General features: G+C 65.8%; 58 protein-coding genes and 1 pseudogene (2 of these 59 only partly in view). 31 read left to right on the top strand and 28 right to left on the bottom strand.

The window, feature by feature from the left end:
- Positions 1-885 carry the 5' portion of an SDR family oxidoreductase gene (locus tag AC5Y21_RS05950; RefSeq protein WP_499910375.1) on the bottom strand. Its footprint begins 21 nt before the window's first position, so 885 of the gene's 906 nt are visible here — the first part of the coding sequence; the start codon lies at positions 883-885; the stop codon falls past the left edge of the window.
- 13 nt (positions 886-898) lie between these two features.
- Entirely contained in the window at positions 899-1657 is a 759-nt protein-coding gene (locus AC5Y21_RS05945) for an SDR family oxidoreductase (protein ID WP_499910617.1), read from the bottom strand.
- 86 nt (positions 1658-1743) lie between these two features.
- On the opposite strand from AC5Y21_RS05945, the gene echA20 reads away from it, so the two are divergent.
- From echA20 to ipdC, 4 genes are all read left to right on the top strand, one after another.
- Positions 1744-2502 carry a (7aS)-7a-methyl-1,5-dioxo-2,3,5,6,7,7a-hexahydro-1H-indene-carboxyl-CoA hydrolase gene (gene echA20, locus AC5Y21_RS05940; protein WP_499910373.1) on the top strand — a complete coding sequence of 253 codons (759 nt, stop codon included), beginning with the start codon at positions 1744-1746 and terminating at the stop codon, positions 2500-2502.
- An 80-nt stretch (positions 2503-2582) separates the two neighbouring features.
- Positions 2583-3467 carry a cholesterol ring-cleaving hydrolase subunit IpdA gene (gene ipdA / locus AC5Y21_RS05935; protein WP_499910372.1) on the top strand — a complete coding sequence of 295 codons (885 nt, stop codon included), beginning with the start codon at positions 2583-2585 and terminating at the stop codon, positions 3465-3467.
- Entirely contained in the window at positions 3464-4213 is a 750-nt protein-coding gene (gene ipdB / locus AC5Y21_RS05930; RefSeq protein ID WP_499910370.1) for a cholesterol ring-cleaving hydrolase subunit IpdB, read from the top strand. The genes ipdA and ipdB overlap by 4 nt, the downstream gene beginning before the upstream one ends.
- Positions 4213-5280, top strand: coding sequence for a (3aS,4S,5R,7aS)-5-hydroxy-7a-methyl-1-oxo-octahydro-1H-indene-4-carboxyl-CoA dehydrogenase (ipdC, locus tag AC5Y21_RS05925; protein WP_499910369.1), 1068 nt, complete (start codon positions 4213-4215; stop codon positions 5278-5280). The genes ipdB and ipdC overlap by 1 nt, the downstream gene beginning before the upstream one ends.
- 92 nt (positions 5281-5372) lie before the next feature.
- Here ipdC and AC5Y21_RS05920 read toward each other — a convergent pair whose 3' ends face one another.
- The 5 genes from AC5Y21_RS05920 to ipdE1 all read right to left on the bottom strand — a co-directional run bounded on the left by AC5Y21_RS05920 (position 5373) and on the right by ipdE1 (position 10257).
- A complete protein-coding gene (locus AC5Y21_RS05920) occupies positions 5373-6242 on the bottom strand; it encodes a PDDEXK-like endonuclease domain-containing protein (RefSeq protein ID WP_499910367.1) in 870 nt (289 codons plus the stop codon).
- 111 nt (positions 6243-6353) lie between these two features.
- Entirely contained in the window at positions 6354-7514 is a 1161-nt protein-coding gene (fadA6, locus tag AC5Y21_RS05915; RefSeq protein ID WP_499910366.1) for a steroid 3-ketoacyl-CoA thiolase FadA6, read from the bottom strand.
- Between the two features lie 161 nt (positions 7515-7675).
- Complete coding sequence (gene kstR2, locus AC5Y21_RS05910) at positions 7676-8278, bottom strand: TetR family transcriptional regulator KstR2 (protein ID WP_499910364.1); 603 nt, start codon at positions 8276-8278, stop codon at positions 7676-7678.
- A gap of 45 nt (positions 8279-8323) precedes the next feature.
- A complete protein-coding gene (ipdF, locus tag AC5Y21_RS05905) occupies positions 8324-9112 on the bottom strand; it encodes a (5R,7aS)-5-hydroxy-7a-methyl-1-oxo-2,3,5,6,7,7a-hexahydro-1H-indene-carboxyl-CoA reductase (RefSeq protein ID WP_499910362.1) in 789 nt (262 codons plus the stop codon).
- Complete coding sequence (gene ipdE1 / locus AC5Y21_RS05900) at positions 9109-10257, bottom strand: acyl-CoA dehydrogenase IpdE1 (protein ID WP_499910360.1); 1149 nt, start codon at positions 10255-10257, stop codon at positions 9109-9111. Before ipdE1 ends, ipdF begins: the two co-directional genes overlap by 4 nt.
- 50 nt (positions 10258-10307) lie before the next feature.
- On the opposite strand from ipdE1, the gene fadD3 reads away from it, so the two are divergent.
- Genes fadD3 through AC5Y21_RS05875 form a run of 5 tightly spaced genes read left to right on the top strand, consistent with a single transcriptional unit; the run spans position 10308 to position 16060 of the window.
- Positions 10308-11837 (top strand): 3-((3aS,4S,7aS)-7a-methyl-1,5-dioxo-octahydro-1H-inden-4-yl)propanoate--CoA ligase FadD3, encoded by a 1530-nt coding sequence (fadD3, locus tag AC5Y21_RS05895; RefSeq protein WP_499910358.1) that lies wholly within the window; start codon positions 10308-10310, stop codon positions 11835-11837.
- A gap of 11 nt (positions 11838-11848) precedes the next feature.
- Positions 11849-12985, top strand: a complete 1137-nt coding sequence (locus AC5Y21_RS05890; RefSeq protein ID WP_499910356.1) for an acyl-CoA dehydrogenase family protein — start codon at positions 11849-11851, stop codon at positions 12983-12985.
- An 8-nt stretch (positions 12986-12993) separates the two neighbouring features.
- Positions 12994-13938, top strand: a complete 945-nt coding sequence (locus AC5Y21_RS05885; RefSeq protein ID WP_499910354.1) for an acyl-CoA dehydrogenase family protein — start codon at positions 12994-12996, stop codon at positions 13936-13938.
- Positions 13938-14897, top strand: a complete 960-nt coding sequence (ipdE2, locus tag AC5Y21_RS05880; RefSeq protein WP_499910352.1) for an acyl-CoA dehydrogenase IpdE2 — start codon at positions 13938-13940, stop codon at positions 14895-14897. The genes AC5Y21_RS05885 and ipdE2 overlap by 1 nt, the downstream gene beginning before the upstream one ends.
- A complete protein-coding gene (locus AC5Y21_RS05875; RefSeq protein WP_499910351.1) occupies positions 14894-16060 on the top strand; it encodes a pyridoxal phosphate-dependent aminotransferase in 1167 nt (388 codons plus the stop codon). The genes ipdE2 and AC5Y21_RS05875 overlap by 4 nt, the downstream gene beginning before the upstream one ends.
- Here the strand turns inward: AC5Y21_RS05875 and AC5Y21_RS05870 are convergent.
- Positions 16025-16876: an arylamine N-acetyltransferase family protein gene (locus AC5Y21_RS05870; protein ID WP_499910349.1), complete on the bottom strand. Its 852-nt coding sequence runs from the start codon at positions 16874-16876 to the stop codon at positions 16025-16027. The two genes, AC5Y21_RS05875 and AC5Y21_RS05870, sit on opposite strands and share 36 nt — an antisense overlap.
- A gap of 171 nt (positions 16877-17047) precedes the next feature.
- Here AC5Y21_RS05870 and AC5Y21_RS05865 point away from each other — a divergent pair, with 171 nt between their 5' ends.
- The 3 genes from AC5Y21_RS05865 to AC5Y21_RS05855 all read left to right on the top strand — a co-directional run bounded on the left by AC5Y21_RS05865 (position 17048) and on the right by AC5Y21_RS05855 (position 21234).
- The gene (locus tag AC5Y21_RS05865) at positions 17048-20221 is read left to right on the top strand and encodes a Kelch repeat-containing protein (protein WP_499910347.1); all 3174 of its coding nucleotides are present in this window, start codon (positions 17048-17050) and stop codon (positions 20219-20221) included.
- Positions 20222-20231: 10 nt separating this feature from the next.
- Positions 20232-20675 carry a YybH family protein gene (locus AC5Y21_RS05860; RefSeq protein WP_499910345.1) on the top strand — a complete coding sequence of 148 codons (444 nt, stop codon included), beginning with the start codon at positions 20232-20234 and terminating at the stop codon, positions 20673-20675.
- 106 nt (positions 20676-20781) lie between these two features.
- Positions 20782-21234, top strand: a complete 453-nt coding sequence (locus AC5Y21_RS05855; protein ID WP_499910344.1) for a hypothetical protein — start codon at positions 20782-20784, stop codon at positions 21232-21234.
- An 87-nt stretch (positions 21235-21321) separates the two neighbouring features.
- Here AC5Y21_RS05855 and hsaB read toward each other — a convergent pair whose 3' ends face one another.
- The 4 genes from hsaB to hsaA are packed head-to-tail and all read right to left on the bottom strand — an operon-like array spanning position 21322 to position 24875.
- Complete coding sequence (gene hsaB / locus AC5Y21_RS05850) at positions 21322-21888, bottom strand: 3-hydroxy-9,10-secoandrosta-1,3,5(10)-triene-9,17-dione monooxygenase reductase subunit (protein ID WP_499910342.1); 567 nt, start codon at positions 21886-21888, stop codon at positions 21322-21324.
- A 13-nt stretch (positions 21889-21901) separates the two neighbouring features.
- The gene (gene hsaC, locus AC5Y21_RS05845) at positions 21902-22813 is read right to left on the bottom strand and encodes an iron-dependent extradiol dioxygenase HsaC (RefSeq protein WP_499910341.1); all 912 of its coding nucleotides are present in this window, start codon (positions 22811-22813) and stop codon (positions 21902-21904) included.
- Complete coding sequence (gene hsaD, locus AC5Y21_RS05840) at positions 22813-23685, bottom strand: 4,5:9,10-diseco-3-hydroxy-5,9,17-trioxoandrosta-1(10),2-diene-4-oate hydrolase (protein ID WP_499910339.1); 873 nt, start codon at positions 23683-23685, stop codon at positions 22813-22815. The genes hsaC and hsaD overlap by 1 nt, the downstream gene beginning before the upstream one ends.
- 5 nt (positions 23686-23690) lie before the next feature.
- Complete coding sequence (gene hsaA / locus AC5Y21_RS05835; protein ID WP_499910337.1) at positions 23691-24875, bottom strand: 3-hydroxy-9,10-secoandrosta-1,3,5(10)-triene-9,17-dione monooxygenase oxygenase subunit; 1185 nt, start codon at positions 24873-24875, stop codon at positions 23691-23693.
- A 269-nt stretch (positions 24876-25144) separates the two neighbouring features.
- Between hsaA and AC5Y21_RS05830 the strand changes: the two genes are divergently transcribed.
- Positions 25145-26230 (top strand): 2Fe-2S iron-sulfur cluster-binding protein, encoded by a 1086-nt coding sequence (locus AC5Y21_RS05830; protein WP_499910335.1) that lies wholly within the window; start codon positions 25145-25147, stop codon positions 26228-26230.
- Positions 26231-26278: 48 nt separating this feature from the next.
- Complete coding sequence (locus tag AC5Y21_RS05825; protein WP_499910333.1) at positions 26279-26812, top strand: hypothetical protein; 534 nt, start codon at positions 26279-26281, stop codon at positions 26810-26812.
- A gap of 127 nt (positions 26813-26939) precedes the next feature.
- Here the strand turns inward: AC5Y21_RS05825 and AC5Y21_RS05820 are convergent, their stop codons facing one another.
- Positions 26940-29054 carry an acyl-CoA dehydrogenase family protein gene (locus AC5Y21_RS05820; protein ID WP_499910331.1) on the bottom strand — a complete coding sequence of 705 codons (2115 nt, stop codon included), beginning with the start codon at positions 29052-29054 and terminating at the stop codon, positions 26940-26942.
- A gap of 312 nt (positions 29055-29366) precedes the next feature.
- On the opposite strand from AC5Y21_RS05820, the gene kstR reads away from it, so the two are divergent.
- Complete coding sequence (kstR, locus tag AC5Y21_RS05815) at positions 29367-29963, top strand: cholesterol catabolism transcriptional regulator KstR (protein WP_499910615.1); 597 nt, start codon at positions 29367-29369, stop codon at positions 29961-29963.
- Positions 29964-29966: 3 nt separating this feature from the next.
- On the opposite strand, the gene AC5Y21_RS05810 is transcribed toward kstR, so the two are convergent.
- Positions 29967-31046, bottom strand: coding sequence for an Rv3575c family transcriptional regulator (locus tag AC5Y21_RS05810; RefSeq protein WP_499910329.1), 1080 nt, complete (start codon positions 31044-31046; stop codon positions 29967-29969).
- Between the two features lie 307 nt (positions 31047-31353).
- Here AC5Y21_RS05810 and AC5Y21_RS05805 point away from each other — a divergent pair, with 307 nt between their 5' ends.
- From AC5Y21_RS05805 to AC5Y21_RS05775, 7 genes are all read left to right on the top strand, one after another.
- Positions 31354-32235: a metal ABC transporter solute-binding protein, Zn/Mn family gene (locus AC5Y21_RS05805; protein WP_499910613.1), complete on the top strand. Its 882-nt coding sequence runs from the start codon at positions 31354-31356 to the stop codon at positions 32233-32235.
- Between the two features lie 4 nt (positions 32236-32239).
- Positions 32240-33061: a metal ABC transporter ATP-binding protein gene (locus AC5Y21_RS05800; protein ID WP_499910328.1), complete on the top strand. Its 822-nt coding sequence runs from the start codon at positions 32240-32242 to the stop codon at positions 33059-33061.
- Positions 33061-33933, top strand: coding sequence for a metal ABC transporter permease (locus AC5Y21_RS05795; protein WP_499910326.1), 873 nt, complete (start codon positions 33061-33063; stop codon positions 33931-33933). The genes AC5Y21_RS05800 and AC5Y21_RS05795 overlap by 1 nt, the downstream gene beginning before the upstream one ends.
- Positions 33934-34004: 71 nt before the next feature.
- Positions 34005-34718 carry a sensor domain-containing protein gene (locus tag AC5Y21_RS05790; protein WP_499910611.1) on the top strand — a complete coding sequence of 238 codons (714 nt, stop codon included), beginning with the start codon at positions 34005-34007 and terminating at the stop codon, positions 34716-34718.
- 84 nt (positions 34719-34802) lie between these two features.
- Positions 34803-35561, top strand: coding sequence for a LamB/YcsF family protein (locus AC5Y21_RS05785; protein WP_499910325.1), 759 nt, complete (start codon positions 34803-34805; stop codon positions 35559-35561).
- Complete coding sequence (locus AC5Y21_RS05780) at positions 35561-36481, top strand: MBL fold metallo-hydrolase (protein WP_499910323.1); 921 nt, start codon at positions 35561-35563, stop codon at positions 36479-36481. Before AC5Y21_RS05785 ends, AC5Y21_RS05780 begins: the two co-directional genes overlap by 1 nt.
- A gap of 4 nt (positions 36482-36485) precedes the next feature.
- Positions 36486-37724 carry an SLC13 family permease gene (locus AC5Y21_RS05775; RefSeq protein WP_499910321.1) on the top strand — a complete coding sequence of 413 codons (1239 nt, stop codon included), beginning with the start codon at positions 36486-36488 and terminating at the stop codon, positions 37722-37724.
- A gap of 77 nt (positions 37725-37801) precedes the next feature.
- Here the strand turns inward: AC5Y21_RS05775 and AC5Y21_RS05770 are convergent.
- The 6 genes and pseudogenes from AC5Y21_RS05770 to carD all read right to left on the bottom strand — a co-directional run.
- A pseudogene (locus AC5Y21_RS05770) lies at positions 37802-38743 on the bottom strand (glycerophosphodiester phosphodiesterase); the annotation flags it as partial.
- 78 nt (positions 38744-38821) lie between these two features.
- Positions 38822-39754 carry a 23S rRNA (guanosine(2251)-2'-O)-methyltransferase RlmB gene (gene rlmB / locus AC5Y21_RS05765; protein WP_499910319.1) on the bottom strand — a complete coding sequence of 311 codons (933 nt, stop codon included), beginning with the start codon at positions 39752-39754 and terminating at the stop codon, positions 38822-38824.
- A 9-nt stretch (positions 39755-39763) separates the two neighbouring features.
- Positions 39764-41167, bottom strand: coding sequence for a cysteine--tRNA ligase (gene cysS / locus AC5Y21_RS05760; protein WP_499910318.1), 1404 nt, complete (start codon positions 41165-41167; stop codon positions 39764-39766).
- 63 nt (positions 41168-41230) lie between these two features.
- Positions 41231-41710: a 2-C-methyl-D-erythritol 2,4-cyclodiphosphate synthase gene (gene ispF / locus AC5Y21_RS05755; RefSeq protein ID WP_499910316.1), complete on the bottom strand. Its 480-nt coding sequence runs from the start codon at positions 41708-41710 to the stop codon at positions 41231-41233.
- Positions 41707-42378 carry a 2-C-methyl-D-erythritol 4-phosphate cytidylyltransferase gene (gene ispD / locus AC5Y21_RS05750; RefSeq protein ID WP_499910315.1) on the bottom strand — a complete coding sequence of 224 codons (672 nt, stop codon included), beginning with the start codon at positions 42376-42378 and terminating at the stop codon, positions 41707-41709. Before ispD ends, ispF begins: the two co-directional genes overlap by 4 nt.
- A 12-nt stretch (positions 42379-42390) precedes the next feature.
- Positions 42391-42879 carry an RNA polymerase-binding transcription factor CarD gene (gene carD, locus AC5Y21_RS05745; protein WP_007166539.1) on the bottom strand — a complete coding sequence of 163 codons (489 nt, stop codon included), beginning with the start codon at positions 42877-42879 and terminating at the stop codon, positions 42391-42393.
- Positions 42880-43194: 315 nt separating this feature from the next.
- Between carD and AC5Y21_RS05740 the strand changes: the two genes are divergently transcribed.
- The 3 genes from AC5Y21_RS05740 to disA all read left to right on the top strand — a co-directional run bounded on the left by AC5Y21_RS05740 (position 43195) and on the right by disA (position 46359).
- The gene (locus AC5Y21_RS05740) at positions 43195-43749 is read left to right on the top strand and encodes a copper chaperone PCu(A)C domain-containing protein (RefSeq protein WP_499910313.1); all 555 of its coding nucleotides are present in this window, start codon (positions 43195-43197) and stop codon (positions 43747-43749) included.
- Positions 43750-43815: 66 nt separating this feature from the next.
- Entirely contained in the window at positions 43816-45246 is a 1431-nt protein-coding gene (gene radA, locus AC5Y21_RS05735) for a DNA repair protein RadA (protein ID WP_499910310.1), read from the top strand.
- Between the two features lie 30 nt (positions 45247-45276).
- A complete protein-coding gene (gene disA / locus AC5Y21_RS05730; protein ID WP_499910308.1) occupies positions 45277-46359 on the top strand; it encodes a DNA integrity scanning diadenylate cyclase DisA in 1083 nt (360 codons plus the stop codon).
- 8 nt (positions 46360-46367) lie between these two features.
- On the opposite strand, the gene AC5Y21_RS05725 is transcribed toward disA, so the two are convergent.
- From AC5Y21_RS05725 to AC5Y21_RS05715, 3 genes are all read right to left on the bottom strand, one after another.
- Positions 46368-47183 carry a hypothetical protein gene (locus tag AC5Y21_RS05725; RefSeq protein WP_499910307.1) on the bottom strand — a complete coding sequence of 272 codons (816 nt, stop codon included), beginning with the start codon at positions 47181-47183 and terminating at the stop codon, positions 46368-46370.
- Positions 47184-47277: 94 nt separating this feature from the next.
- The gene (locus AC5Y21_RS05720) at positions 47278-48075 is read right to left on the bottom strand and encodes a hypothetical protein (RefSeq protein WP_499910305.1); all 798 of its coding nucleotides are present in this window, start codon (positions 48073-48075) and stop codon (positions 47278-47280) included.
- 89 nt (positions 48076-48164) lie between these two features.
- Positions 48165-48794 carry a carbonic anhydrase gene (locus AC5Y21_RS05715; protein WP_499910304.1) on the bottom strand — a complete coding sequence of 210 codons (630 nt, stop codon included), beginning with the start codon at positions 48792-48794 and terminating at the stop codon, positions 48165-48167.
- Between AC5Y21_RS05715 and AC5Y21_RS05710 the strand changes: the two genes are divergently transcribed.
- From AC5Y21_RS05710 to AC5Y21_RS05695, 4 genes are all read left to right on the top strand, one after another.
- Positions 48793-49704, top strand: a complete 912-nt coding sequence (locus AC5Y21_RS05710) for an iron-sulfur binding domain-containing protein (protein WP_499910302.1) — start codon at positions 48793-48795, stop codon at positions 49702-49704. The genes AC5Y21_RS05715 and AC5Y21_RS05710 overlap by 2 nt on opposite strands.
- 44 nt (positions 49705-49748) lie before the next feature.
- Positions 49749-50006, top strand: coding sequence for a type II toxin-antitoxin system Phd/YefM family antitoxin (locus AC5Y21_RS05705; RefSeq protein ID WP_499910300.1), 258 nt, complete (start codon positions 49749-49751; stop codon positions 50004-50006).
- Positions 50003-50395, top strand: a complete 393-nt coding sequence (locus AC5Y21_RS05700) for a type II toxin-antitoxin system VapC family toxin (protein ID WP_499910298.1) — start codon at positions 50003-50005, stop codon at positions 50393-50395. The genes AC5Y21_RS05705 and AC5Y21_RS05700 overlap by 4 nt, the downstream gene beginning before the upstream one ends.
- Before the next feature lie 72 nt (positions 50396-50467).
- The gene (locus AC5Y21_RS05695) at positions 50468-50926 is read left to right on the top strand and encodes a DUF2834 domain-containing protein (protein ID WP_499910296.1); all 459 of its coding nucleotides are present in this window, start codon (positions 50468-50470) and stop codon (positions 50924-50926) included.
- Between the two features lie 136 nt (positions 50927-51062).
- On the opposite strand, the gene AC5Y21_RS05690 is transcribed toward AC5Y21_RS05695, so the two are convergent.
- Positions 51063-51821 carry an alpha/beta fold hydrolase gene (locus AC5Y21_RS05690; RefSeq protein ID WP_499910295.1) on the bottom strand — a complete coding sequence of 253 codons (759 nt, stop codon included), beginning with the start codon at positions 51819-51821 and terminating at the stop codon, positions 51063-51065.
- Positions 51822-51879: 58 nt separating this feature from the next.
- Between AC5Y21_RS05690 and mhuD the strand changes: the two genes are divergently transcribed.
- On the top strand, positions 51880-52200 hold the full coding sequence (gene mhuD, locus AC5Y21_RS05685; RefSeq protein ID WP_499910294.1) for a mycobilin-forming heme oxygenase MhuD: 321 nt from the start codon (positions 51880-51882) through the stop codon (positions 52198-52200).
- A complete protein-coding gene (locus AC5Y21_RS05680; protein WP_499910292.1) occupies positions 52175-53539 on the top strand; it encodes a serine hydrolase in 1365 nt (454 codons plus the stop codon). Before mhuD ends, AC5Y21_RS05680 begins: the two co-directional genes overlap by 26 nt.
- 4 nt (positions 53540-53543) lie before the next feature.
- Here AC5Y21_RS05680 and AC5Y21_RS05675 read toward each other — a convergent pair whose 3' ends face one another.
- The 4 genes from AC5Y21_RS05675 to clpC1 form a co-directional block, all read right to left on the bottom strand.
- A complete protein-coding gene (locus AC5Y21_RS05675) occupies positions 53544-54095 on the bottom strand; it encodes a histidine phosphatase family protein (RefSeq protein WP_499910291.1) in 552 nt (183 codons plus the stop codon).
- A complete protein-coding gene (locus AC5Y21_RS05670; protein WP_499910289.1) occupies positions 54092-54907 on the bottom strand; it encodes a CbtA family protein in 816 nt (271 codons plus the stop codon). Before AC5Y21_RS05670 ends, AC5Y21_RS05675 begins: the two co-directional genes overlap by 4 nt.
- 9 nt (positions 54908-54916) lie before the next feature.
- Complete coding sequence (locus AC5Y21_RS05665; protein ID WP_499910288.1) at positions 54917-55144, bottom strand: CbtB domain-containing protein; 228 nt, start codon at positions 55142-55144, stop codon at positions 54917-54919.
- Between the two features lie 221 nt (positions 55145-55365).
- Positions 55366-55747, bottom strand: partial view of an ATP-dependent protease ATP-binding subunit ClpC gene (clpC1, locus tag AC5Y21_RS05660; RefSeq protein ID WP_499910287.1) — the end only. 2147 nt of this gene lie beyond the right edge of the window; 382 of the gene's 2529 nt are visible here — the last part of the coding sequence; its start codon lies off the right edge, out of view; its stop codon occupies positions 55366-55368.

Raw genomic sequence — 55747 nt, 5'->3', positions numbered from 1 at the left:
CGGCGGACGCGACTTGCCGAGCAGGTCCGCAACAACCGGCCCTAACTCGGCGGGATCCCATCGCGCGCCCTTGTCAACCTCCGGGCCGTGCGCCCAGCCCTCGGCGACGCGAATCTTGCCGCCCTCGACTTCGAACACTTTCCCTGTGACATCACGGGATTCGGCGCTGCCTAACCAGACCACCAGCGGCGAGATGTTCTCCGGCGCCATGGAGTCGAAATCTTGCTCCTGCGTTGCCATCATCTCGGCGAAGACGGTCTCGGTCATGCGGGTGCGCGCTGACGGTGCGATGGCGTTGACAGTGACGCCGTAACGGCCCATTTCGGCGGCGCCGACCAGTGTCATCGCCGCAATGCCGGCCTTGGCGGCGCTGTAATTACCCTGCCCGACGCTGCCCTGCAAACCCGCACCCGAACTGGTGTTAATGATCCGTGCGTCAACGCTTTTGCCCTCTTTGGACAGCCCGCGCCAATACGATGCGGCGTGGCGCATGGTGGCGAAGTGGCCCTTAAGGTGCACGGCGATGACGGCGTCGAACTCCTCTTCGCTGGTGTTGGCCATCATCCGGTCGCGAACGATGCCGGCATTGTTGACCAGAACGTCCAGGCCGCCGAACGTCTCGACTGCGCTCTGAATGAGCCCAGCCGCTTGCGTCCAGTCGGAGATGTCGGACCCATGGGCGATGGCTTCGCCACCGGCAGCGGCGATTTCGTCGACAACGCCCTGCGCGGCACTGCCGCCGCTGGCCGGTGATCCGTCCAGGCCGACCCCGATGTCGTTGACCACCACGCGCGCTCCTTCGGCCGCGAAGGCAAGCGCATGCGCGCGACCGATACCGCCGCCCGCTCCAGTGACGATGACCACGCGGCCGTCAACCACACCCATATTTCTGTCTCCTCTACTTGACCGCTCTGGCGGTCGTCGTCGCCAGGTAATGAGGCGGCTCGCCGCCGCCATGCACCTCTAGTGAAGCTCCGCTGATGTACGCGGCAGCATCTGATGCCAAAAACGCTGCGGCCCAACCGACATCCTCGGGTTTGGCCAGCCGGCCGAGTGGCACGTTCTTGGAGATCGCGGCGATCGACCCGGCGTCGCCGTAGAACAGGTCGGCCTGCTCGGTTTCGACCATGCCGACCACGCAGCAGTTCACCCGGACCTTGGGCCCCCACTCCACCGCGAGGGTCTGGGTGAGGCTTTCCAGCCCGGCCTTGGCCGCCCCGTAGGCGCCGGTACCCGGAGACGGTCGCCGGCCGCTGAGACTGCAGATGTTGACGATCGACCCGCCAGCGGGCTGCTCCTGCATCTTGTCGTTGGCGTACTGCGAAACCAGCAGCCCACCAATGAGATTGAGCTCGATGATCTTGCGGTTGAACTTCGGGGTGGACTCCGCGGTCAGCACGTACGGCGAGCCTCCGGCGTTGTTGACGGCGACGTCGAGCCTGCCGTGTTTGTCGACGATGGAGTCGATCAACGCCTTGACAGCCTCCTCGTCGCGAACGTCACAGGAGTGGAACTCATACGGCAGACCTTCGACCCCGCGGCGGGCGCAGGTCACCACGGTCGCGCCCTGTGCGGCAAAGACTGAACTGATCCCCTTGCCCACACCCCGGACACCTCCGGTGACCAGAACCACCCGTCCGGCCAATCCCAATCTGATGGCGCCGGCTGATTCGGGTTGGGTCACTGTGCTAGCGTACCAAGCAAGTGCTTGCTTAGGTAGCTGACCCCCCAGCAGGAAGTGCCATGACGATCACCTCCACAGTCACAGAACCGGGCATAGTCGCGGTCACCGTCGACTACCCGCCCGTCAACGCCATCCCGTCGCGCGGCTGGTTCGAGCTGGCCGACGCCATCAAGGCTGCCGGCGCCGATCCCGACACTCACGCGGTGATCCTGCGCGCCGAGGGCCGCGGCTTCAACGCCGGCGTAGACATCAAGGAGATGCAGCGTACTGAAGGATTCACTGCGCTGATCGACGCCAACCGCGGCTGCTTCGCCGCGTTCCGCGCGGTCTACGAATGCGCGGTGCCGGTGATCGCCGCGGTGAACGGATTCTGCGTCGGCGGCGGCATCGGACTGGTCGGCAACTCCGACGTCATCGTCGCCTCCGACGACGCCACCTTCGGGCTGCCGGAGGTGGAGCGCGGCGCGCTCGGCGCGGCCACGCATCTGTCCCGGCTGGTTCCGCAGCACCTGATGCGACGGCTGTTCTTCACCGCGGCCACCGTCGACGCCGCCACGCTGCATCACTTCGGCTCGGTGCACGAGGTGGTGCCCCGAGAGCAGTTGGACGACGCGGCATTGCGCGTGGCCCGCGATATCGCGGCTAAAGACACCCGGGTGATTCGCGCTGCCAAGGAGGCGCTCAATTTGATTGACGTGCAACGAGTCAATTCGAGTTACCGCATGGAGCAAGGCTTTACGTTCGAGCTCAACCTCGCCGGTGTGTCCGATGAACACCGCGACGCGTTCGCCGGTACGGCAAAGGGCAACAAGGAATAGCCGCCGACGACGATGCGGTGGGGGCGCCCCCAGCCGCGCAGCGGCGAGGGGGACGGAGCGATGAGGAGGAGCGGCGAATAATGACCGATAAAAGGACCACCCTCGACGATGCCGTGGCGCAGCTGCGCAGCGGCATGACGATCGGGATCGCCGGCTGGGGATCACGACGCAAGCCGATGGCATTCGTGCGCGCTCTGCTGCGCACCGACGTCACCGACTTGACAGTGGTCACCTACGGCGGACCCGATCTGGGGCTGCTGTGTTCGGCCGGCAAGGTCCGACGGGTCTACTACGGGTTCGTCTCACTGGACTCACCGCCCTTCTACGACCCATGGTTTGCCAAGGCCCGAACCAGCGGTGCGATCGAAGCCCGGGAGATGGACGAAGGCATGCTGCGCTGCGGACTGCAAGCGGCCGCCCAGCGGCTGCCGTTCCTGCCCATCCGCGCCGGGCTGGGCAGTTCGGTACCGGATTTCTGGGAAGGCGAACTACAGACGGTCACCAGCCCGTACCCTGCACCCGACGGCGGACACGAAACGCTGATCGCCATGCCCGCGCTGCGTCTGGACGCCGCGTTTGCCCACCTCAATCTCGGTGACAGCCAGGGCAATGCGGCCTACACCGGCATCGACCCCTACTTCGACGACCTCTTCCTGATGGCCGCCGAGAGACGCTTCCTGTCGGTGGAGCGCATCGTTTCCACCGAGGAACTGGTCAAAGCGGTTCCGCCGCAGGCGATGCTGGTGAACCGGATGATGGTCGACGGCGTCGTGGAAGCTCCCGGTGGTGCCCATTTCACCACCGCCGCGCCCGATTACGGCCGTGACGAGAAGTTCCAGCGGCACTACGCCGAGGCGGCCTCGACCGAAGAGGGCTGGCAACAGTTCGTGCAGACTTATCTCTCGGGCACCGAAGACGACTACCAAGCGGCCGTACGTAAATTCTGCGAGGAGGCCGCACGATGACCACCAGAGCCGAAGTGTGTGCGGTTGCTTGCGCCGAATTGTTCAGGGATGCAGGCGAGATCATGATCAGCCCGATGACCAACATGGCCTCGGTGGGGGCGCGACTGGCGCGACTGACGTTCTCCCCCGATATCCTGCTGACCGACGGCGAAGCCCAACTTTTGGCGGAAACCCCGGCGTTGGGAGAAGCCGGTGCCCCAAAGAGGATCGAGGGCTGGATGCCGTTCGGCCGCGTGTTCGAGACGCTGGCCTGGGGACGGCGCCATGTGGTGATGGGCGCCAATCAGGTTGACCGCTATGGCAATCACAACATCTCGGCTTTCGGGCCGTTGCAACAGCCGACCCGGCAGATGTTCGGCGTGCGCGGATCGCCGGGCAACACCGTCAACCATGCGACCAGCTACTGGGTGGGCAACCATTCCAAGCGGGTGTTCACCGACGCCGTCGATGTGGTCTCCGGAATCGGCTACGACAAAATCGACACGGACAATCCGGCGTTCCGGTTCGTCAACGTCTACCGGGTGGTGTCCAACCTTGGGGTATTCGACTTCGGCGGCCCGGACCGGACCATGCGGGCCTTGAGCTTGCACCCTGGTGTATCACCTGACGAAGTCCGCGAAGCCACCTCGTTCGAGGTGCATGGTCTCGACGGGGCCGCGGAATCCAGGCTGCCGACCGACGACGAACTGCGGCTGATCCGCGAGGTCATCGATCCAAAGACGCTGCGCGACAGAGAGATCCGCTAGTGAGGCTGCGCACGCCACTGACCGAACTGATCGGCATCGAACATCCGGTGGTGCAAACCGGGATGGGTTGGGTGGCCGGCGCCCGCCTGGTGTCGGCCACGGCCAACGCGGGCGGGCTGGGCATTTTGGCATCGGCCACCATGACGCTGGATGAGCTGGCGACGGCCATCGGAAAAGTCAAGGCCGCCACCGACAAACCGTTCGGGGTAAACATCCGCGCGGACGCCGCCGATGCAGGTGACCGCGTCGAGCTGATGATCCACGAGGGCGTCAAGGTGGCGTCGTTTGCCCTGGCTCCCCGGCAGGAACTGATAGCGCGGCTGAAAGAAGCTGGGGTGGTGGTGATTCCGTCGATCGGCGCGGCCAAACATGCACGCAAGGTCGCGGGGTGGGGCGCCGACGCGATGATAGTGCAGGGCGGCGAAGGCGGCGGGCACACCGGACCCGTTGCGACCACGTTGCTGTTGCCGTCGGTATTGGATGCCGTGCACGGCACTGATATTCCGGTTGTCGCGGCGGGTGGCTTCTTCGACGGGCGCGGGCTGGCGGCGGCGCTGTCCTACGGCGCTGCCGGGGTGGCGATGGGCACCCGGTTTCTGCTCACCTCGGATTCCACCGTGCCCGATGCGGTCAAGCGGCGTTATTTGGAGGCGGCGCTGGACGGCACCGTGGTCACCAGGCGTGTCGACGGCATGCCGCACCGGGTTCTGCGCACCGGGCTGGTCGAGAAGCTGGAGAGCGGTTCTAGGGCACGGGGTTTCACCGCGGCGGTACGCAATGCCGCGAAGTTCAAGCAGATGTCGCAGATGACTTGGCGGTCGATGATCACCGACGGGCTGGCCATGCGGCATGGCAATGATCTGACCTGGTCACAGGTGGTGATGGCGGCCAACACCCCGATGCTGCTGAAGGCTGGGCTGGTCGAGGGCAACACCGAGGCGGGGGTGCTGGCCTCAGGACAGGTGGCAGGCATCATCGAGGACCTGCCGTCGTGCGCCGAGCTGATCGAGTCGATCGTGCACGATGCCATCGAGCATCTCCGGACCGCCTCGTCGCTGGTGGAGTAGTCGCCGCCTCGCCTCGGCGCCTCTCTTGGCGCCGAGTGTGAATCGCGGGACGCGACACGCCGATTGAGCGTCGTGCGGTTCACACTCGGCGGTCACCAATGCAATCCCGCCGCCTGCATTGCGGCGACCACACGGGCGACGAAGGTGCCTGGGCGGTATCGCAGCAGGTCGCTGCTGACTCTGATGATCGTCCAGCCCAGATCCACCAACGCGCTAGAGCGGTCGATGTCCCGATCACGCACGGCAGGGTCTGTCCAGTGTTGCGGTCCGTCATACTCAATGCCGACGCGCAACTCCTCGTATCCCATGTCGACGCGCGCAACAAAGGCTCCGTAGTCATCGAAAACTCGTATCTGCGTCTGCGGTTTCGGCAGCTCCGCGTCGACCAAGATCAACCGCGTCCGTGTTTCCTGTGGAGACTCGGCTCCTCCGTCAACAAGCGACAATATCTGTCGTAGCCGAACCAAACCGCGCGTGCCCGGATGTTCGGCGATGACGGCCTCTACGTCGGTCAGCTTGACATCGGTCGCGTTCGCCAACGCATCAAGCCGCTGAACTGCATGCAGCCGCGAGGTTGTTCGCCTCCCAATGTCGAAAGCCGTCCGAGCCGGGGTAGTCACCGGGATGCCGTCAACCGTTAACGTCTCGTGTGGCGCCAACCTGTCGGTGTGAACGACGATTCGCAGTGGAGGCTTTCGATTGTCATGCACCAACTCGGCGTCGAGCGAAGGGCTTACCCACTTCGTGCCGAGTAGAGCCGCTGCCGAATTCCCAGCGACGACGGCTCGACGCTGCGACCATAACCAGGCCGCGTCTGCGCGCTCATTCACGGTCAGCTCAATGTCCCGCGGCACATAAACGGCCGGGTAGACCGGCTCGTAAACGGCGCGCATCGCCCGCTCCGGAACCGTCTTCGCTGTCAGCGCCTCCGAGCCCAAAAATGGCCAAGGGAGTTCGTCCATGAGCGAATGCTGGCATTACCCACCGACAACCCGTGCCGAGTGTGAATCGCGCGACGCGACACGCCGGGCAGGCGTCGTGCGGTTCACACTCGGCGGAACAGGAGGCGAAGGTTAGAGCCGCTCGATGATGGTGACGTTGGCGGTGCCGCCGCCTTCGCACATCGTCTGCAGACCGTAGCGGCCGCCGATGCGCTCGAGCTCATTGAGCATCGTGGTGAACAGTTTCGCCCCGGTGGCACCCAGCGGATGCCCGAGTGCGATCGCACCGCCGTTGGGGTTGACCTTCTCCGGATCGGCCTTAATCTCCTTGAGCCAAGCCAAAACTACCGGTGCGAACGCTTCGTTGATCTCGACGGTGTCGATGTCGTCGATGGAGAGCCCGGTCTTTTCCAGCGCATAACGAGTTGCAGGGATCGGCCCGGTCAACATGAACACCGGGTCGGCCGCGCGGGCACTGATGTGGTGGATGCGGGCACGGGGCGTCAACCCATGGGCTTTGACGGCTTGCTCGGAAGCCAGCAGTACGGCACTCGCACCATCAGAGATCTGACTGGCCATCGCTGCGGTCAACCGGCCGCCCTCGACCAACGGCTTCAGGCCGGCCATCTTCTCCAGCGACGACTCGCGCGGACCCTCGTCCACCCGGAATGGCCCGGATTCGGTTTCGACAGTGAGGATTTCGTTATCGAAGTGGCCACCCCGGATCGCAGCGAAAGCCCGCTCGTGGCTGGTCAGCGAGTACCGCTCCATCTCTTCGCGCGACAGGTTCCACTTCTCGGCTATCAACTCCGAGCCGCGGAACTGTGAAATCTCCTGATCGCCGTAACGATGCAACCACTGCTTGGATTCGCTGGTCGGCGAGGTGAATCCAAATTGCTCACCGACGGTCATCGCCGACGAGATCGGAATCTGGCTCATGTTCTGCACACCGCCGGCCACGATGACGTCGGCTGTGCCTGACATGATCGCTTGTGCACCAAAGGAAACCGCCTGCTGGCTGGAGCCGCACTGCCGATCTACGGTCACTCCGGGGACCTCTTCGGGGTAGCCCGCGGCCAGCCACGAGAGCCGGGCGATGTTGCCCGCCTGTCCCCCGATGGCGTCAACGCAGCCCGCGATCACATCGTCGACAGCGGCGGGGTCAACGTCAGCCCGGTCGAGCAGACCACGCCAGGCCAGGGCACCGAGGTCGACGGGATGTATCCCGGCCAGCGCGCCGCCACGCTTGCCAACCGCGGTACGTACAGCGTCGATGACGTACGCCTCTGTCATTGGTGTCGCTCCTCCTCATCACGTCGTTCTGCATCGTCGCCGACACGTGTCATTGGTGTCGCTCCTCCTCATCACGTCGTTCTGCATCGTCGCCGACACGTGTCATTGGTGTCGCTCCTCCTCATCACGTCGTTCTGCATCGTCGCCGACACGGGTCATCTTCAGACTCCTTCTTTCGTGATTCCGCCCAGAACGATGGCGAGATATTGCCGACCCACCTGCTCCGCGGTGAGCGGCCCGCCGGGTTGATACCAGCGGACCGACACCCAGGTGGTGTCACGGATGAAACGGTAGACCAGGTCGACGTCGAGGTCGGGCCGGAAGTAGCCCTCGTCGATGCCCTGGTTGAGGACTTCGACCCACATCTTGCGTTGTTGCCGGTTCATGTCCTCGATGTAGGAGAACCGGGGTTGCGATGACAGCCGCTGAGCTTCGTCCTGGTAGATGACGACCTGCGCATGCCGACGCTCGATGGCCTCAAACGATGCCATGAACAGGCCCTTGAGCCGCTCGAGCGGATTGGCCTCGCCATCGACGATTTCCCGATAGCGGGCGAACAACCAGTCCAGGAAACCGCGCAGCAACTCGTCGACCATTTCCTCTTTGGAGGAGAAGTGGTGGTACAGGCTGCCGGACAGGATCCCGGCACCGTCGGCGATGTCACGCACGGTGGTGGCCCGTAATCCACGCTCGGCGAACATTTCCGCAGCGAGCTCCAGCAACTCGTCTCGCCGGCTGTTGGCCGAACCGGTCACTCGGTCCACCCGCTCAGAGTATCAACCAAGCGCTTGCTTGGCCACCTGGGCGCGTCACGGATGCTGGCTGGACACCGAGATCACCTCGCCGGTGAGGTAGCTGGAGTAGTCGCTGGCCAGGAATGCGATGGTGGCTGCTACTTCCCAGGGTTCCGCGGCCCGGCCGAATGCTTCATCGGCCGACAGCCGGTCAAGTAACTCGGACGAGGTGGTCTTGTCCAGGAACTTGTGCCGCGCGATGCTGGGCGACACCGCGTTGATGCGGACTCCGTACTCGGCGGCCTCGATTGCGCTGCAACGGGTTAACGCCATCACGCCAGCCTTGGCGGCCGCGTAGTGCGCCTGCGAATGCTGGGCCCGCCAGCCCAGCACGCTGGCGTTGTTGACGATCACCCCACCATGCGCGGCGGCGCGAAAGTAGCGCAGGGCAGCGCGGGTGGCGCGGAACACCGACGTCAGGGTCACATCCAGGACGCGGTCCCATTCGTCGTCGGTCATGTCGGTCACCGGGGTCTGCCCGCCCAGCCCGGCGTTGTTGACCAGCACGTCGATCCGGCCCATGCGCGCGGTGGTCGAGTCCATCAGCGCCTCAACCTGTGCGGTGGATGTCACGTCGCAGAGCACGCTCTCGACCCGGCCCAAGCCCAGCGCGGAAAGTTCGTCGGCGGTCTGCCCCAGCCGTCGTTCGTGATGGTCGGAGATCACCACGTCGGCGCCCTCTGTCAGGGCGCGGCGCGCAGTCGCCGAACCGATACCGGTGCCCGCCGCAGCGGTTACCACAACCACCTTGCCGTCCAGAAGTCCATGTCCGGCAATCTCTTTCGGCGCCTCGGACAGACTCAACCCTTAACCTCCCTCGGCAAGCCGAGCACCCGCTCGGCGATGATGTTGCGCTGGATCTCGTTGGATCCGCCGTAGATGGTATCGGCGCGGGTAAACAGGTACAGCCGCTGCCATTCGTCGAATTCGCCGTCAGTAAGGGTCATCCCGGGCTTGCCGATCACGTCCATCGCCAGCTCGCCCAGATCGCGATGCCAGTTGGCCCACAACAACTTCGACACGTTGTCCTGGCCAGGCTGCTCGACGTCCATGGTCGCCAAGGCGTACGAACGCATGGCCCTAAGTCCGGTCCACGCCCGCGTCAGGCGTTGCCGGATCAGTGGGTCTTCGGCGGCACCATTGCGCTGCGCCAGCTCGGCCAGATTGGAAAGCTCACGGGCGTAGACGATCTGCTGACCCAGCGTGGATACGCCGCGCTCGAACGTCAGCGTGCCCATCGCGACCCGCCACCCGTCGCCCGGCTGGCCGACCACCAACGAAGCGTCGGTGCGCGCGTCGTCGAAGAACACCTCGTTGAACTCCGCGGTGCCGGTGATTTGGACGATCGGCCGGACCTGCACACCGGGCTGATCCAGCGGCACCAGCAGATACGACAGCCCGGCGTGCCGCTTCGAGCCCTTCTCCGTGCGGGCGACCACAAAACACCACTGCGACAGGTGCGCCAGCGACGTCCACACCTTCTGGCCGTTGATCACCCATTGGTCACCGTCGAGTTCGGCAGTGGTCGAGACGTTGGCCAGGTCGCTACCGGCGCCTGGCTCCGAATATCCCTGGCACCACAGCTCGGTGACGTCGAGAATGCGCGGCAGGAAGCGCTGCTGCTGCTCGGGGGTGCCGAACGCGATCAGCGTCGGCCCCAGCAGCTCTTCACCGAAGTGGTTGACCTTGTCAGGCGCGTCGGCGCGGGCGTACTCCTCGTAAAACGCCACCCGGTGCGCGGTGGACAGTCCGCGCCCACCGTGTTCGACCGGCCAGCCCAGGCAGGTCAACCCGGCTTTGGCGAGATGCTGGTTCCATGCCCGGCGTTCTTCGAAGGCCTCGTGCTCGCGACCTGGCCCACCGAGACCCTTGAGGGCTGCGAATTCACCGACCAGATTGTCGGCGAGCCACTGGCGGACCTCCGCCCGGAACTCCTCGACGTCCTGCATGCCCTGTAGGCTAACCTACCAAGCACTTGCTTTGTTAGGAGCATCCCCCAGTGACGACCGATTCCCGCACCGTGCCCGCGGCGCTGGATCGATTCGCGCGTCGGCTCGCTGACCACGACGCACTGCTCACCGAGGACCGCAGCTTCACCGCCGCGGCGCTGCGGGACGAGGTGTACCGAGCGGCCGCTGCACTGATCGCCCTTGGTGTTCAGCCGGCGGACCGGGTCGCCATCTGGTCGCCGAACACCTGGCATTGGGTCGTGGCCTGCCTGGCGATTCACCACGCGGGCGCCGCCATGGTGCCGTTGAACACCCGCTATACAGCCGAGGAAGCCGCCGACATCCTGGCCCGAACCCGCGCGCCGGTGCTGTTCGCTGCGGGCAAATTCCTGGGCGTCGACCGGGCGGCCGGCCTGGACCATGATGCTCTGCCCGCATTGCGGCACATCGTGCGGATTCCAATCGACGAAAACGACGGGACCTGGGACGACTTCATCGCTGGCAGTGTCGGCCCAGGCGGCGCAGACGAGGTGGGCGCCCGCGCCGCCGCGGTCACGCCAGACGACGTCAGCGACATTCTGTTCACCTCCGGCACCACCGGCCGTAGCAAAGGCGTGTTGTGCGCGCATCGGCAGTCATTGGGGGGCTCGGCGTCTTGGGCGGCCAACGGCAAGATCACCAGCGACGACCGTTACCTGTGCATCAATCCGTTCTTCCACAACTTCGGCTACAAAGCCGGCATCCTGGCCTGCCTGCAGACCGGTGCGACGCTGATCCCGCACGTGACGTTCGATCCGCTGCGCACCTTGCAGGCGATCGAGCAACACCGCATCACCGTATTGCCCGGCCCACCCACCATCTACCAGACGCTGCTCGACCATCCGGCGCGTCGCGACTACGACCTGAGCTCGCTGCGGTTCGCGGTCACCGGGGCAGCCACCGTGCCGGTGGTGCTGGTGGAACGCATGCAGTCCGAACTCGACATCGACATCGTGCTGACCGCCTACGGATTGACCGAGGCCAACGGCATGGGGACGATGTGCCGCGCAGACGACGACGCGGTGACGGTTGCGACCACATGCGGCCGGCCGTTCGCCGACTTCGAATTGCGCATCGATGAATCTGGTGAAGTCCTGCTGCGCGGGCCGAACGTGATGCTGGGCTACCTGGACGACCCCGAAGCGACCGCCGCCGCCATCGACACCGACGGCTGGCTGCACACCGGCGACATCGGCACCGTCGACGAGGTCGGCAACCTGCGAATCACCGACCGACTGAAGGACATGTACATCTGCGGCGGATTCAACGTCTATCCCGCCGAGGTAGAGCAGGTGCTGGCGCGGATGGACGGTGTGGCCGACGCCGCGGTGATCGGAGTGCCCGACGAGCGGCTGGGCGAGGTCGGCCGTGCGTTCGTGGTCGCCCGGGCGGGCGCCGGCCTCGATGAGGCGTCGGTGATTGCTTACACCCGTGAACATCTGGCGAACTTCAAGGCACCCCGATCGGTGCGGTTCGTCGACGCGTTGCCGCGCAACCCCGGCGGCAAGGTGGTCAAACCACAACTGCGAGAGCTGGCTTGAACGGAACATAGATGGATCTGAATTTCGACGACGAGACACTGGCCTTCCAGGCCGAGGTGCGTGACTTCCTGTGCGCCAACAAGGCGTCCATCCCCACACAGTCCTACGACAACGCGGAAGGCTTTGCCCAGCACCGGCATTGGGACCGTGTGCTTTTCGATGCGGGCCTGTCCGTCATCACCTGGCCGAAGAAGTACGGCGGCCGTGACGCCCCGCTGTTGCATTGGGTGGTGTTCGAGGAGGAGTACTTCCGCGCCGGTGCGCCGGGCCGAGCCAGCGCCAACGGCACTTCGATGCTGGCCCCGACGCTGTTCGCGCACGGCACCGAGGAGCAGCTGGACCGCGTCCTCGTCAAAATGGCCAGCGGCGAACAGATCTGGGCGCAGGCCTGGTCGGAGCCCGAATCCGGGAGTGACCTCGCGTCGCTGCGGTCCACCGCGACCAGAGCGGACGGCGGCTGGCTGCTCAACGGACAAAAGATCTGGAGTTCGCGAGCCCCCTTCGCCGAAATGGGGTTCGGGCTCTTCCGCTCTGACCCTGCGGCCGAACGGCACAACGGGCTGACGTACTTCATGTTCGACCTCAAGGCCAAAGGCATCACGGTGCGGCCGATCGCTCAGCTTGGCGGCGACACCGGCTTCGGTGAAATCTTCCTCGACGACGTCTTCGTGCCCGACGAGGACGTGATCGGCACTCCGAACGACGGCTGGCGCGCTGCCATGAGCACTTCGAGCAATGAGCGCGGAATGTCGTTGCGCAGTCCGGCCCGCTTCTTGGCGGTAGCCCAACGACTGGTGCAGCTTTGGAAGGACCGCGGCTCGCCCCCGGAGTTCGCCGAGCGGGTCGCCGACGGATGGATCAAGGCACAGGCCTACCGGCTGCAGACCTTCGGCACGGTCACCAGACTGTCCCGCGGAGGAGAACTGGGCGCCGAATCGTCGGTGACCAAAGTGTTCTGGTCTGACCTCGACGTGGCACTGCATCAGACCGCGCTGGACATTCTCGCTGCGGACGGGGAGCTCACCGGCCGATGGACCGAAGGCCTGCTGTTCGCACTGGGCGGCCCCATCTACGCCGGCACCAACGAAATCCAGCGCAATATCATTTCAGAACGGCTGCTGGGTCTGCCTCGAGAAAAGAAGGGGTAGAAGCGCTAATGGAATTCGCAATCGACGAACAGCAACGCGACTTCGCGGCCAGCATCGACGCGGCTTTGAGTGCCGCGGACCTGCCCGGCGCGGTTCGTGCCTGGTCCGCGGGCGACGTCACGCCCGGCCGCAAGGTCTGGGAGCAGCTGGCCAACCTCGGCGTCACGGCGTTGGCCGTGCCGGAAAAGTTCGACGGCATCGAGGCTGACCCGGTCGACCTGGTGGTAGCCCTCGAACGCCTCGGGCGCTGGTGCGTGCCTGGTCCGGTCACCGAATCCATTGCTGTTGCACCGGTTTTGCTCGTCAGTGACGATCAGGCCGATCACTGCGCAGGACTGGCTTCGGGTGAGCTGATCGCCACCGTCGCGATGCCACCGCAGGTGCCGCGCGCGGTCGACGCCGACACCGCCGGGCTAGTGCTGCTGGCCGGTGACGATACTGTCACCGAGGCCGAAGCAGGTGCAGAGCACGAGTCCGTCGACCCCAGCCGTCGCCTTTACGACGTCGCGGCAACCGGCGATGGTTGGCGTGCGGATGTGTCGCGGGCCTACGAGTTCGGCGCACTGGCCACCGCGGCGCAACTGGTGGGCGCGGCCGAGGCCCTGTTGACCGGCAGCGTCGAATACGCCAAGCAGCGGTCGCAGTTCGGTCGGGTGATCGGCTCGTATCAGGCGATCAAGCACAAGCTTGCCGACGTGCATATCGCGGTCGAGTTGGCCCGGCCATTGGTGTACGGCGCGGCATTGACGTTGCAACCGCGCGACGTAAGCGCGGCCAAGGTCGCTGCGAGCGAGGCGGGCCTGTTGGCGGCGCGCTCGGCATTGCAGACCCATGGCGCGATCGGGTTCACGCAGGAACATGACCTATCCCTGTCGTTGTTGCGCGTGCAGGCATTGCGGTCGGCGTGGGGTACGCCGGAGGCACACCGGCGACGAGTGCTGGAGGCGCTGTGATGAGTGAAGAACGGGAAATGCTGCGGCAGACCGTCGCGGCTTTGGTGACCAAGCACGCGAACCCGGCCGCGGTGCGCGCCGCAATGGAGTCCGACCGCGGCTACGACGAGTCGCTGTGGCAGCTGCTGTGCGAGCAGGTCGGCGCCGCCGCGCTGGTGGTACCCGAGGAGGTGGGTGGAGCGGGCGGTGAATTAGCCGACGCCGCAACGGTTCTACAGGAGTTAGGACGGGCGCTGGTCCCCTCCCCGTTGCTGGGCACCACGCTGGCCGAACTGGCTCTGCTCGCCGCGCCAGAACCTGACGCCGAGACGTTGGAGGCGCTGGCCGGTGGAACCTCGATCGGGGCGCTGGTGCTCGATCCCGAGTTTGTGGTCAACGGTGATATCGCCGACGTTGTCGTCGCCGCGACGAATGGTCAGCTGAGCAGGTGGACGCGCTTCAATGCCCAGCCCGCCGCCACCATGGACCCCACCCGCAGGCTGGCCAAGGTACACCCCGAAGACACCGAATCCCTGGGCGCCGACCCGGGCCTGGCCGACGCGGCCGCTATCCTGCTGGCCGCCGAACAGATCGGCGCCGCCCAACGGTGCCTGGAGCTCACGGTCGAATACGCCAAGAGCCGAGTGCAGTTCGGCCGGCCGATCGGCAGCTTTCAGGCGCTCAAGCATCGGATGGCCGACCTGTATGTCAAGATCGCGGCGGCCCGGGCCGTCGTCAATGAAGCATGCGACCAACCCACGCCCACCAACGCCGCAACCGCACGCCTGGCCGCCAGCGAGGCGCTGTCCACCGTCGCCGCCGAGGGCATCCAGCTGCACGGCGGCATCGCGATCACCTGGGAACACGATATGCACCTGTATTTCAAACGCGCACACGGCAGTTCGCAGCTGCTGGCTACGCCGCAGGAACTGCTGCGTCAGCTGGAAGCAGAAGTGTGTCCGGTAGCACCGATCCCGTGAACGATCGTGTGGCGCTGCGTGCCGGCATTCCACCGTTCTATGTGATGGATGTCTGGCTTGCGGCCGCGGAGCGCCAGCGCAGCCACGGCGATCTGGTGAACCTGTCGGCGGGTCAGCCCAGCGTGGGCGCCCCTGAGCCGGTGCGGACAGCCGCAGCCGCAGCTCTGCATCTCAACCAGCTGGGCTACAGTGTGGCACTTGGCATTCCAGAATTGCGGGCTGCCATCGCAGCGGATTACCAACGTCAGCACGCAATCGACGTCGACCCCGACGCGGTCATCGTCACCACCGGATCGTCGGGCGGCTTTTTGCTCGCCTTTCTGGCCTGCTTCGACGTGGGCGACCGGGTGGCGCTGGCCAGCCCAGGCTACCCGTGCTACCGAAACATCCTGTCGGCGTTGGGGTGTGAGGTAGTCGAGATCCCCTGCGGAGCCGACACCAGGTTTCAGCCCACCGCCCAGATGCTGACCGAACTCGACCCGCCGGTGCAGGGCGTCATCGTCGCCAGCCCGGCCAATCCCACCGGGACGGTCATCCCACCCGCCGAGTTGGCCGCGATCGCGTCGTGGTCTGACGCCTCCGGAGTGCGGCTGATCAGCGACGAGGTCTATCACGGCCTCGTCTACGACGGCGCGCCGCTGACCAGCTGTGCTTGGCAGACCTCACGAAATGCTGTGGTGGTCAACAGCTTTTCCAAGTATTACGCGATGACGGGCTGGCGGTTGGGCTGGCTGCTGGTGCCGTCCGAGCTGCGCCGCGCAGTGGACTGCCTGACGGGCAACTTCACCATTTGTCCACCGGTGTTGTCGCAGTATGCGGCAGTCTCGGCATTCACCCCCGAGGCCACCGCCGAAGCCGACGGCCACCTACAGCACTACACGATCAACCGCTCGCTAGTGCTCGACGGCCTGCGCCAGATCGGCATCGACCGGCTGGCCCCCACCGACGGTGCGTTCTACGTGTACGCCGACGTCTCAGAGTTCACCGACGATTCGCTGGCGTTCTGCTCAAAGCTATTGGCCGACACCGGAGTTGCTATCGCACCGGGTATCGACTTCGATCCCGGGCGCGGCAATCGGTTTGTCCGGCTGTCATTCGCCGGGCCGACGAGCGACATCGAAGAAGGCCTACGCCGAATCGGACACTGGCTCCGCGTTAAGTAGTCGGTCGATGCGTGCTTCAAGCACACTGCGCTCGCCGACATCGGCGACGTTGATCCCGAACCGGTCAGCGAGGGTGTCAACTACCGCCGCGGCATCGTCCAGTCGGATTTTCTCGGTGCCGCCCGTGCGGTGGATGGTCAGGTTCCGGTCAGCCAGGTTCCACCGGGCGTCTTCGGTGGCCGTCGCCACCATCAGGTTGGTCACGAAATGCGACGTGGGGTGGGTGGAGACGAACCAACTCCCCACCCTCAGATCGATCATCGGCGCCGTCCTGGTGCTGAATTCGTACAGCGGCTGCCACTTGTCGCGGACCTGCGCCTGCAGCACCAACCCGTCGCCGCGGTCCTCGAGGCGATACGGCTCGCGCGTTGTTTCCTGGACGCTGCCCGTCTCCAGCCGAAGCGGCGACGTGGGCGTCTGCCCGCCGAAGCCGACGTCGACGAGGAAAGGCCCTTGCGACCCGGGAAAGGTAACCGCCAGCACGGTGTGCGTCTGCGCCGGTAATGGCGAGTCCGGCGGGACCATCCAGACCACTCGGCCGGCTAGTCTGCGCACCCGAAAGCCGATTTCCGCGAGCACGTAACCCATCAGCCCGTTTTGCTCGTAGCAGTAGCCACCCCGACGCCGGTGCACCAGTTTATCGGTCAGTGCTTCCGCACTCAGATCGTCGACCGGGACTCCCAGCAGCGGGTCCAGATTCTCGAACGGAATGGTGGTGGTGTGCGCGGTGACGAGATTCTGTAGTACCTCCAGGTTCGGCTCAATGGCGCCGCGATAATTGATGCGGTCGAAATAACCAGTCAGATCCAGTGCCATAACGCCATTCTGGCCGAGGCTCTTCGGGCCCGCGCAAAGCGGGCGCTGGCCGCATGTTCGCGCTCCCGATGAGGCTTCTCGGAAAGGTTCGCCGAATACCACACCGGGGAGTTCACTTTCGCTACTCTTAACCTCGCGAACGATCTATCGCACGGAGGGTGAGCGCCAGATATGGCTGATGGACCCACGGCCGACAGTCCGAGCCCGGTATCAAGTGGGCTGGCAGAGGAGTTAGCCGCCGCCGGATTCGAGGAAGCGCGCCAAGTGGCTCGAGGCGGTGCCGGGGTCATCTACCGCTGTTACGAGACGGCGCTCGGCCGAAACGTCGCAGTCAAGGTCCTGCCGTCACATTTCGACGAGGAGAGCCGGGAACGTTTCTTGCGTGAGGGCTACGCGATGGGCGGGCTTTCCGGGCACCCCAACATCGTCAACATCCTGCGCGTCGGCGTCACCCCCAGCGGCAAGCCCTACATCGTGATGCCCTACCACGCCGCCGATTCGCTGGCGGTGCGGCTGCGCCGGGAAGGACCTCTCCCCTGGCCCGAGGCGTTGCGGATCAGCGTGAAACTCTGCGGGGCACTGGAAACCGCTCACAAAACCGGCACTCTGCACCGCGATATCAAGCCCGCGAATGTCCTTATCAATGATTACGGCGAACCATTGTTGAGCGACTTCGGGATCGCACACATCGAGGGCGGGTACGAAACCGCGACCGGATTCTTCTCCGGCACAATCGACTACACCGCGCCCGAGGTGATGACCGGTAATCCGGCCACCGTCGCCTCCGATATCTATTCGCTCGGCGCCACGATCTATGCGCTCATTGCGGGCAGCGCGGCGCACGCGCGTAAGAGCGGCGAAGATCTCATTGCCCAGTACCTGCGGATCAGTACGACGAAGGTCCCGGACCTGCGTCCGGAAGGAATCCCGGACGCGGTGTGCGCGGCGATCGAGAATGCGATGGCGATCAGCCCGGCGGATCGGCCCACGTCGGCCGAGCAATTCGGCCGCGAATTGCAACAAGCGCAGCGACGCAACGGTTTGAAGCCCGACTCGATGGCAATCACGGGCACCACCGGTGACACAAGCCGGACGGTAACCACGGCAGCCGGCCCGCCCGGCGGAGACACCGCAGGGATGCAGCCGCCGGCGGCGAGTTCGTCAAGCATTGCCCGGCCGACGCAGCATATTCCGGAACCGGTTAGCGCCGCTGCGGTCCCACCGCCAAGCGCTCCGCCCGCTGGTCAGGATGAATTCTCCGAAGCGGCCAGCATCTTGCGTGCCGGACACGGCCCGCAAGGGCCGCCACCCGGTTCGGCCCCGACGAGTGTGACCGATCCGATCCGTCCGGCCGCGGACCGGACCAGCATTGCCCCGCCGGCCCAACCGCCGCCCCCGCCGGTGCGGCCGACGCCATCGGCTCCGGTACCGCCGCGCGGCAGGAAACCAGGTGTGGCGGGGTGGTTCACGGAGCCGGGGAAGAAATGGAATCGCATCGCGTTGGCCGCCACGGCGGTCCTCGCCGCCATCCTGTTGGTCATCGGCGTCACGTATCTCGTGACGGGCAACAAGAACGACCACAAAGTCGCGACTCAACCCAGCACCGAAGAACCCGCCCAGTGGAAGCCGATTACGGATGCGCGCATCGCGCGCGACGCAGTGGCGACTGCGGAGCTCGATGGCACGATCTGGATCTTTGGCGGGCTACGGAACGACGGCACCGTCACCCCATCTCACGAGGGCTATGACCCCACCGTCAACGGTTGGAAGACCGGCCCCGATCTACCGGTCGCGGTCCAGCATGCCACCGCGGTGAAGTATCAAGATAACCCGGTCGTGCTTGGCGGCTGGACCAGTGCGGACGGCAAAAGCGGTGCGACGGATAAGGTTTGGCGAGTAATCAACGGCCAATGGGTGGAGCAGCAGCATTTGTTGCAGCCCCGGGCGGCGGCTGCCGCGGCAACGGTCGGAAACCTAATCATCGTGACCGGCGGGATTGGCGCCAACGGCGCGTTGCTGAACACGACCGAGATCTTCGACGGCAACTCTTGGACCCTCGGGACGCCGATACCGACGCCGCGGCAGATGCTGGCAGCGGCCTCGGACGGAAAGTTGGTGTACGTGGTCGGCGGAAACAACGGGAACACGGATCTGCCGGTGGTCGAGGCTTACGACCCGGCGGCGAAAACTTGGACGTCATTGTCCGCACTTCCGCAACCACGCAGCGACCTCGGCGTGGCAATCGCCGATGGACGGCTGGTGGCGGTCGGCGGCGTATCGGGAGGGCAAGTTCTCAAGAGCGTGTCGGTGTTCGATCTGATGACGAAAACCTGGGACAGCTTGCCCGATATGGCCAGCCCACGGCGCGGCATGGCCGTCGCGACGGTGGCGAAATCGGTGTACGCGATCGGCGGATCGACTGCCGTTGGCAATAGCCAGGTCACATCGGCAGAAGTGCTGAAGTTGCCGGCCCGCAAACTACAGCCCTCGTCGCAGTGGCGCGTCCTGCCTGACGCCCCGACCCCCCGGCTGATGATGGCGTGGACCGTTCTCCGCGACAAGATCTGGGTCATGGGTGGCCTCAGCGACGGGCCGCTGAACATAGTCGAGAGCTACGACCCGAAGACCGGAACCTGGGAAACCGGCCCGCCCCTACCCATTCCACTGCATCATGCGGCGGCGACGACCTACAACGGCGAGGTGGTGATAGTCGGGGGCGAAACCGAACCCAACATCGCCAACGGGTCCAACAGGGTGTTCGCGCTGCGTGGCGGCAAGTGGGTGGAGTTGCAGCATCTCAACCACGCTCGCGCGGCGCCGGCAGCCGCAGTGGTCGGGGACAAACTCGTCGTTTTCGGCGGGCAGAGCGCCAAGCAACTCGTCAAGCAGACCGAGGTCTTCGACGGCAGTTCGTGGAAGGACGCCGCCGACATGCTCACCCCGCGTGAGCACCTGGCGGCGGCATCGGACGGCACCTACGTCTACGCGGTTGGCGGCAGGTTCCTGTCCGCCGACAAGAACTCCGCGGCGTTGGAGCGGTTCGACCCGGCGTCGGGTAAATGGACCAAGCTCACGGGCATGCCGACGCCGCGCGGAAGCTACGGCGCCACCTACATCGACGGCCGCATCGTGGCGGTCGGCGGCGAACAACCGACACAGGTGGTGAACGTCGTCGAGATGTACGACATCGCCGAGAACAAGTGGAGCACGCTGACCCCAATGCCGACCCCACGTCACGCTGAGGTGGTCGCAGCCGTCGGCAACACCGTGTACGTCATCGGTGGTGCGAATCGGTCGGGACATCGTGGCCCTATCGCGACGGTCGAGGCGCTGGACTTCATGTAGCTTCCTGGCCATGGCCAGTTTTTCGGAGTTGCCGCCCGCCGATCAGGAAGCCATCGGCAAGACGCTGCTGACGTTGTTGAAGTCGTTCGACGATCGCGACGCGGAGCCGCTGTTCGGGGTGTATTCCGATGACGCCGACTGGGTCAACGCCTTCGGCACGGTCAAGCGGGGCCGCGACGAAATCGTCGAGTACCTGCGGGGACTGTTCGGCGACGACAACTTCAATCGCGGCGAGTTGGCCGGTCCGCCGGAGACGAGTTTCAAGGTGCTGACCCCCGAAGTGGTGCTGGTGTCCGCCCACCTGCAAGTCAAGGGCCAGGGGCTCGTCGGCGGTGGGACGCTGGACCGCGACAACTTCTCGTTGCGCGCCCTGCAGCGTCAAAAGGACGGGTCGTGGCTGATCGTCTCGGAGATGTTCCAGGACGCCAACACCGAAACCACCTACGCGCACTAGGTAAGACACCCCTGATCACGGCCTCGAAATTGCTTGTTTTATTCGTGTCGAATATGGGGATCCGGTAGAGACGCCACAACTACACACCGTCTCAATGGAGCTCAATATGAGTACCAACAACATCGTCTGGATCGTGATTGCCGCGGTAGTGGCCATCTTGGTGGTCGCCGCACTGGTCTTCGCGACGAGCAGGGCAAGGAGAAGCCGCCGGCAACAGCAGGCCGAGGAGATTCGGGAACAGGCCAGGCTCGAATCGGCCAAGCTCGAACGTCGTGAAGCATTGGCCGAGGAAACCGCCGCCAAGGCGCGTGCTGCGCAAGCGGAGGCCGAGGTCAAGGCCGCCGAAGCCGCCAGACTGCAGGAACGAGCGGCCGCGCACCAAAGCGAAGCTGCGACGTCGCGTGAACAACTTGACGAGCAGTGGGACCGCGCCGACAAGATCGACCCAGCGGCCAGGGCGGAAGAAGTAGACGGCTCCGCACCCGACCGCGATGAAGCCCGGAGCGAACAGGCTGGTAATCACCGCGATGCCGAGAGCTATCGCAGGTCGCCTAACTGATCTTGTGTAGTCGCGAGCGTAACGCTGCTGCGAAGACGTCCCCTTGGTTTCCGCAGCAGCGTTACGCTCGCCGCACCAAAGCCCCGACTAAAGCCAGGTGTCCTGAGTGGTGGTGGTGAGGAAGGCTTCCAGGTCGTCGCGCCACTGCGCCGGTGTGGTCTTGTCCGGCTCGATACCGGTGTAGTCGCCCCGATAGAACAGCAACGGCCGCGGCTTGATTTTGGGTGCCTCAGACAGGGACTGCACCGCGCCGAACACGACGAAGTGATCGCCGCCGTCATGCACCGAGGCGACCGTGCAGTCGATGTATGCCAACGACCCGTCGATGATGGGCGAACCGAGTTGCGAAGGGTGCCAATCAATCCCGGCGAACTTGTCGGGTTCCTTTGAGCCAAATCGCGCCGAGACGTCCTTCTGCTGCTCGGTCAGCACGTTGACGCAGAACCGCCCGCTGATTTCGATGGCCTTCCAGGACCGCGACACCTTGGTCGGACAGAACAGCACCAGCGGTGGGTCGAGCGACAGCGCCGCGAATGACTGACACGCAAACCCGATCGGCGCGTCGTCGTGCACGGTGGTGATGATCGTGATTCCGGTGCAGAACTGCCCCAGCACGCTGCGGAACGTGCGCGGGTCAAGCGGCGCGGCAGCCATTGCTGATCGTGGGCTAACCGCTCATGCCGACGGTGAAGTCATGGCCCCACAGGCTGACCGCGGTACTCTCCCGGGCAATCCAGTCGTGGTCCTCGACTTGCCTGCCCTCGCAACCGAATTCGACATCGAACCCACCTGGTGTCTTCATGTAGAACGACAGCATCAAATCGTTCACATGCCGGCCGAGCGTGGCCGACATCGGCACCTTGCGGCGCAACGCCCGATCCAGACACAGGCCCACATCGTCAGCGTTCTCGACCTCGACCATCAGGTGCACTATCCCGCTCGGCGTCGGCAGCGGCAGAAAGGCCAGGCTGTGGTGACGCGGGTTGCAGCCGAAGAAGCGCAGCCACGCGGGCGCACCGTCTGCGGGCCGTCCCACCACCTGCGGCGGCATCCGCATCGAGTCACGCAGCTTGAAGCCCAGCACGTCCCGATAGAAGTGCAGCGCCTCGGCGTCGTCGCGCGTGGTGAGCACCACATGCCCCAGGCCCTGCTCGCCGGTGACGAACTTGTGTCCGTACGGACTGACCACCCGTCGGTGCTCCAGAGCGGCACCGTGGAAGATCGCCAGCGGATTGCCCGACGGGTCGGAGAACAGGATCATCTCGTCCACTCGTCGTTCCGCCAGTTCGGCCGCGGTCGCCTCTTTGTACGGCGTGCCCTCGACGTCGAGCCGGTTCCGGATCTCTTGCAGGCCTTCGGCGTTCGCACATTCCCAGCCGGCCTCCGCAAGCCGGTCGTGCTCGCCGGGCACGATCACCAGCCGCGCCGGAAAGTCGTCCATCCGCAGATACAGGGCACTTTCGGTGGCACCCTTACCCTCGACCATGCCAAGGACTTTCAAGCCGTACTCGCGCCAAGCCGCCATATCGGTGGCCTCGATGCGCAGCCAGCCCAGCGACCTAATGCCTCCGCTGCTCATCACGCACCTCCCAGGAAATCGATGGTGAGCTTGTTGAACTCGTCGAACTTCTCCACCTGCGCCCAGTGCCCACATTGCCCGAAGACGTGCAGCTGCGCACGCGGAATGGTCTTAAGCGCCACCAGCGCTCCGTCCAACGGATTGACCCGATCCTCGCGACCCCACATCAGCAACACCGGCTGGCGCAGTTTGTAAACCTCGCGCCACATCATGCCCAGCTCGAAATCGGCTCCACTGAAAGACATTCCCATCGCCCGCGTGGCGGTCAGCGATTCCGGCGTACTGGCCAATTCAAAACGCTGGTCCACCAATTCCGGCGTGATCAGCTTCTGGTCGTAAACCATGACCCGCAGGAACGCCTCGAGATTCGCCCGGCTGGGCTCGACGGAGAACTTGCCAAGCCGCTTCACGCCCTCGGTTGGGTCAGGCGCAAACAGGTTGACGCTCAGCCCCCCCGGGCCCATCAGCACCAACCGTCCGGCCCGGTCGGGATAGTCCAGCGCGAAGCGGACCGCCGTGCCACCGCCCAGTGAATTGCCCACCAGCGGAACCCGCCCCAGCTGCAGTTGATCGAACAGCCCCTTGAGCGCCCTGGCGGCGTACCGGTTGAACTGGCCATGCTCCGCGCGCTTGTCGGAGTGGCCGTAGCCCGGCTGGTCGACGGCCAACACATGGAAGTGCTGAGCCAGCACCGCGATATTGCGGGAAAAGTTCGTCCAGCTCGAAGCGCCGGGACCACCACCGTGCAGCAGGACGATCGTCTGGTCGTTGCCGACCCCGGCTTCGTGGTAGTGCAGCTTCAGCGGCCCGTCAACATCCACTTCGGCGAAGCGCGAGGTGGATTCGAACGTCAATTCCTCGGTGACGGTCACGGGCGTCAGACCATGGTGTCGCCGGGCGGCAACCCGAACTCGTGGTTCCCGAAGATCACGTACGCCCGTTCGGGGTCGTTGGCGGCGTGCACCCGGCCGGCGTGTGCGTCACGCCAGAAGCGTTGCACCGGTTGGTCATTGGCCAGCGCGGTGGCACCGGACGCCTCGAACAACCGGTCGATCGAAGCGATCGCGCGTCCAGTCGCACGCACCTGGTCGCGCCGCGCGCGGGCACGCAGGTCGAAGGGAATCTCCTTGCCGGCGGCCAACAGCGCGTACTCGTCGCCGACGTTGCCGATCAGCTGCCGCCACGCGGCGTCGATGTCGCTGGCCGCCTCGGCAATCCGCACCTTGGCGAAGGGGTCGTCCTTTGCCTTCTCCCCGGCGAACGCCGCCCGCACCCGCTTGCCCTGGTGCTCGACGTGCGCGTCGTACGCGCCATAAGCCATGCCTACGATCGGCGCTGAGATTGTAGTGGGATGCATGGTGCCCCAAGGCATTTTGTAGACCGGAGCAGTGTTGTTCTGATATCCGCCGGCGGTGCCGTCGTTCATTGCCTTGTAGGACAGGAACCGGTGCCGCGGGACGAAGACATCCTTGACCACCAGCGTGTTGCTGCCGGTGCCGCGCAACCCGACGACATGCCACACGTCGTCGATGCGGTACTCGGTGCGCGGAATCAGGAAGCTGCCGAAGTCCACCGGCCGGCCGTCCTTAATGACCGGGCCGCCCACGAACGTCCATGAGGCGTGGTCGCACCCCGACGACCAGTTCCACGACCCGTTGACCAGATAGCCGCCGTCGACCACGACGCCCGCACCCATCGGGGCGTACGACGACGAGATCCGGGTCTTCGAGTCCTCGCCCCACACCTCCTCCTGGGCCTGCTGGTCGAACAGCGCCAGATGCCAGTTGTGCACGCCGACGATCGAGCTCACCCAGCCGGTCGAGCCGCACGCGCTCGCAATGCGCCGCGTTGCCTCGTAGAACAGCGTCGGGTCGCACTGCAGGCCGCCCCACTGCTCGGGCTGCAACAAGGTGAAGAAGCCCACCTCGTCGAGCTCCTGGACCGTCTCTTCGGGCAGCCGGCGTAGGTCCTCCGTGGCCTGAGCGCGCTCTCGGATCTTCGGAAGCAAATCATCGATGGCGGACAACACCGACTGCGCGTCACGCTGTTGAATGGACGTCACTTACGTTTGCCTCCTGGGCCAGACTCACAAAAGTGGATTTACACAGAAGACTAGAACACGTTCCGATTTGTGTCGAGCAGGGTATGCCTGCGGCTGGTAGCGGTATGAATCGGGTTTTCTGTAACATGTTCTAGTTGTACGTGGCGATCGCAAGAGCGGAGCAGCCGGTCGCAGCGGGTCGACACTAGTGGGAGCTGTGGCGATCGCAAGAGCGGAGCAGCCGGTCGCAGCGGGTCGTCGCCACCTGCTGAATGGAAGAGAGGACGGGGTTGACCGACACAATTCCCGACGAGCCACTCGGCGACCACGTCCTGGAACTGCAGATCGCCGAGGTCGTCGCCGAAACCGATGAGGCGCGGTCGCTGGTTTTCGGGGTGCCGGAAGGACCGGACGAACCGGGGATTCCGGCGGAGCGGCTGCGCTACGCCCCCGGCCAGTTCCTGACACTGCGGGTACCCAGCGACCGCACCGGCTCGGTGGCCCGCTGCTATTCGTTGTGCAGCTCGCCCTACACCGACGACGCACTGACCGTCACGGTCAAACGAACCGTCGACGGATACGCGTCCAACTGGCTGTGCGACAACGCCCACAAAGGCATGCGGATCCACGTATTGGCGCCGTCGGGCAATTTCGTGCCCAAAACCCTCGACGACGACTTTCTGCTGCTGGCGGCCGGCAGCGGGATCACGCCCATCATGGCGATCTGTAAATCCGCGCTGTCCGAGGGCAGTGGTCAGGTGACGCTGCTCTACGCCAACCGCGACGACCGCTCGGTCATCTTCCGCGATGCGCTGCGTGAGCTGGCCGCCAAGTATCCCGACCGGTTCACCGTGGTGCACTGGCTGGAGTCGCTGCAGGGGCTGCCGAGCGCGACCGCGCTGGCGAAGCTGGCCGCTCCCTACACCGGCCGGCCGGCATACATCTGCGGGCCCGGCCCGTTCATGCAGGCGTCCCGGGAGGCCTTGGAAGCGCTGGACGTGCTGCCCCAGCAAGTGCATATCGAGGTGTTCAAGTCGCTGGATTCGGATCCGTTCGCCGCGGTGAAGATCGAGGACGCTCCCGACGGTGGTGACACAACGCCGGCCACCGCGGTGGTGCAACTGGACGGTGAAACCCATACCGTGTCGTGGCCGCGCCACGCGAAGCTGCTCGACGTGCTGCTGGCCGAGGGTCTCGACGCGCCGTTCTCCTGCCGGGAGGGTCACTGCGGTGCCTGCGCCTGCACGCTGCGCAGCGGCGATGTGACCATGGAGGTCAACGACGTGCTGGAACAGCAGGACCTCGACGACGGCCTGATTTTGGCCTGTCAGTCGCATCCGGAGTCCGATTCGGTCGAAGTGACCTACGACGAGTAGTCGCGCGTTAAGTTCTGCTTGAGGTCAACGCTACGGAGAGGGCAGCAGATGAAACGGCTGGTGATGGGCTTCGCGGTCGTCGGACTGATGTTCCCATTTGGGCCCGCCGGATTCGCGCAGGCGGCGAGCAATACCGCCACCACGTTGTTTCCGCTGGACGGGCCGAATCAGCTCGAGACGCATGCCTTCGTCAACTGCATCAAAGCGGACGGCCACTGCGACTTCACCGTCGGAGCCGACATGCAAACCCCCGACGGCGTCACCGGCTTCCCGTCGGGCCTGTGGGCGCGTCAGACCACCGAGGTCCGATCGTCCAATCGGCTGGCCTACCTGGACGCACACGCAAACGGCCAATACGAGCGGGTGCACAAGTCGGCAGGCAGCGACGAGATCACCACCGTTTACTTCGGCGAGGGTCCGCCGGACAAGTACCAGACGACCGGCCGCATCGACTCGACCGACTGGTCGACCGGTCAGCCCAAGACCGACATCAACGTCTTCGTCTGCACCCACATCCAGGTGGTGTACTCCGGCGTCAACGTCACCTCGCCCAGCACCTGCGCGCAGGCTAATTTCTCGTAAGCTCGCCGAGGCCGGAGTCGTCGATTTGTGTGCGGGGTCGCTGCTGCTCGCCGAACGTGGGCGCTATGGACGAGAAGCGATGGAAATTCGTACGTAAGCCCCACGTTCGACGCACGGGCTCAGGACACTAGCGCGGCAGCCCGAGCAACCTTTCGGCGGCGACCGTGAGCAGGATCTGCTCGGTGCCACCGGCGATCGTCAGGCACCGCGTGTTGAGGAAGTCGTGCACCGCGCGGTTTTCGACGAGGCCGCCACCCTCGGACACGTCCATCATGAATTCGGCCAGCGCCTGTCGATAGCGCACGCCGATGAGTTTGCGCACGCTGGACTGCGCGCCCGGATCTTGGCCGCCGAGGGCCAACTGGGCGATGCGCTGGTCCAATAGTGCACCGGTGGCGGCGGTGACGATCAGCCGCGCCAGCCGGTCCTGGTTGGCCACGTCGAGGTCCATCTCGGCCAGCACCTTGAGCAGCACTTCCATCGGGTTGCCCAGGGCTGTGCCGGTGGCCATCGCGATGCGCTCGTTGGCGAGCGTGGTCCGGGCCAGCCGCCAGCCGTCGTTCACAGTGCCGACCACCATCTCGTCGGGAACGAACACGTTGTCCAGGAAGACCTCGTTGAACAGCGAGTCGCCGGTGATCTCGCGCAGCGGCCGGATCTCGATTCCGGGCGATTTCATGTCCAGCAGGAAGTAGGTGATGCCCTTGTGTTTCGGGGCCTCCGGGTCAGTGCGGGCCAGGCAGACGCCCCACCGCGCCTTGTGCGCCGCCGACGTCCACACCTTCTGCCCGGTGAGCAGCCAGCCGCCCTCGTGCCGAACCGCCTTGGTACGCAGCGAGGCCAGGTCCGAACCGGCTCCCGGCTCGGAAAACAGCTGGCACCAAAGGAATTCGCCGCGCAGCGTGGCCGGCACGAAACGCTCTATTTGCTCGGGCGTGCCGTGTTCGAGGATGGTCGGCGCCGCCCACCAGCCGATCACCAGGTCGGGACGCACGACGCCGGCCGCGGCCAGCTCCTGATCGATCAGCAGTTGCTCGGCCGGCGAAGCGTCGCGCCCGTAGGGCGCCGGCCAGTGCGGCGCCTGCAGCCCGGACTCGGCCAGGGCCGCCTGCCGCTTTTCCTCGGGCAGCGCGGCAACCTCGGCGACGGCCGCAGCGATCGCCGGCCGCAGGTTTTCGACCCCGGACAGGTCGATGCCCAGGCGACGGCGCACGCCGTCCTGGGTGAGCGCGGTGACACGACGCAGCCAGCGCTCGGCGCCGCCGAGGAACCGGCCGATGCTGTGCGCCCGGCGCAGGTACAGGTGTGCGTCGTGTTCCCACGTGCAGCCGATACCACCGAGCACCTGGATGCAGTCTTTGACGTTGGCCTTGGCGGTGGCGATACAGACGCTCGCGGCCAGCGCCGCGGCGATGGCGAACTGGTTGTCCCCGGAATCCGCGCAATCACCGGCAGCCCGGGCGGCGTCGGCGGCGGCCACCTCGGCCTGCTCGGCCCGGCACAGCATTTCCGCGCACAGATGCTTGACGGCCTGGAAGCTGCCGATCGGCTTGCCGAACTGCTCACGCACCTTGGCGTAGGCGACCGCCGTGTCCAGTGCCCAGCGGGTCACCCCAGCAGCCTCGGCGGCCAGCACCGTCGCGGCCAGGTCGGCTACCGGCCGGTCCCCCACCACGGAAGCCTCGGCCGAGGTCAGCACCACCCGGGCCAACGGCCGGGAAAAGTCGGCAGCCGGCAATGCCTCGACGGATACCCCGTCGCTGGTGGTGTCGATCAGCAGCCATTTCCCGTCGGCCGGGAGCAGCAGGATGCCACCGGGCGCCGCCCCCAACACCCACGGGAGGGTGCCCGACGCCCGCGAAGTCTCGTTGTCGAACCGCACGTCACCTTCGAGCGCGAGGCCGGCGAAGCGTTCACCGGACGCCAGCGCGGCCAGTATCTCTGGATCGGACACAACCAGCGTGGCCAGCGCCGTGCTCGCGACCGGCCCCGGCACCAGCGCCTTGGCCGCCTCCTCGACCATCGCGCAGAGGTCTTCGATGCTGCCGCCCGCTCCGCCGCGGTCCTCTGGCACCGCAACCCCGAACAATCCCAGATCGGCCAGGCCCGCGTATACCGGTCGCCAGGCATCGGGGTTGCCCTGTTCGACGTCGCGGATGGCCTCGCTCGAGCCCGAGTTCCGCGACCAATCGCGCACCAACTCACGCGCGGCGGCCTGTTCGTCGGCGACGGTCGCTACCACGTGTGAGCCTCCGCATTCTGGATTCGAGGTGACTAAGGGCGACTCCGCCCCGTTGCAATTATCCGACTCGTCGTCGGCGGACTAGAACGTGTTCTAATAGTGCCAGTAGTCGACCGTCAAGTCGAACGCCATTACAGCAGGACACGTGGTTGTGTCGGCGGCCGGGAGGTGGGAAATTCACACACGAAATGCGTATCGTTTGCGAACGAACCGCCGGAAAAAGGAGCTATCCCTCAGATGTCGCCAGCGAACACAAACCCGGGCCGCGCGGCCTCCCAAGCGGACAATGCGCAGCCCCGCGAGGTGGTGAACGTGGCGGTATTGGCTGAGTCCGAACTCGGTTCGGAGGCGCAGCGGGAACGCCGCAAGCGCATCCTGGACGCCACTATGGCCATCGCGTCCAAAGGCGGCTATGAGGCGGTTCAGATGCGCGCCGTGGCGGACCGGGCTGATGTAGCGGTCGGGACGCTGTACCGGTACTTCCCGTCGAAGGTGCATCTGCTGGTGTCGGCGCTGGGCCGAGAGTTCAGCCGCATCGATGCGAAGACCGATCGTTCGGCGGTTGCCGGCGGAACTCCGTTTCACCGGTTGAAATTCATGGTGGACAAGCTCAACCGCGCCATGCAGCGCAATCCGCTGCTCACCGAGGCGATGACGCGCGCGTACGTGTTCGCCGACGCCTCCGCGGCGAGCGAGGTCGACCATGTGGAGAAGCTCATCGACAGCATGTTCGCCCGCGCGATGGCCGACGGCGAACCGACTGAGCATCAATACCAAGTGGCACGGGTGATCTCAGACGTGTGGACGAATAACCTGCTGGCCTGGCTGACCCGCCGCGCGTCGGCGACCGACGTCAGCAAGCGGCTCGACCTGGCCGTGCGGCTGTTGATCGGCGACGGCGAAGGCTGAAAGTCAAGCGGGCGGACCGGCGGTGCGGCCCCGGATCAGCTCGGCGTCCAACAGCTCTACTACCGGCAGGCCGGACCGCGGCGGCTTCTGCACCAATTCACCGGCCCGCCGCCCCTTCTGCAGGCTCGGCTGCGCCACCGTCGTCAGCCCGCGGCTGATCGCCTCCGGCACGCCGTCGAAACCCGTGACGGTCATCTGGCCCGGTACGTAAATGCCATGGGCCCGTAGGTAATCCATGGCGGACAGGGCCAATATGTCCGCAGTGCACATCAGCGCGGTAATGCGCGGATTAGCGTCCAGCGCCACCTTTGCGGCGGCGCCGCCCGAGGTAAGCAGATGCTCGTAGCTTTCCACCACGGTGAGCGAAGCCGGGTCGATGCCGTGGGCGGTCATCGCCTCCCAGACTCCGATGATGCGCTCGCGCTGCACGTCGAATGTCGGCGACTGCAGCCGTTCGGCGTCCACCAGACCTTCACGTCGGTCCCGGCTCAGCCGCATGGTCAACAGGCCGATCTCGCGATGCCCCAATCCGAGTACGTAGTCGGTGATCTCGCGCATCGCCGCCCGGTCGTCGATGCCCACCCGCGACACTCCCTGCAGTCCCATCGGCTGGTCGACCACCACAACCGGCAGCCCCCGCTGCAACACCACCTGTAGGTAGGGGTCGTCGTCGCACACCGAATACACCACGAAGCCGTCCACCCCGGCGGAAAGCACGGCGGCGGTCCCGTCGGCAAGGCTGCGGCTGGGTCCGACCGCTACCAACAGCAGCCCCTGACCCAGCTCTTCGCACGATTGCGCCACTCCCGCAACGAAATCCCGGGCCGCGGGGTCGCTGAACGAGTAGGTCAATGCTTCGGTCATCACCAGACCCACCGCGCCGGCTTTGCGGGTACGCAACGATCGCGCCACCGGATCCGGTCCGGCGTAACCTAACCGCTTCGCGGTGGCGAGCACCCGCTCGCGGAGTTCGGGCGAGAGTTGATCCGGTCGGTTGAAGGCGTTCGAAACGGTGGTCCGCGACACCTTGAGCTCGGCCGCCAAAGACGCCAAAGTCGCACGCCGACGCGGTGTGGGACTCACGTTCGGTCAGGCTACAGCGGATCTGCGTGCGCAGGTAAGCGACGCCGAACCCCGCTTTACTACTGGAAACGATTTTCATTAATATTAGTGGTCGGCGTGGGGCCGGCGAGAATTAATCGTGTGTTCGAACGGCTCTGGTGGGACGGGAATGGCGCTAATACATGGTGGCGACCCGCCGCGCCCGGCTACACCGCGCTTGCGATCGCCACGAATACATGGTGGCGACCCGCCGCGCCCGGCTACACCGCGCTTGCGATCGCCACGAATACATGGTGGCGACCCGCCGCGCCTCAATTCGGCACGTTGCCTGCGGGCCATCACCGCCTTCTTGATCGGCTCGACGGTGTTGACCGGCTGCGGCGTCAGCGGCGGGGCCCACCCGCACGCGGTCGCCGTAGTGGCGTCCACCGACGTGTGGGGCAGCGTGGCGCGCGCCGTCGCCAAAAGCCATCTCGCCGTCAAATCCATCCTGTCCGGCGCCGACACCGATCCGCACTCGTACCAGGCCAGCCCGTCGGACGCCGCCGCGATCGCCGACGCCGCCCTGGTGGTCTACAACGGCGGCGGGTACGACCCGTGGGTCGGCCAGGTACTGGCCGACCATCCGGGCATCAAATCGGTGGATGCCTTCAAACTCCTCGACGCCACGACCACCGGACCGCCCGATGAACACGTCTTCTACGACCTGAATGTCGCCAAGTCGGTCGCCGCCGTGATCGCCGACCGGCTGTCGGTCATCGACCCGGGCAACACCGCCGACTACCGGGCCAATGCCGCCGAGTTCTGCCGCGGCGCAGACGCGATCGCCATCTCCGAACACGCCATCGCCAGCAACTACCCCGCCGCCGGAGTCATCGCGACCGAGCCGGTCGGGCACTATCTGATCGCCGCGTCCGGCCTGGTGAATCGCACGCCGCCCGCCTTTACCTCGGCCAACGAGAACGAAACCGATCCATCTCCGGCCGACATGGCGGCCGTTCTTGACCTGATCAACCACCGGCAGGTCTCGGCGCTGCTGGTGAACCCCCAGACGTCCACCGCCGCGATCAACGGCCTCAAGGATGCTGCCCGGCGGGCAGGTGTGCCGGTGACCGAAGTGACCGAAACCTTACCTGCGGGCACCGATTACCTGACGTGGCAACGCAATACGGTCAACCAGCTGCTCGCCGCGCTGCGGTCAAGCCGATAAGCGCGTGAGCCACCAGGCCGTCGGGGGAGTTGCCGACCTCCGTGCACAGAGCGTTTCGCTCCAAGGTGCCCGTCTAGCGTTCGGCGACCGCGTGCTGTGGGACCACCTCGACCTGTCGGTGTCGCGCGGAGAGTTCATCGCGGTGCTGGGCCCCAACGGCACGGGCAAGACGTCACTACTCAAGGTGCTGCTCGGGCAGCTTCCGCTGAGCGCCGGTGTCGCGCTGGTAGACGGCAGACGCACCACCTCGGGCAGCGGACACATCGGGTACGTGCCGCAACACCGGCCGATGGACCGGGACGTGATGCTGCGCGGGCGCGACCTGGTCGCGCTGGGCATCGACGGGCGCCGCTGGGGCTGGGTTTCGCTACGAGGCACCGATCGGGACCGCCGGCGCGACGCAGTGCGGCAGGCGCTGCGGCAGGTGAACGGCGAGCGGCTGGCCGATGTCCGGGTCGGTGTAATGTCCGGCGGGGAGCTGCAGCGGGTACGCATCGCTCAGGCGCTGGTCAGCGACCCGATGCTGCTGCTGTGCGACGAACCATTGCTGACGCTGGACCCGGCCAATGCCAAGTTGGTCGCGGCGCTGATCGACCGGCGACGCCGGGAAGCCGACACGACGGTCATCGTCGTCACGCATGAGGTCAACCCGATCCTGCCGTACCTGGACCGGGTGCTCTATCTGGTCGACGGCCGCTTCACGATCGGCACCGTCGAGCAGGTGATGACGACGGAGACGCTGTCCAGGCTCTACCAGGCCGACATCCAGGTGGCGAAGGTCAAGAACCACTACGTGGTGATCGGCACGCCGGACGGGCACACCTGATGAACTACCGGCTCGCCGACATGCTGCACCATCTGTTCTCCTTCGACATCACCGCCCACTTGCTCCGACACGACTTCGTGCAGCAGGCGCTGGTGGCGGCGGCGCTGCTGGGGCTGGTGTCCGGTCTGATCGGCCCGTTCATCGTGATGCGTCAGATGTCGTTCGCCGTGCATGGCTCCAGCGAACTATCGCTGACCGGCGCCGCGTTCGCGTTGCTGGTCGGATTCGAGGTGGGCGTGGGCGCACTGATCGGTAGCGCACTGGCTGCGGCGCTGTTCGGCGTGCTCGGTCAGCGAGCCCGGGAGCGCGATTCGGTGACCGGGGTGGTGCTGGCCTTCGGGCTGGGTTTGGCGGTGCTGTTCATCTATCTCTACCCGGGTCGGACCGCGACCAGTTTCGCGTTGCTGACCGGACAGATCGTCGGGGTGGGCTATTCCGGGCTGGCCATGCTGGCGGCCGTTTGCTTGCTTGTCATCGCGGTGCTGGCGATCTGCTACCGGCCGCTGCTGTTCGCCACCGTCGATCCGGAGGTGGCGGCCGCGCGCGGCGTGCCGGTACACGGGCTGGGCATTGTGTTTGCCGCGCTGGTCGGGGTGGTGGCGGCCCAGGCCGTGCAGATCGTCGGGGCGCTGCTGGTGATGTCGTTGCTGATCACACCGGCAGCCGCAGCGGCCCGCGTGGTCACCTCGCCGGTCGGGGCGATCGTGGCGTCGGTGGTATTCGCCGAGGTCTCCGCCGTCGGCGGCATCGTGCTGTCCCTGGCGCCGGGCGTTCCGGTGTCGGTGTTCGTGGCGACCATCTCCTTTTTGATCTACCTGTTCTGCTGGTCGATCGGACGAAAGCTCGAGCGTGGGGGGTACGCCAGCGCTTAAGCTTGTCCAACGCGGGCGGCCGAGACGGTTGAACACCAGCGCTGATCCGGCCCACGCGCAGTAGGGGAGCAATAGTGCGTCAGCGAATAGCGGGCCTTTTGCTGTTGGGCGCATGGACGCTGACCGTCGGCTGCAGCAGCAACGTCAGCGGGAAGGCCGTACCCGCGGATAAGTCCGGTCCCTATGCGGGCGCGCCGCTACCGGTTTCCGCGCTGGCCGGACTGCTGCTTGGCGTGGACCAGATCAACAGTGCGCTGGGTGCGACAACGATGAAGATCTGGTTCGACGCCAGCAAGATGTGGGACTGGAGCGCCGGCGTGGCCGATCGGAATTGCCTGGCTGTCGACGGGCCCGCGCAGGACAAGGTCTATGCCAACACGGGATGGTCCGCTATCCGCGGCCAGCGGCTCGACGACAGCGTCGACGGCTCCAAGAGACGGGACCACTACGCCATTGAGGCGGTGATCTCGTTCCCGTCCGGACGCGACGCCGCGGCGTTTTACAAATCCTCGGCGCAAAACTGGCCCGCCTGCTCGAACCGACAGTTCGCCGATCATCACCCCGGTCAGTCCGACACCGTGTGGACGGTGGCCGAGGTCACCGACCGAGACGGCACTCTCAGCACCACGGAAGTCCAGGAAGGCGGCGATGGCTGGACGTGTCAGCGGGCACTGAGCGTGCGCAACAACGTCGCCATCGACGTCGCGACGTGCGCTTACACCCAACCCGGTTCGGCGGCGAAAGACATCGCCATGCAGATCGCGGCCAAGATGGCCAAGCAGTAGCGCAAACAGCGGGCTTGCCCCGGCAGACAGATCGCGTCGCTAGTCGACAAGCCACCGCGGCGCCCAAGCTCATAAGCTAGTTCAATGGCGCGCATCGACCTCAATGCCGACTTGGGCGAGGGTTTCGGTGTCTGGCGCCTCGGTGACGACGACGCCATGCTCGGGATCGTCACCAGCGCCAACGTGGCGTGCGGATTCCACGCGGGAGATCCGGCCGGCCTGCTGCGGGTGTGCCGGTCGGCTACCGAGCGCGGCGTGCGGATCGGCGCGCAAGTCAGCTATCGCGACCTAGCCGGGTTTGGCAGACGGTTCATCGACGTCGCCGCCGAAGACCTGCTCGCCGACGTCGTGTACCAGATCGGCGCGTTGCAGGCGCTCGCGCAGGCTTGCAGATCGGCGGTGTCCTACGTCAAACCCCATGGGGCGCTGTATAACACGATCGTCCGTGACCGCGAGCAGGCCGCCGCCGTCGCCGCGGCCGTACACATGGTCGACGCAACGCTGCCGGTGCTGGGCATGACCGGTTCGGCGTTTTTCGACGAGGCCCACCGGATCGGATTACGAACGGTGGCTGAGGCATTCGCAGATCGCGCCTATCGGCCGGACGGTCAGCTGGTTTCCCGTCGGGAACCGGGCGCGGTGCTGGGTGATCCGGAGGTGATCGCGCAGCGGGTGCTGGACATGGTGGCCACTGGCCAGGTCACCGCGGTCGACGGAACTCAGCTCGGCGTCACCGTGGAATCGGTTTGTGTGCACGGTGATTCGCCCGGTGCCGTGCAGATCGCGGCTGCGGTGCGCGATCGGTTGAAGGCTGCCGGCGCCGAGATCAAGGCGTTCTGCTGATGCGGCTGAAGCTGGGCCGTCCCGATCTCGCGCGGTATTCGGATCGTTTCGACGTGCCCGCCGCCGAATCCGATGCGCCGCTGTCGGTCACGTGGATGGGTGTGACGACATTGCTGCTCGACGACGGGTCGTCGGCACTGATGACCGACGGTTACTTCTCCCGTCCCGGTCTGGCCCAGGTGGCCGCAGCCAAGGTATCACCGTCACCGGAGCGCGTCGACGAATGCCTTGCCCGGGCTGAGGTTTCGCGGCTTGCGGCCGTGATTCCGGTACACACGCACATCGACCACGCGCTGGATTCTGCGCTGGTGGCCGACCGTACCGGGGCGCAGCTGGTCGGGGGCGAATCGGCGGCCAACGTCGGGCGTGGATACGGGCTACCCGCGGACCGTCTTGTCGTTGCGGTATCCGGTGCATCAATTCGCCTGGGCGCCTTCGACGTCACGTTGGTGGAGTCGCACCACTGTCCGCCTGACCGGTTTCCCGGGGTGATCAGCGAGCCGGTGGTGCCGCCGGTGCGAGCGTCGGCGTATCGCTGCGGTGAAGCATGGTCGACGCTGATCCACCACCGGCCGTCGGACCGGCGGCTGTTGATCCAAGGTAGCGCCGGCTTCGTCAAGGGCGCGTTGGACGGCCAGCGTGCAGAGGTTGTATATCTCGGCGTCGGGCAGCTGGGCCTGCAGTCGCAGTCGTATTTCGTCGACTACTGGACCGAGGTGGTACGCGCGGTGGGCGCACGCCGTGTGGTCCTCGTCCACTGGGACGACTTCTTCCGCCCGCTGTCAGAACCCTTGCGGGCCTTCCCATATGCGGCCGATGACCTGGACGAATCCATCCGTATCCTCGACGAGCTGGCCGCATCCGACGGTGTCGCGCTGCATATGCCCACGGTGTGGCGCCGCGAGGACCCCTGGATTTAGCACCTTGACTCTGCTTATCGCGCTGCTGCTGCTTGCTGTCGTGCTTGGGTTCGCGGTAGCCCGTCCCCGAGGTTGGCCGGAGGCGTTGGCAGCGGTTCCGGCCGCGCTCATTCTCATTGCGACGGGAGCGATCTCGGCACGCCAGGCAGCAGAGCAGGTGAGCGGCCTGGCGCGGGTAGTCGCCTTCCTGGGTGCCGTGCTGGTGCTGGCCAAATTGTGCGACGACGAGGGCCTGTTCGAGGCCGCGGGCGCGGCGATGGCGCAGCGGGTCGGGTCGCGGGGCCTGCTACGCGAGGTGTTCCTCATTGCCGCAAGCATCACCGCCGCGCTCAGCCTGGACGCCACCGTGGTGTTGCTGACACCCGTAGTGCTGGCCACGGTCCGGCGGCTGCGAACTCCGGTGCGGCCCTACGCCTATGCCACCGCCCATCTGGCTAACGGAGCCTCGCTGCTGCTGCCGGTGTCGAATCTGACCAACCTGCTGGCTTTCCATGTCGCCGACCTCTCGTTCACCAGGTTCACGCTGGTGATGGCACTGCCGTGGCTGTCCGCGGTGGCCACGATCTACGTGGTCTTCCGGTGGTTTTTCGCGCGGGATCTGCGGGTGGCGCCGGACCCTGAGCAACTGGCGGCGCCGCCGCGGCCGCCGGTGTTCGTTTTGGTGGTTGTTGCGCTGACGCTTGTCGCGTTCGGGATTGCCGAATCGGTCGGACTGGCGCCGGCCTGGGCCGCGTTGGCCGGTGCCTCGGTGCTGGCCGTGCGCAGCCTCTACCACCGACGTACCTCCGTCGTGGAGATCGTGAACTCGGTGAACGTGTCGTTTCTGGTGTTCGTCCTGTCGTTGGGCGTGGTGGTGCAGGCGGTCATGGTCAACGGCATGGCGACGCACCTGTCCGCGGTGCTGCCGTCGGGCTCGGGGCTGCCGGCGCTACTCGGAATCGCTGCGCTGGCCGCTGTTTTGGCCAACGTCGTCAACAACTTGCCTGCGACGCTGGCTTTGATGCCGCTGGTCGCGGCGAGCGGGCCGGCGGCCGTCCTGGCGGTCCTGATCGGGGTCAATATCGGCCCCAATCTGACCTACGTCGGCTCGCTGTCCAACCTGCTGTGGCGACGCGTGCTGCGTCAGCACCAGGTCGAGCCCGGCGTCGGCGAATACACCTTGCTGGGGCTGTGCACCGTGCCTACGGCTTTGGTGGTGGCGGTATTGGCGCTGTGGGCCAGTGCGCGCGTGCTCGGCGTGTAACGGCGAGCAGACGCAAAAGCCCCATCACGCACGGCGTGTCGGGGGCTTTTGCGTCTGCTCGCCGGGTAAGCCGGTCGTCTAGATGTGCCGGGCGGCAGCGGCATAGCGAGCTCGCTCATCACACCCCGCAGCACCGCCGGATAGTCGGTGATAAGGCCGTCGACGCCGTTGCCGATCTGCTCGCGCATGGCAGAGGCGTTATTGACGGTCCACGGAATGACCTTGAGCCCTAACGAATGCGCGCGATCAACGAACACTTTGTCGACCAGTGTGTAGCTGGGCGACAAAATGCTCGCGCCCACCATCATTGCTCCTACTATCGGGTCGCCGACCACGGCGGGGTTGACACCGGCCAGCCATGGCGAATCCGGAGTCCAGGTCTGCTCGTTCCACAAGGCCACCAACGGAATCGACGGCTCGGCACGGCGTACCAGCGGCAGCGTCCGCCAGTCGAAGCTCTGTATTTCCACCCGCTCGACCTTGCCCGCCGACCTGACCGCCGCCAGTACCGCATTGACGAACTCCTGGGGGTCCGCCGACACTTCCGGACGATCTGCAGCCACCTTGGTCTCGATGTTGTAGCGTACGCCGGAGCGGTAGGAGTCGGTAAGCTCGAACACCTCGGGTAACGTCGCTATCTTGTTGCCCCACAACACTTCAGCCTGAGGAAATTCACTGTCCGGCTTGCCGCAGTCCAGCGTGCGGAGCTGCATCAGGGTGAGCTTCCGCACCAGCTTTCCGACGTAGGGATACGACGGATCGCCCGGAAACGCCGGCCCGGTGTCGGAGCACTGCCGGGCCTCGATGGCTGGGTCGTGCCACACCACAGGTTGTCCATCTTTGCTGACGTTGATGTCCAATTCGAGTGTGCTGACGTCGATTTCGATCGATTTCGCGAACGCTCGCAGGGTTTCCCCGGTTGTCTCGCCACGACCACCGGCGTGCGCCTGTAGATCGAAGTCGGTCGGCTCCGCGGCGGCTCGGGGTGGCGACAGGAGCAGCGCGGCACCCGTCAACAACGCACCCAACACCCGCGAGCAGACGCAAAAGCTCCCGACACGCCGTGCGTGCGGGGGCTTTTGCGTCTGCTCGCGCAATCAGCGTCTCCGCTGGCGGGCGATTTCAGCAAGCACCACCCCAGCCGCCACCGAGGCGTTCAGCGACTCGGTATCACCGGCCATCGGGATCGACACCACTTCGTCGCAGTTCTGCCGCACCAACCGGGACAGGCCCTTGCCTTCCGAACCGACCACCAAAACCAGCGGGTCGCGGCCGTCTAGGTCGTCAAGCGCGGTGTCACCGGCGGCATCCAACCCGACCACCCGCAGCCCGCGGTCAGCCCAATCCTTCAGCGCCCTGGTGAGATTGGTGGCTCGCGCCACCGGAGTGCGGGCCGCCGCCCCGGCGCTGGTCCGCCAGGCCACCGCGGTCACCGAGGCGGAACGACGCTGCGGAATCAGCACGCCGTGCCCGCCGAACGCCGCAACCGAACGCACGATCGCGCCGAGGTTGCGTGGGTCGGAGATATTGTCCAGCGCGACCAACAGCGCCGGCGGTGTGTTCAGCGCAGCCGCCAACAGATCGTCGGGATGGGCGTAGTCGTACGGCGGTACCTGCAACGCAATGCCCTGGTGCAGGTGGTTAGCGGTCATCCGGTCCAGGTCGCTGCGCGGTACCTCGAGGATCGCGATGCCCAAATCCGCAGCCCTGGATACAGATTCGGTGAGTCGCTCGTCAGCCTCGGTGCCCAGCGCAACGTACAGCGCGGTCGCCGGAACGCCTGCGCGCAGGCATTCCAGCACCGGGTTGCGGCCCAGTACCGTCTCCGTTTCGTCGCCGCGGCTCCGAGCCGGCCGTCGTGCCTGCGCAGCGGCCCGCTTGGCGGCGGGATGCTTGGGCCGTAGGTGTGCAGGCGGCGTCGGACCACGCCCCTCCAGGCCGCGACGACGCTGCCCCCCTGAGCCGACGGTGGGGCCCTTCTTGGTGCCGGATTTGCGAACCGCCCCGCGGCGACGCGAGTTACCCGCCATCAACTTGGCTTATTTGGCATCGTCAGATCGCAGTGACCACTGCGGCCCGTCGGCGGTGTCGGTGACCTCGATGCCAGCCTGGTTGAGCCGATCCCGGATCTCGTCGGCCAGCGCCCAGTCGCGCTGCTCGCGCGCCTTCTGCCGGTTTTCCAGTTCGTTCTGCACCAGCACGTCGACGGCGGCCAGCGCGGCCGACGTTTCGTCGCGCGATTCCCAGCGTTCGTCGAGCGGGTCGCAGCCCAGAATGCCCATCATCGCCCGAATTCCGCCGGCAGCCTTCAAGGCTCCTTCGTGGTCACCGGCATCGAGCGCCCGGTTGCCCTCCGCGCGCATCTGGTGCACCTCGGCCAGCGCGATCGGCACCGACAGGTCGTCGTCGAGCGCCTCGGCGAACCGCGGGGTCCATTCACCGGGCACGACGGCGCCGACGCGGTTGCGCACCCGGTGCAGAAAGTCCTCCACCCCGACGTAGGCGTTGACCGCGTCATGCAGGGCGGTTTCGGAGTATTCGAGCATCGAGCGGTAATGCGCACTGCCCAGGTAGTAGCGCAGCTCGGCTGGCCGCACCCGCTGCAACATCGCGGGGATCGCGACGACGTTGCCCAGCGACTTGCTCATCTTCTCCCCGCCCATCGTCACCCAGCCGTTGTGCAGCCAGTAGCGGGCGAACCCGTCGCCGGCGGCGCGGCTCTGCGCGATTTCGTTCTCGTGGTGCGGGAACACCAAATCCATTCCACCGCAGTGGATGTCGAATTCCGGCCCGAGGTAGGTGCGGGCCATTGCCGAGCATTCCACGTGCCACCCCGGACGTCCGCGCCCCCACGGCGAGGGCCACGACGGTTCGCCGGGCTTTTCGCCTTTCCACAGGGTGAAGTCGCGCTGGTCACGCTTGCCGGTTGCCACGCCCTCGCCCTGGTGGACGTCGTCGATCCGGTGCCCGGAGAGCTGACCGTACTCGGGGTAGCTCAGCACGTCGAAGTAGACATCACCGTCACCGGTGTAAGCGTGCCCGGTTTCGATCAGGCGTTGCATTAATTCGATCATCTGGGTGATGTGGCCGGTGGCGCGCGGCTCGGCCGACGGCGGCAGCACGCCGAGGGCGTCGTAGGCGGCGGCGAACAACCGCTCATGAGTTGCCACCCATTCCCACCAGGGCCGGCCCGCCGCGGCAGCCTTGTTCAGGATCTTGTCTTCGATGTCGGTGAGGTTGCGGATAAACGCGACGTCGTAGCCGCGCGCTGTCAACCAGCGGCGCAAGATGTCGAAGGCCACGGCACTGCGGACATGCCCGATGTGGGGCAACGTGTCCGGCGTCGCGCCGCACAGGTAGATGGAGACGTGGCCGTCGCACAGCGGGACGAAGTCACGCACGGCCCCGGACGCCGTGTCGTGTAGCCGCAAGCGATCGGTCACGACGTGCCAGCTTACCTGGCCAATTGCCGCAACCCGCTACCGCTTGGGCTGCGCGGCATGCGCCTATGCGACCCGCACCACCAGCGCGGTGGCGATGGCGGCCAGACCCTCGCCGCGCCCAGTGAGGCCGAGCCCGTCGGTAGTGGTGGCCGACACCGACACCGGCGCGCTCACGAGGCCCGACAACACGGACTGCGCCTCGGCACGACGCGGGCCGATCTTCGGCCGGTTGCCGATCACCTGCACGGCGGCGTTACCGACCTGGTAGCCGTGCTGCGACAGCAGTTCGACGACATGGCGCAGCATCTCGGCGCCGGTGACGCCCTGCCAGCGCGGATCATCGACCCCGAACACGCCGCCGATGTCGCCCAAGCCTGCGGCCGAGAGCAACGCATCGCACAGCGCGTGCGCAGCCACGTCGCCATCGGAATGACCGGCGCATCCGTCGGCGTCGGGGAACAACAGGCCCACCAGCCAGCAAGGCCGCCCGTCCTCGATCGGATGCACATCCGTGCCCAAACCGACGCGTGGCAGTTCGTTCACTGCCGCACGATCGCTTGGGCCAGCAACAGATCGAGCCGGGTGGTGATCTTGAACGCCAGCGGGTCGCCCTCGACCACCTGCACCTGGGCGCCGAGGTGCTCGACGAGGGACGCATCGTCGGTGAATTCGTTGCCGCCGGCACCCAGATAGTCGCGGTAGGCCCGCACCAGCAAGTCGGTGGCGAACCCCTGGGGGGTTTGCACCGCGCGCAGACCGGCGCGCTCAGGCGTACCCAGGACCGCCCCGTTGGCATCCACGGCCTTGATGGTGTCAGAGACCGGCAGCGCGGGCACCACGGCACTATTGCCGGCCCGCAGCGCATCCACCACGCGCACGATCAGCGCTGGTGGCGTCAGTGCCCGGGCAGCATCGTGAACCAGCACGAACTCGGTGCTGGCGGGCAGCGCCTGCAGTGCCCGGGCCACCGAGTCGGCCCGGGTGGTGCCACCGGTAACCACCGTGGCCTTGTCACCGAGGATGACCTTTGCCTCGTCGGTGCGGCCAGCGGGTGCGGCTACCACGACGCTGTCGACGGCCCCGGAATCCAGCAGGCCGTCGACGGCACGTTCGGCCAGGGTGCGGCCATCGAGTGGATAAAACGCCTTGGGGACGCCGGCAGCCAGTCGCTCACCCGACCCGGCGGCCGGAACGATCGCGACGACTTGCAACTAGGGTGGCGTTCAGGACGCGGCGGCCAGAACCTCGTCCAGGATGGTTTCGGCTTTGGCGTCGTCGGTGCTCTCGGCGAGCGCCAACTCACCGACCAGGATCTGCCGAGCCTTGGCCAGCATGCGCTTCTCGCCCGCGGACAAGCCGCGTTCCTGGTCGCGACGCCACAGATCGCGCACGACCTCGGCCACCTTGTTGACGTCGCCGGAGGCGAGCTTTTCCAGGTTGGCCTTGTAGCGGCGGGACCAGTTGGTCGGCTCTTCGGTGTGCGGCGCGCGCAACACCTGGAAAACCTTGTCGAGGCCTTCCTGCCCGACCACATCGCGGACGCCGACGTACTCGGCGTTGTCCGCAGGTACTCGAACTGTCAGGTCTCCCTGCGCCACTTTCAAGACGAGATACTCTTTTTGTTCCCCTTTGATGGTTCGGGTTTCGATCGCCTCGACTAACGCAGCACCGTGGTGTGGATAGACAACGGTGTCTCCGACCTTGAAAATCATCAGATTCGAGCCCCTTTCGTTACTCCATGCTAACACGGACCGCCAACACCCGCGGAACAACGGTGCAGGTCAGGGGCACAACGCCCGCAGATTAGGGCTTGACAGGCGAGGCAAGACGTGCAATGCAGCGCGCCGTCGACGGCGTTCCAGGGTTGCTCCTGCGCTGGTCTTGGGGGGCGCTGGCTAATGTCGGCGGCGCCTTCCCGACTCGGGGAAGGCGGCTACCGTCGGCAGCACTTCACCTACTACTGTGCATAGTTGGGCATCAGACTGTGCCGTGTGTCCCGTGACCAGAGGCCAAGCAGGAGGCATCGAGTGAACCGCTTCAAGATCCGCCTCCCGGCATTCGCCGTCATCGGTCTGGTTGCCTTGATCGCGCCCGCGCTCAGCGGTTGTGGAGCCGGCCAGATAGCGCAGACCGCGAACCAGGAGCCCGCCGTCAGCGGCAACAGGCTCACGATCACCAACGCGGAGCTGAAGCACAGCGTGGACCTGCGGAATATCCGCATCCAGGCCACGCAGACGACTGACTTCATCAAGCCGCCACGAACGGTGGACCTCGTGCTGGTCGCCGTCAATCAGTCGCCGGATGTAGCCGACAGGCTGGTGGAAATCACCAGCGATATCGGCAGGGTGGAGATAACCGATGCTCCGCTGCAGCCCAGCGGGATGCTGTTCGTAGGTGCCCCAGAAGGCCAGCGGGTGGCGCCGGGGCCGCTGGGGTCCAGCAACGCCGCGAAGGCCGTCGTCAACTTGGACAAGCCGATCACCAACGGCCTCATCTACAACTTCACCTTCAAGTTCGAGAAGGCCGGACAGGGCAGCGTGATGGTGCCGGTTACGGCCGGGCTGTCGCCCGCGCGGCCGTAGGCATCGGTCCGCGTGTAGCGCGAGTAAATCCGGCGGGTTGTCACACCAGCCCGATACGGTCATTTCGTGGGGAATCCGCGTACCCAGTACCGCTGCTCGGAATGCCGGCATGTCACCGCCAAGTGGGTGGGCCGCTGCCTGGAGTGCGGGACCTGGGGCACCGTCGACGAGCTGGCCGTGCTCAGTGCGGTCGGCGGCGGCAGCCGTCGTTCCGCGGCCCGCGCCGGCGCTTCCCAAGCCGTTCCGATCAGTTCGGTTGACGCAAACCGGGTGCAGCCCTGTCCCACCGGCGTCGACGAATTAGATCGGGTGCTCGGCGGCGGCGTGGTTCCCGGCTCGGTGACGCTGCTGGCCGGCGATCCTGGAGTGGGTAAGTCGACGCTGCTGCTCAAGGTCGCCCATCGCCAGGCGCAATCCGGCCGGCGGGTGCTGTATGTCTCCGGCGAGGAGTCGGCCGGCCAGATCCGGTTGCGTGCGGACCGGATCGGCTGCGTGGCTGACGGGCTCTACCTGGCCGCCGAATCCGATCTGCATACGGTGCTGGAACACATCGCCACCGTCCGGCCCGCCTTGGTCATTGTGGACTCGGTGCAGACCATCTCGACCACCGAGTCCGACGGCGTCGCCGGGGGCGTCACACAGGTGCGTGCGGTGACGGCCGCGCTGACCGCGGCCGCGAAGGCCAATGGTGTCGCGCTCATTCTGGTTGGCCACGTCACCAAGGACGGGGCCATCGCGGGACCGCGGTCACTCGAGCATCTCGTCGACGTGGTGCTGCATTTCGAAGGCGACCGCAACGGCACGCTGCGAATGGTCCGCGGGATCAAGAACCGTTTCGGCGCGTCCGACGAAGTCGGATGTTTCCTGTTGCACGACAACGGAATCGAAGATGTCGCCGACCCGTCCAGCCTGTTCCTGGATCAACGGCCGGCGCCCGTGGCCGGCACCGCGATCACGGTGGCGCTGGACGGCAAGCGACCACTCATCGGCGAAGTCCAGGCATTGCTGGCGACGCCGAACGGTGGTTCGCCCCGTCGTGCCGTCAGCGGCATCGACCACGCCAGGGCCGCGATGATCACCGCCGTGCTGGAAAAGCATGCCCAGCTCAACCTCGCGATCAACGACATCTACTTGTCCACCGTGGGCGGCATGCGACTGACCGACCCCTCGTCGGATCTCGCGGTAGCGATCGCGCTGGCGTCGGCGTATGTGAAGCTGCCGCTGCCCACCACGGCGGTGATCATCGGCGAGGTGGGCCTGGCCGGCGACCTGCGCCGGGTCAACGGCATGGACCGGCGCCTCACCGAAGCCGCCCGGCAGGGGTTCAACATCGCGCTGATCCCGGCCGGGCGCGGCAACGCGTCAGACCTGGTGCCACCGGGCATGCATGCGCTGTGCGCACCCACCATCGTGGCTGCTCTGGAACATATGGTCGACATCGCCGACCACCGCAGCGCGACCTCCGCGAAGCTGCGTCGACTGGACAAGTCTCCCTAAGGTCCCCCTAATCGGCCGGGACATAGCAGAATGCACGCTGTGAGCAGACCCACGCTGCGTGAGGCTGTCGCCCGCCTGGCACCTGGCACCGGGCTCCGGGATGGCCTGGAACGTATCCTGCGCGGACGCACCGGGGCGCTGATCGTGCTCGGGCACGACGAGGCCGTCGAGGCCATCTGCGACGGCGGTTTCTCCCTGGACGTCCGGTATGCGCCGACGCGACTGCGCGAGCTGGCAAAGATGGACGGCGCCGTCGTGCTGTCCACCGACTGCAGCCGCATCGTGCGGGCCAACGTGCAGCTGGTGCCGGATCCGTCGATACCCACCGACGAATCGGGAACCCGCCACCGCTCGGCGGAACGGGCTGCGATCCAGACCGGCTACCCGGTGATCTCAGTCAGCCACTCGATGAACATCGTGACCGTCTACGTCGGCGGAGAGCGTCACGTGCTGACCGACTCCGCGACCATCCTGTCGCGGGCAAACCAGGCCATCGCGACCCTGGAGCGGTACAAGACCAGGCTCGACGAGGTCAGCAGGCAACTGTCCAGGGCCGAGATCGAGGACTTCGTGACGCTGCGCGACGTCATGACGGTGGTCCAGCGCCTCGAGCTGGTCCGGCGCATCGGCCTGGTCATCGACTATGAAACCGTCGAACTCGGCACCGATGGCCGACAACTGCGACTGCAGCTCGAGGAGCTGCTCGGCGGCAACGACACCGCCCGGGAATTGGTCGTGCGCGACTACCACGCCAATCCCGAGCCGCCGGCGGATCCGCAGATTGCCGCCACGCTCGCAGAGCTGGACACGCTGTCCGACACCGAACTGCTCGAACTCACCGCGCTGGCTAAGGTCTTCGGGTATCCCACTACGGCTGAGGCCCAGGACTCAGCGCTGAGCCCGCGGGGCTACCGCGCGATGGCCGAAATCCCGAGGCTGCAGTTCGCCCACGTGGACCTGCTGGTCCGGGCGTTCGGAACGCTGCAGGGCCTGCTCGCGGCCAGCGCTAACGACCTGCAATCGGTGGAAGGAATCGGCGCGATGTGGGCACGCCACGTGCGTGAGGGCCTGTCCCAGTTGGCAGAGTCGACAATCGCCGATCCGCTGAGCTGAATTCGGAGCTATCCCGCGGGCGTGGGGCCCGGTGGCGGGCCCTCTGGTTGCGGTGGGACTGGTTGCCCGGCCGGCGCAGGCCCAGGCGGTGCCGGGGGCTGATTCAGGATGAACGGAACCGGCTGCGAGCGTAGGTTGCCCAGCTGTACGACCAGGTTGTAGGTGCCGGCCCCGATCGCGGGCCGTGGCAACGGGCAGTGCGGCGACGAGCCCATTCCGGTCCAAGTCACCGCGGTCGTCACCTGCTCGCCGGGCGTGAAGGTCTTGACCAGCGTCTCGTTGGACGGTGCGCAGTCGAGGTTGGACCACAGCCGCTTGTTGTCCAGCGAGTACACGTAGGCCGCCAGCACCGCAGCGCCGACGTCACGTTTGCAGGCCACCAGGCCGATGTTGGTGACCACCATGCTGAATTTCGGCTGGTCCCCGATGAAGTACTGAGGCGCGTTGGTCAGGCCTTTGACCGCCAGCGTGGCATCGGGGCAGTCGTCGCCCTCCTTGAGCACCGGCGGCGGCAGCACCGCGGCCGTCGGTGTCGGGGACTCGGGGTTTTGACCCTGGGGGGCCTGTCCCTGTGGCGGCGCCACGGTGGGGCTGGCTTGCGGCCCGGCGGAAGGCGGTGCCTGCGGCGCGGACGAGCCGGGACGGCTTTGCGCCGAACCCGGTTTCTCGGCATTGGCGGGTTTGGCTCCGGCACCGGTGCTCACGAAGGCAATGATCGTCGCAACCGCGATCCCGATCACGACCACCGCAATGCCCAGCGCCAGACCTCTGCGCCGCCAGTAAATCTCAGTGGGTAGCGGGCCACGCGGTTCCAGATCCAGCACATTCACACCGTAGGCCCAGGTCACGCATACTTGTCCGACCCGCCTCGGCGTGTCGCGAGGTTAGCTGGCTGACTATCGTGTTAGGAGCCGACGGCTACGTCGCTGGAACGGCGTCTTTGTGCGCGTCGCGATATACCTTGACGATCCACTCGTCGTCGTGCTCCTGGGACCGCATCCGAACGGAACGCTGCGCTGCAGCATCCAGCAGCGCCCGCAGCCCGGGCTGCTCAGCGGCGAGTTCGGCCGGGACGTTCTCGGCTGGGACGCCATCGTAGGCGGCTTGGTCCAGCTTTGCGGTCAAAGAAGTCACCCACCGCTGCTCAAGCGACAGCAACAGGCCTTGCTCGCCGCCGAACAGCCGCTGCACGTCGGGCAGGGTGCAGCCGTAATCCAATGCCGCATCGGGGTTTTCGGCGGCCCGGTCGATCAGCTCGGCCAGCAAGGCCATCCGCTCGTGTAGCTGTGACCACGTCGGGTCTGCGACGCCAGGAGACTTCGCCGGCCCCGGCGACCCAGCCGCGGGCATGCCTTCGCCTGTCCCACTGCCATACACCTTGATGATCCACTCGTCATCGCGCTCCTGAGAGCGAACACAAGCCGAACGCCGCGCTGCGGCGTCCAGCAAGCCACGCAAGCCGGGCTGGTCAGCCGCAAGTTCGTCAACGGCACGTTCGGCCGGGACGCCATCGTAGGCGGCTTGGTCCAGTTTTGCGGTCAAAGAAGTCACCCACCGCTGCTCCAGCGACAGCAGCAGGCCTTCCTGCCCGCCGAACAGCCGCTCTACTTGGGGCAGGGTGCAGCAGTAATCCAGGGTCATGTCTGGATCTTGGACGCCCCGGTCGATCAGCTCGGCCATCAGAGCCATCCGCTCGTGCAACTGTACCCATGTCATACTATCCACCATACGACGCTTTCGCGGTGGTGGCACCGTGCCGCGGGCCCGTTTTCGGCGTCGTGAAGGAGCGGTTGGGCCCCGCAAATTCAGTTCTGCGGCTCGTCTCCGATATCACCCACGTGATGGACTAATACGGCCCGCCCCTCGGCAAGGCGATACGTGACGCCCGCTATTGCGAGGGTGCCGGCCGCCACACGGTCCGCGATGACCGTCGAACGCTCCATGAGCTGCGCGGCCGTCTCGCGTACATGTCGCTCCTCGAACTCGTCAACGCGGGTCAGCCCGTCGCGCCGGCCCAACAGAATCGTCGTGACGACCCGCTCCACTAGGTCCCGCACAAAACCGGCTTGTATGTCACCGTCATCGAGCGCGCTCAGGGCAGCTTTGACGGCACCGCAGCTGTCATGGCCGAGAATCACGATCAGCGGCACATCGAGGACTGCCACCGCGTACTCGATGGATCCCAGGACCGCCGCATCGATCGCCTGACCGGCCGTGCGCACCACGAACGTGTCGCCCAGACCCTGGTCGAAGATCAGCTCGGCGGCCACCCGACTGTCCGCACAGCCGAAGATCACCGCCGTCGGCTTTTGACCGGCGGCCAGACTGGCCCGGTGCTCGATGCTCTGGCTGGGATGCTGTGGCTTGCCGGCAACGAATCGCTCGTTACCCTCTTTGAGTGCTTTCCACGCGGTTACCGGATTGGTGTTGGGCATGGCCCACATTCTGCCGGAATCCGCGGTGACCGTCCCGGAACACATACCAGTCACCAATCTTCTGGACTGGTATGACCGGTCGCGGCGCGATCTACCGTGGCGCGATCCAGGTGTAAGCGCATGGCAAATCCTGGTCAGCGAGTTCATGTTGCAGCAGACGCCGGTGGCCCGGGTGCTGCCGATCTGGACGGAGTGGGTGCGCCGCTGGCCCACACCGTCGGCCACCGCCGCGGCCAGCGCCGCCGATGTGCTGCGCGCCTGGGGCAAGCTCGGCTATCCGCGGCGGGCCAAGCGCCTGCACGAGTGCGCCACGGTGATTGCCCGCGATCACGACGATGTGGTTCCCGACGACGTCGACATCTTGCTGACGTTGCCCGGCGTCGGTAGCTACACCGCACGGGCCGTGGCGTGCTTCGCCTACCGCCAACCGGTGCCGGTGGTCGACACCAACGTGCGCCGCGTGGTGGCCCGGGCTCTTCATGGACGCGCTGACGCGGGTGCGCCGTCGGCAGTCCGTGACCACGCCGACGTTTCCGCACTGCTACCGGATAGTGAAGCGGCGCCGAAGTTTTCGGTGGCATTGATGGAACTGGGCGCTACCGTGTGCACGGCTCGCGCGCCCCGGTGCGGATTGTGTCCGGTAGCCGAGTGCGCATGGCGGCGCGCCGGTTATCCCTCCGCGACCGGTCCCGCCCGCCGCGTTCAGACCTATGCAGGAACCGACCGCCAGGTGCGTGGGCGGCTGCTAGACGTGTTGCGCGCCAAGGATTCTCCGGTCACCCGCGCCGAGCTGGACCTGGCTTGGCTCACCGACACCGCCCAGCGCGACCGGGCGCTGTTTTCGCTGCTGGACGACGGCCTGGTGACGCAGACTCACGACGGCCGGTTTGCGTTGGCCGGCGAGGAGTAAAACTGGATCGCCAGCACGCCGGGTCGCCCGGCTAGACTAAGTCCATGACTAAGTCCATGACTAAGTCCACCGCTATCAGAGTCGGTGTTCACGAAGCAAAGACAAGAATGTCGGAGCTGCTCCGGCTCGTCGACAGTGGCCAGGAGGTCGAGATAGCTCGCGGGGGTGAGCCCGTGGCAAAGCTTGTGCCTTACTCTTCCCGCGCGGCACGCCGCCTCGGGATCGACCACGGCGTGTATACCGTGCCCGACGATTTCGACGCTCCGTTGCCAGACGATGTTCTCGAAACCTTCTATCGGTGACGCGCTACCTCATCGACACTCATGTCTGGCTGTGGATGCAGTCGGAGCCTGACCGGCTACGCGACGAAACACGTGCAATCGTTCAAGAGGTCCGTAACACCATTCTGTTCTCGGCCGCCAGTGCTTGGGAGATCGCGATCAAGTATCGGCTCGGCAAGCTTGCGTTGCCTGAAGCACCGGCCTCGTATGTGCCCGATCGCATGCGCCGCTCCGGAACGTCTGCGCTGCCGGTCGACCATGCACACGTGCTAAGGACCGCCGAACTTCCGGATCACCATAGGGATCCATTCGACCGTGTCCTCGTTGCCCAAGCACAGCTGCTCGACCTGACTATTGTCACCGCGGACGACCAGCTGTCTGCCTATGATGTCGCGATCATCGCCGCTTGAATGTGGTGAATTGTCGACACGATTCGGGTCGAACCCCACCAGCCGGCGTTGGCGTTCCCCTAGCGTGTGTCCATGACAACGACCGAGACGGTTCAACCCGCATCGATGCCCCTCACCCGCAAAGTGTTGTGCGCTGTGTACGCACTGATCGCGCTCCTGGCGCTTGTTGCGACTTGGAGCCAGACCGTCGCTTACACACACAGCGGCGCCGCCTTCTTCGGCACCTTCTGGCAGGACACCAAGGTCAATGCTGCGTCGCGCAACATCACCGCCGACGCTCTGATGCTCAGCATGTCCGTCGTCATCCTCATGGTTGTCGAAGCCAGGAAGTACGGAGTGCGATTCGTCTGGCTCTATGTTGTCGGCGGAGTCTTCGTCGCCATCAGTGTGACGTTTCCGCTCTTCCTTGTCGCTCGCGAGATTCGGATCGGCGCTGCAGAAGCTCCGCGCCTTCGCCCGTTCGATGTGGTCCTGCTGGCGGTGTCCGGCGCTGGGGCTCTAGCCCTGACTACCTGGGTCGACATGGGCTGAATTTGCCCTCAAGTGTCTTTAGGCGAATCGGTGCCATAATCTACAGATAACGCTTTGTGCTTCAACAACTTTGGCAGCATTAGGGTTGAAGCTCTCCGGCCGTCGGGCGACATCGCAGTGACCTTCCGCGCAGCGTCTACCTGGCCGCCAAGAAGGATTCCACTGCCTGCCGGTACACCTGCGGCGCCTCGTCGTGCAGCAGGTGACCAGCTTCTGGAACACGCAAATACGTTGTCGGACAGTCGGCTTTAGCCATCTCAGCCATCTGGCCGGGCGGAGTGACAGAGTTGCCGGCCTCGAGGAGCAGCGCCGGCACCCGCACCGCCAGCCACTGCTTCCAATAGTCGCGGGTGCCCCATTCGGCGGCGATTTCGATCCAGCGCGACGTGTGACCGTGCAGCCGCCAGCCGGCGGCGGTGCGGTCGAAGGCTTCCAGGAAGTACTGGCCGGCGATGTCCCCGAATTCAGCGAATACTTCTTGCTCAGAACGGAATTCGACTGGCAAGGCATGGAGCCAGGGCTCCCACGGGCCGGTGGTGCGGCCGCGGAAGTCCGGCGCCATGTCCTCGATTACCAGCTTCGAAACCAGCTCGGGACGCTCGGCTGTCAGGCACCACGAGTGCAGGGCGCCCATCGAATGCCCGATCATCCTGGCCGGCACCCCCAGCGAGGCCACCGCGTCACCCAGATCGGTTACGAACCGTTCGGTGCTGATCGGGTGAGAGTCGGACACGTCCCGGCCCCGGTGCCACAGCGCGTCGTAGGTGTACACGGTGCCGAGCCGGCTGAGCCACGGTATTTGACGCGACCAGGTAGTGCCCCGGCCCATCAGTCCATGCACCAACACCAGCGGCTCACCGTGTCCGCCGTGGCGGGTCAACAGGTCGCTGGGCATACCACCATCTTGCGTGACCTGTTCTTCAGTCCGACCGGCGGCACGGTAGCCTAGCGACATGCCGCCAGTGGTGAAGATCAACGCTATAGAAGTACCTGCCGACGCTGGCCCCGAACTGGAGAAGCGATTCGCCCACCGCGCACATGCGGTCGAAAATTCTCCCGGCTTCCTCGGCTTCCAGCTGTTACGCCCGGTCAAGGGTGAAGACCGCTATTTCGTGGTGACGCACTGGGAGTCCGATGAAGCTTTCCAGGCGTGGGCTACCGGGCCCGCCATCGAAGCGCACGCCGGTCACCGGGCCAACCCGGTGGCGACGGGCGCCTCGTTGCTGGAATTCGAGGTTGTGCTGGACGTTGCCGGATCCGGTCAGGCGGGGTAGCCGCCGCCGGGTGGGACATCGCGCGACGGTGCTGTGCGCCGCCGCCGCATTGGTCGCGACTCTGGCGCCGGGTTGTGCCCCTTCCCCTGCCCCCCCTGCGAATGCGGCGGACCCAGGTCGGCAGATCGACACCAGGACTCCACCTGGTCTGCGGGCACAGCAGACCCTGGACATGCTCAACTCGGACTGGCCCATCGGACCCGACGGGGTCAGAACTCTCGCCGCCAAGAAACAGGTCGAGTCGGTCCAGACCACCATGGAGAGGCTCTGGTGGGATCGCCCCTTCACCTTCGACGGCGTTGACATTAGTGCCAGCGCCGCCACCCTGCACCTGATCTCCTCGTACGGCGCACGCCAGGACATCCGGATCCACACCGACGACGCCAGGTGGGTGGACGGGTTTGCCGTCGACACGCAGCCACCCTCGATCAAGACATGGCCCGACGTCGACGCGGTGCTGAGCAGGACCGGCGCGCGCTACTCATATCAGGTCGCCAAAGTCAACGACGGTCAGTGTGAGCGGGTAGCCGGCGTCAACACCAGCGAATCTCTGCCGCTGGCATCGATTTTCAAGTTGTACGTGCTGCATGCGCTGGCGCAGGCAGTCAGGAACGGGACAGTCTCCTGGAACGATCAGCTGACCGTCACCGACAAGAGCAAAGCTGTGGGCTCGACCATGGAATTGGCCGTCGGGGAGCAGATTTCGGTTCGCACGGCCGCCGAGAAGATGATCGCCACCAGCGACAACATGGCCACCGACTTGCTGATCGAAAGAATGGGCAGCCGAGCCATCGAGCGTGCGCTGGTCACCGCCGGCCACCACGACCCCGCCAGCATGACACCGTTCCCCACCATGTACGAGCTGTTCTCCGTCGGCTGGGGGCAACCGGATCTGCGTGGCCAATGGAAGCAGGCGTCCTCGCCGCAGGTCCGGGCCTCACTGCTGCAACAGGCGAATGCCACTCCCTACCAACCTGATCCAACCCGCGCGCACATCCCGGCATCGATGTACAACGCGGAGTGGTATGGCAGCGCCGAGGACATCTGCCGGCTCCACGCGACGCTGCAGGCCGACGCGGTGGGCAAGGCCGCACCGGTCAGAAATATCCTGGCCGCCGTGTCGGGTATCCAGCTGGATCACAATGACTGGCCGTACATCGGTGCGAAAGCCGGCGGCCTGCCGGGCGACCTGACCTTCAGCTGGTACGCCGTCGACAAGACGCATCAGCCGTGGGTGGTCAGCTTTCAGCTGAACTGGCCACGCGAACACGGGCCGACGGCGACCGGCTGGATGTTGCAGGTGGCCAAGCAGGTCTTCGCTCTGGTGACCCCCCAGTAGCGGGCTACAGCCGCAGCGTCCAGCATTGGTCGCGGAAGTGCAGGACGGTGCGGCTCAGCGGCGCAATGTCAATGCGCCAGAACGATTTCGGCGGGGCCTCCACGGCCAGCAGAAGCGCTGCCCGGATCACCGCGGGGTGCGTAACCGCGACTGTCGGTGATGCGTTGTCCGTCAGCGCCTGAAGCCAAGTGGCCACCCGATCGATCAGTTCGACGATCGACTCGCCGCCGTGCGGCTTTTCAGCCGGATCGGTCAACCATGTTCGCAGGTCGTCAAGCGGGAGGCGGTCGAGCGCCTCGCCACGCCACCGTCCGCAATCAAGGTCGGCCAACAGCGGCTCGCTGGTGGCCTTCAGGCCCAACAACTGCGCGGTCTGAAGGGCACGTCGCTCAGGTCCGGCAAGGACGCGAGCACCATCCCGAATATAAAGGCTGCCTACGGCGTTGACTTGCCTGCGCCCCGTGTCGTTGAGCGGCTCGTCGGCGGGGAAGCGTCCGGCCGCCATCGCATCGGTCATCCCGTGCGACACCAACGTCAGCCGGATGACCTCACTCACGCCCCGATACTCGATGCCCGTCCGCTCTCGGCCCGCCCATCCAGCAGCCGGGCTGCGAGCATCGCGAAGACCAGGCCGATGGACACCCACAGCACGAGCTGTGTAGCCAGCGCAACCAATCTGAATTCGTAGAGAACGTCGGCGGGGAAGCCGGGATAGATGATCGCACCCGAGGCGTTGCGCAGCGGTTCGGGCGTCTCGTGCACCGTCGGCAGCAGAGCGAGGACGACGGTGATGACCAGGGCATAGGATCCCGTCGCGAGCAGGCCGGCATTCCACAGGCCGCCGAACAGCGCCGCGAGCCGTCGGGCCAGCCACACCGCAACGGCCGCCAGCACGACCGAGGCCAGCACCGCCGCCAGATACCACCCGGTGCGTGCCGCGACGGTATCTGACTGGCCCACGGCAGGCGGATTGGGTGGGTACTTCACGAACGGCACCAGGTATACCGTGACGAACGCCGCAGCGGCCAGCCGCAACGAAAACAGCCGTGGCGCAGCGTCTCTCATAGAACCCCCCGCATCTCCGGTGCGCCCGTAGATCAGGCAGAACGCCACCGCGAAAAGTGCGCCCATGGCAACACCGAAAGCCAGCACTCCGAAGCCCAATCCGGCGTTGGATTGCACACCGCGGCTGAACAACTCAGCGCCGTGCTCGTGCACTCCCTGGGCATTCTCGGCTTCTGTTCGACCGTTCTCGTAGGCGATTGCGCGGCCGATCGCGGGCTCTGCGCACAGCCGGGCGAATACGAAGGCCAGTACCGCCGCGACCGCGCCCGCCAGCAGGCCGCGTGCGATCAGACGCTTCTCCACGCTATTGCGTCAGTGGCAGGGAAATCCGAGTAAATGCCGTGCGTCGTGCACGAATTCGTGCACATGCGAGTCACTGCCGAACAGCGACACCGCTCCCTGGTCGATGCCGACGAAGTACAGCGTCAACAGTGCCAGGAAGGCGGTTGCCGCCAACCAGAGCGCTGCACTTGCCGCCGACAGATCAACCGATGCGATCCTGGTGCCGGCCGTCTCAGAATTGCCCGCCGTGTTGGCCACTGTGACTCCTTCTGGGATGTCGCGTCCCGCGTGGGTGTTGGTGACGAGCTTCGGGTCTGACTTTGGCAGTGGCGCGACCGTTCTGGGATTTCACCAGATTCCGATGCTCATCAAACAACTGACAACGACTGACAGTCTAGACCGCGGGCCGTTGCAGCCGCGCGAGCATGTGCAAAAGCCCCCCACTTCGGCACGAAATGGGGGGCTGTTGCAGCTAGTCGCTAGTCGGGGCGGCTGTGCGCTCCGGCCTTCGCCAGGTCAGGCTCGGCCGGCGGCTTGCGGGTTCCGGTGAACGTGAACGCCGCGTCGTCGCCGGCGCCTTCGCCGTCCCAGTTATCCACGTCGACCGTGACGATCTGTCCCGGTCCGACCTCCTCGAAGAGAATCTTCTCGGACAACTGGTCCTCGATCTCGCGCTGGATGGTGCGCCGCAGCGGCCGCGCGCCCAGCACTGGATCGAAGCCGCGCTTGGCCAGCAGCGACTTGGCCTTGTCGGTCAGCTCGAGGGCCATATCCTTGCTCTTGAGCTGGCCGGCAACCCGGCCGATCATCAGGTCGACCATCCGGATGATCTCGTCGCGGGTCAGCTGGTGGAAGACGATG

It is taken from the genome of Mycobacterium sp. NGS41 (genome assembly GCF_059812725.1).
Note: the sequence above shows the minus strand (reverse complement) of the source record. Positions and strands in the feature narration are given on the sequence as shown.

What these genes read in the sequence shown, in the direction of transcription:
- echA20 (WP_499910373.1), top strand. Translation starts at nt 1,744, where the DNA reads ATGACGATCACCTCCACAGTCACAGAACCGGGCATAGTCGCGGTCACC.
- ipdA (WP_499910372.1), top strand. Translation starts at nt 2,583, where the DNA reads ATGACCGATAAAAGGACCACCCTCGACGATGCCGTGGCGCAGCTGCGC.
- ipdB (WP_499910370.1), top strand. Translation starts at nt 3,464, where the DNA reads ATGACCACCAGAGCCGAAGTGTGTGCGGTTGCTTGCGCCGAATTGTTC.
- AC5Y21_RS05920 (WP_499910367.1), bottom strand. Translation starts at nt 6,242, where the DNA reads ATGGACGAACTCCCTTGGCCATTTTTGGGCTCGGAGGCGCTGACAGCG.
- fadA6 (WP_499910366.1), bottom strand. Translation starts at nt 7,514, where the DNA reads ATGACAGAGGCGTACGTCATCGACGCTGTACGTACCGCGGTTGGCAAG.
- ipdE1 (WP_499910360.1), bottom strand. Translation starts at nt 10,257, where the DNA reads ATGCAGGACGTCGAGGAGTTCCGGGCGGAGGTCCGCCAGTGGCTCGCC.
- AC5Y21_RS05890 (WP_499910356.1), top strand. Translation starts at nt 11,849, where the DNA reads ATGGATCTGAATTTCGACGACGAGACACTGGCCTTCCAGGCCGAGGTG.
- AC5Y21_RS05885 (WP_499910354.1), top strand. Translation starts at nt 12,994, where the DNA reads ATGGAATTCGCAATCGACGAACAGCAACGCGACTTCGCGGCCAGCATC.
- ipdE2 (WP_499910352.1), top strand. Translation starts at nt 13,938, where the DNA reads ATGAGTGAAGAACGGGAAATGCTGCGGCAGACCGTCGCGGCTTTGGTG.
- AC5Y21_RS05870 (WP_499910349.1), bottom strand. Translation starts at nt 16,876, where the DNA reads ATGGCACTGGATCTGACTGGTTATTTCGACCGCATCAATTATCGCGGC.
- AC5Y21_RS05865 (WP_499910347.1), top strand. Translation starts at nt 17,048, where the DNA reads ATGGCTGATGGACCCACGGCCGACAGTCCGAGCCCGGTATCAAGTGGG.
- AC5Y21_RS05860 (WP_499910345.1), top strand. Translation starts at nt 20,232, where the DNA reads ATGGCCAGTTTTTCGGAGTTGCCGCCCGCCGATCAGGAAGCCATCGGC.
- AC5Y21_RS05855 (WP_499910344.1), top strand. Translation starts at nt 20,782, where the DNA reads ATGAGTACCAACAACATCGTCTGGATCGTGATTGCCGCGGTAGTGGCC.
- hsaB (WP_499910342.1), bottom strand. Translation starts at nt 21,888, where the DNA reads ATGGCTGCCGCGCCGCTTGACCCGCGCACGTTCCGCAGCGTGCTGGGG.
- hsaC (WP_499910341.1), bottom strand. Translation starts at nt 22,813, where the DNA reads ATGAGCAGCGGAGGCATTAGGTCGCTGGGCTGGCTGCGCATCGAGGCC.
- AC5Y21_RS05825 (WP_499910333.1), top strand. Translation starts at nt 26,279, where the DNA reads ATGAAACGGCTGGTGATGGGCTTCGCGGTCGTCGGACTGATGTTCCCA.
- AC5Y21_RS05795 (WP_499910326.1), top strand. Translation starts at nt 33,061, where the DNA reads ATGAACTACCGGCTCGCCGACATGCTGCACCATCTGTTCTCCTTCGAC.
- AC5Y21_RS05785 (WP_499910325.1), top strand. Translation starts at nt 34,803, where the DNA reads ATGGCGCGCATCGACCTCAATGCCGACTTGGGCGAGGGTTTCGGTGTC.
- AC5Y21_RS05780 (WP_499910323.1), top strand. Translation starts at nt 35,561, where the DNA reads ATGCGGCTGAAGCTGGGCCGTCCCGATCTCGCGCGGTATTCGGATCGT.
- rlmB (WP_499910319.1), bottom strand. Translation starts at nt 39,754, where the DNA reads ATGGCGGGTAACTCGCGTCGCCGCGGGGCGGTTCGCAAATCCGGCACC.
- carD (WP_007166539.1), bottom strand. Translation starts at nt 42,879, where the DNA reads ATGATTTTCAAGGTCGGAGACACCGTTGTCTATCCACACCACGGTGCT.
- disA (WP_499910308.1), top strand. Translation starts at nt 45,277, where the DNA reads ATGCACGCTGTGAGCAGACCCACGCTGCGTGAGGCTGTCGCCCGCCTG.
- AC5Y21_RS05720 (WP_499910305.1), bottom strand. Translation starts at nt 48,075, where the DNA reads ATGACATGGGTACAGTTGCACGAGCGGATGGCTCTGATGGCCGAGCTG.
- AC5Y21_RS05710 (WP_499910302.1), top strand. Translation starts at nt 48,793, where the DNA reads ATGGCCCACATTCTGCCGGAATCCGCGGTGACCGTCCCGGAACACATA.
- AC5Y21_RS05715 (WP_499910304.1), bottom strand. Translation starts at nt 48,794, where the DNA reads ATGCCCAACACCAATCCGGTAACCGCGTGGAAAGCACTCAAAGAGGGT.
- AC5Y21_RS05705 (WP_499910300.1), top strand. Translation starts at nt 49,749, where the DNA reads ATGACTAAGTCCATGACTAAGTCCACCGCTATCAGAGTCGGTGTTCAC.
- AC5Y21_RS05695 (WP_499910296.1), top strand. Translation starts at nt 50,468, where the DNA reads ATGACAACGACCGAGACGGTTCAACCCGCATCGATGCCCCTCACCCGC.
- AC5Y21_RS05690 (WP_499910295.1), bottom strand. Translation starts at nt 51,821, where the DNA reads ATGCCCAGCGACCTGTTGACCCGCCACGGCGGACACGGTGAGCCGCTG.
- mhuD (WP_499910294.1), top strand. Translation starts at nt 51,880, where the DNA reads ATGCCGCCAGTGGTGAAGATCAACGCTATAGAAGTACCTGCCGACGCT.